This is a genomic window from Actinorugispora endophytica (assembly GCF_004363075.1).
Taxonomy (GTDB): Bacteria; Actinomycetota; Actinomycetes; order Streptosporangiales; family Streptosporangiaceae; genus Actinorugispora; species Actinorugispora endophytica.
In genome coordinates this window covers 1-57,671 of the sequence record NZ_SNYN01000023.1, presented here as the reverse complement: position 1 = coordinate 57,671, position 57,671 = coordinate 1, and the positions used below count along the sequence as shown (strand labels likewise).

Here is a 57,671-nt window from a genome sequence, read left to right as displayed (position 1 = left end):
CACCCCGCCGACGCGGAAGCCGCGCGGGAAGGGCAGCTCGGCCATCGGCGCGGGCGCCCCCCGGCGGTACAGCACCAGCGACATGGCGTCGGCCCCGTTGGAGAACACCGAGAAGTTGACGCCGCCGGGCACCAGGGTCGCGCCGAAGGGCATGGGGCGCCCGGGGCGCACCCCGTACCCGGCGATCCGGTGGGTGGGATAGGAGTCGATGCGGTCGCGCGGGACGTGTTCGACGCTCATGCGCGCAGCTCCTCGATCCCGCGCCTGACCGTGTCGGAGATCGTGAAGAACTCCAGGAACCCGGTCGCGGACATGACCGACCGCAGCTCGGGGGAGACCCCCGCCAGCGCGATGGCCCCGTTGACCGCCTGGGCCCTGCGGTACACCAGCAGCATCGTGCGCAGCCCCGCGCTGGACATGTAGGGCACGCCCGTCATGTCGATGAGCACCCGGCCCCCCGAGGGGATGAGGCCCAGCAGCCGGTCCTGGGCGGCCGGCGCGGAGCGGCCGTCCAGGTCGCCCAGGACGGACACCACGGTGACCTCTCCCACCGTGCGCTTCTTCACTTCCATCAGGTCCTCCGATCGTGGTCGGCGGGCACCGGGGTGAGCCGGACCCGCACGGTCAGCGACTCCGCGGACTCGGGCAGGGCCACCGTCATCGCGTCGGGGTCGAAGTCGTCGTGGGCGGCGCCGTCGATCTCCACCCCGGTCAGGCGGACCGCGCCCGCGGGGAGCATGTCGGGCTGGACCCGCAGCAGCCGCGGCGCGTCGGGGCGCGGCCTGAACCACAGCGTCATGGGCTTCCCGTGGATGAGCAGGTTGCCGTAGACGGCGGCGAGGAAGCACAGCTCGGCCGAGTGGTACATGCTCATCGAGTGGCTGCCCTTGAACCGCTCGGTCCCCACCAGGTAGGGCAGGCCCTCGGCCAGGACGTTGAAGTACACGCCGCCCTCGTCGTGGTCCAGGAAGAACGCGTTGTAGAACGCGGCGGCCTCCCGGGCCTGGCGCAGGTACTCGGGGTCCCCGCTCTGACCCGCGATGACGAGGTAGGCCAGGATCGCCTGCTCCTGCTGCCACCACGCCTTGCGGTCGTGCCAGGTGAACCGGTGCGTGGGCAGGCCGGGCTCGGCGACCCGCTCCACCACGTCGTACCAGCCGCCGCGCTGCGGGTCCGCGCCCACGCCCGGCATCAGGTCGGCGATGTGCCGGGCCAGCCGGGTGTAGGCGGGGTCGGGACGCTGCAGGTCCATCCGGGTCAGGTTCCAGGCGATCTTGAGGTTGTGCCCCACGACCGCGCGGTCCTGCTGCCAGCCGTGGGCGCGGTCGGGGCTCCAGTCGTCGTGGAAGCGCTCCTGGACGAAGGGGCTGTGCCCGTAGTCGGGGAAGTGCTCGGTGATCGTGTCGAACGTCCGCTTGAGCATCTCGGCGTGCCGCTCCTCGCCGGTGGCCAGGAACAGGTTGACCAGGTACGCGGGGGCGTGGTCGCCGACCGAGTTCCAGTTCTTGCGCGAGGCGTTGACGCCCAGCGACTCGTGGTGCGGGTCCAGGAAGATCGGGTCGACGTGGGAGTAGTAGCCGCCCTTGTCGTGGTCGCGGAAGAACCTCTCGAACAGCCGCAGCGTGGCGTCGGTGTCGGCGGTGATCCGGGGGTCGCCGGTCACCCGGTAGGTCTGGACCGGGCCGGCCAGCGCGTAGATCTGCTCGTACATCGGGATCGCGTCGTAGTCGTCGCCGAACTCGGAGGTGAACAGCTTCTTCTCCGAGTCGCCCTGGACCTCGATGCCGTGGTACCAGAAGACGGTGTCCTCGTCGCGGTCCACGAACCGCATGTGCGAGCGCAGGTACTCGGTGCCGCGTTCGGCCACGTCGAGGTAGTCCTCGTTGCCGGTGAGCATGTAGGCCGAGGCCATGCCGTAGACCAGCCGGGAGATCGTGTCGGTCTCCTGCACGTGGCTGTCGGACTTGTCGCCGCTCAGCCGCAGGACGGTGCGGTAGTCGCGGAAGTCCACCGGGCCGGAGCCGAACTGGGCGCGCCGGTAGAACGAGGCGAGCTGGTCGATCTGGTGCACCCACCACAGCGGGTTCTCGAAGGCGTACTCGGCGGGCCCGCGCCCCACGAAGACCAGCCGCTTGGCCTCGAACCGGGTCCTGTCACCGCTGGGGTAGAAGACGCCGTGGACGTACAGGAACCGGCCCGGGACGAGCAGGTCGCCCAGGTGCCCGGAGGCGTCGAGGTAGGGCTGGCCGAGGTTGCGCAGCATCTCCGCCGAGGTGGAGCCGTTGACCTCCACCTCGAACCGGCGGCCGTCGCCCGTGCGCATCCCGAAGCCGCCGGGCACGCTCCCGGTCACGTACCCCGCCACCGTGTCGGACCGGGTGAACTGGGCGTTCACCGGTTCGGAGCCGTCCGGCGCCGCGCTCCCGGGGCGGGTCAGGTCGGTGTCGGTCATCGTCGTCCTCCTTCCGCCGCCGCGTCCGCGGCGGGGTCCGCATCCTGGTATCCCTGGCTGACCTCGACCACGACGCCGTCGGGGTCGGTGAGCCAGACGCTGCGCCATCCGGGGATGAACGCGTCGAAGTCCAGCGGCCCGAGCGTCACGCGGGCCCCGTCGCCCATCCGCTTGAGCAGGCCGTCCACGTCGTCGGTCTGGAAGGCGAGGTGCCGGACGGTCCCGGGCAGGTCCGGTCCGTCCCCCGTCCCCGGCGCCCCGCCGCCGGGCGAGCCGAACAGTTCGAGATAGGCGTCGCCCGAACGCAGGAAAACGATCTCGGCGCCGTCGCCGAGGGGGACCGCGCGAGCGCGCCGGAACCCGAACCAGCGGGTGTAGAACTCCTCGGTGGCGCGCGGCGACCGGCAGTTCAGCGCCGCGTGCGACCACCGCGGCCCGGGCGCGGGGCGGTCGAGCAGTTCGATGACGCGCCGCGCGAACAGGTGCGCGTGCTGCCCCGAGCGGCCCGTCACCAGGTCGCCGTCCACGACCACGTCGGCGTCGACGTAGTCCGCGCCCATGTTGCGCACGTCCCCGATGAGGTTGTTGTGCGCCGTCACCCGGCGCCCCCGCACCACCTCGGGGATCGGCGCCACGAGCCACAGGCCGTGGCAGATGACGCCCTTGAGCACACCGGGTTCGGCGAACGCCCGGCGGACCAGGTCGGTGGCGGGCGCGATGGCGGTGACGTCCTCGGTGTAGCGCAGCCGGTCCGACACCATCCCCGAGGGGATGAGGAGCGCGGCGAAGGAGGCGAGCTCGGCGTCGTCGACGTCCTCGACGCTCCCCGTGCAGGTGAACGGCGCGCGGTACTCGTGCCCGGTGAAGGTCAGCTCGGCCCGGCCCCACATCCGGGTCAGGAAGACGACCTCGGCCCCCTCCTCGGCGAAGCGCCGCTGGTAGTAGAAGATCTCCGGCTCGTAGTAGTCGCTCTCGATGAGGATCGCGATCCGCCGTCCGGCGAGCCTGCCGTCGGCGGCGCGGACCAGGTCAGCCATTCCGGGCCTCCCGGCCCCGGACGAGGTCGGCGGCCTTCTCCGCGATCATCACGACCGCGGTGTGGCAGTTGCCCGAGGGCACCGACGGCATCACGCCGGCGTCCACCACGCGCAGCCCCTCGACCCCGTGCACCCGCAGCCGGGGGTCCACCACCGACCGGTCGTCCAGCCCCATGCGGCACGAGCCGGCCTGGTGGTGGTAGCTGTCGGCGGTGCGCCGCACGTAGTCGGCGATCCCGGCGTCGGTGGTGACGTCCGGCCCCGGGGTGAGCTCCTGCTTGACCAGCGGCGCGAAGGCCCGGGTGCCGAACAGGTCCCGGCCGATCCGCACCGCGGCGACCATGCGCTCCAGGTCCCAGGGGTCCGCCAGGTAGTTGGGGTTGATCAGCGGGGCGGCGAACGGGTCGGGCCCGGCCAGCCGGACCCAGCCGCGCGACGCCGGGCGCACCAGGCCCGGCAGGACGCTGACCGCGGTGGGGTGGTCCCTGCCGACGATGATGTCGAAAGGCACGTGCACGTACGCGATCTGCAGGTCCGGCGCCGGGAGCCCCGGGTCGGAGCGCGTGAACAGGGCGGCCTCGGACAGGTTCTGGGCGCCCTGGGCGGGGGCCTCGCGCAGCTCCGACATCATGCCGGTGAGCACGTGGTTGTGGAAGTTCTCCCCGACCCCCGGAACGTCGGCGACCGGGTCCACGCCCGCCTCGCGCAGGCGCGTCGGGTCGCCGATCCCCGAGAGCATCAGGAGTTTGGGCGACTCGATCGCGCCCGCGCACACCAGCACCTCGCCGGTGGCGCGCGCCCGCTGCGGACCGGCCTCCGGGCCGGGAGCGCCGATCCGGCGTGCCGTGTCCGGGAACGCGTCCGGTTCCGCGCCCTGGTGGTACTCCACCCCGGTGGCGCGCCCGTTCTCCACGACGATCCGGGTGGTGGTGGCGCTGGTGCGCACCGTCAGGTTGGGGCGGCCCAGCGCGGGCTCCAGGTAGCTGGCGAGCGCGCCCCTGCGCCGGCCGCCGCGCACGTCGAGCTGGTGCCAGCCCGCGCCCGACATGTCGCCGCTGTTGAAGTCGTCCAGCAACGGGTGGCCGAGCTCGGCGCAGGCCTGGAGGAACGAGCGGGATGTCGGGTTGGGCCCGTGCCGGTCGGCGCGCGTGACGGTCTGGGGGCCCTCCCGGCCCGCGTCGGGGCCGGCGGGGGACTCCACCGACTCCGACCGGGCGAAGTAGGGCATGACGTCGCGGTACGACCAGCCGGGCGCGCCCTGGTAGGCCCAGGAGTCGAAGTCCGAGGGGTGCCCCCGGACGTGCATCATGATGTACAGGTTGCTGCTGCCGCCGGGCATCCGGCCGCGCGGCTCGTAGGTGCTGCGCCCGCCGAGGCCGGGCTGGGCGACGCTGCCGTAGCCCCAGTCGACCTCGGAGCCCAGCAGGGTGAACCACAGCGGGGCGGCGTCCACGTTCCGCGGGATCCAGCCCGCCCCCGCCTCCAGGACCAGGACGCTGACGTCGGGGTCCTCGGTCAGCCGGTTGGCGAGCACGGACCCGGCGGTGCCGCCGCCGACGATGATGTGCGTGTACTCCTGCATGGGACGACTCAGCTCCGGGGGTCGGGGTCGAGGACGTGAAAGGGCACCGTGTCGTGGAAGTTGGCCATGTAGGAGATCAGGCCGTCGACGACGCGGAAGTAGTTGACGACCTCCGCCTCGATCCCGGCGCCGCCGCGGGTGCGGGCCGAGATGTGCGACACGACCGCCGCCTGGCCGCCCTCGACGACCACGTGCCGGGGCACGTTGGCGAAGGAGGAGTACATGTCGGGGAACCCGCGCATCATGGAGCGGAGCGTCTCGCGGCCCTCGACGCGACCGGCGAGCTGCTCGTCCATGACCTGGTCGGGGGCGAACAGGTCGCACCAGCGCGACCAGTCCCCCTTGTTGGCGAGGTCGTAGTAGCTCTCGACTACTTCTCGGGTGTCCATCGGTGCCCTTTCACGCGGAGCGGTCCCCTAGCCGTCGGTCCGGACGCCGTCGGCCCGGACCTGTGACCAGAACTGGTTGAAGGTGGTGGTTCCGTCACCGAAGACCGCGCCGCGGCCCTCGACGACCCTGCCGTCGCGCCACCGCAGCAGGTGGATGACGTCGATCTCCAGGCGGTCGTACAGGGACGGGCTGCCGTCGGCGCCCGCCCGGTAGCCGACGTTGTGGGACACGTCGGCGGACCGGTCCCCGGAGAGCAGGACGGCCTCGCGCTTCATCACGAAGCTCCCGCCGGACAGCCGCCCGACCCGCCCCATGAAGTCGAGGAACCCGTCCAGGCCCTCCCACCAGCCGGCGAGCTGGTGGTTGCCGGGGACCAGCCAGCGCATGTCCTCGGCCCAGTACTCGGCGACGCGGGACCGGTCACCGGTCTCCAGCGCCTGGTAGGCCGCCTCGACCCGCTCCCGGGTCGGCCCCTGGCCCGCCATCTAGGACGCCACCCGCTCGGCGACGGGCTTGAGCTGGAAGCGGGCCCAGAAGTACCGGTCCACGTCGTGCTGCACGGCGGTGTGCACCTGCACGTCGGCGAGCCGGCCGTCGCGGACCCCGTAGGTGGTGGAGGTGGGGAACAGGAACTTCTCCCCGTCGAGCTCGGCGTGGCCGAGGTGCTTCTCGCAGACGGTGCCGTCGTCCAGCTCGCCGAAGTGGGCGTTGTCGACGGTGATCCCGGCCTGGAAGAGGTTGGTCAGGAACGACATGACCTCGTCGACGCCGCTCATCGTGCCCGAGAGGGGGTGGTGGCCCGGCATCCGCCAGACGATGTCCGGGGCGAACAGCTCGGACCGGATGGCGTCGAGCTTGCCTGCGTTGAAGTACTCGTACATCTTGAACACGAGTTCGGTGTTGGCCACGGTGGCTCCTTGCCTGGTGGTGGGTGTGACGGACGCCGCGCGGGTTCGCCCGGCGCGAGGGGAGGGATCAGAGGGACGCCGAACCCGGCATGGGGTCGAGGGCGTCCACGGTGTAGGTCCTGACCTTGACGCGGCCCTCGTCCAGGACGACCTCCCAGGTCTGGAAGGCGTCGAAGCCGAGCCACCGGCTCTGCGCGGCGGGCGGGCTCCAGACCCGGGCCTGCCAGTTGACCAGGACCGCGACGGTCGCCGAGGCGGGGCCGGTGAAGTCCACGTCCACGCTCCTGACGGTGTGCTCCTCGTCGAAGAACAGGGTGGTCACGCGCTCGTACCACTCCTTGAACCCGGCGTGGCCGCGGCTGACGCCCTCGGGGAAGCGCATCTCCAGGCCGTCGTCGACGAGGTAGGGCAGCACCTCGCTCAGCTCGTCGTGCCGGTCCAGGGCGCGGTACCAGCGGATCACGGCCCGGCGGATCGCGGCCTCGGAGAACTCGGCCATAGGGGGCTCCTTTCGGTGTGGGTGTGCGTCGGTCAGCCCGTGTGCAGGTCGACCAGGAAGGGGCCGGGGCAGGCGAGCATCCGGTCCACCGCGTCGGGGACCTGCTCGGCCTTGTCCACCCGGGTCGCCGCCACCCCGAGGCCGCGCGCGACCTCCGCGAAGCGGATGTCCGGGCGGGACAGGTCGAAACCGGACGGGTAGTCGCGCGGGGCGATGCCGCGCTCGCGCCAGTACTGGTCGATGTTGGAGTCCAGCAGCTGGTAGCGGCCGTTGTTGCAGACCACGAACCGGGCGGCGACGCCGTACCGGGCCGCCGTCCACAGCGCCTGGTAGGTGTACATGCTCCCGCCGTCGCCGGAGAACCCGATGACGGTCCGGTCGGGGTGGGCCAGCTTCGCGCCCACCGCGCCGGGGAAGCCCACGCCGAGCGAGCCGCCCCGGGTCAGGTGGTACCGCCCGGGGATCCGCGGCGGCAGGAAGTCGGTGATGATGCCCGAGGCGGTCAGCGCCTCGTCGAAGACCACCGTGTCGTCGTCCAGCCGCGCGGACAGCTCCCGCATGAACGCCGCCAGCAGCGGCTCGCCCTCCGCGGGCCGCGCCGCGCCGGTCACGCGCCCCCGCGCCGCGGCGCGGGCGTCCTCCAGGCGGCCCCGGGCGGCCTCCGCGTCGGCCGCGGAGCGCAGCGAGACCAGCGCGTCGGTGATCGCCGCCAGCGTCGGGGCGGGGTCGGCGACGACGCCCAGGTCGACCGGGTGGTTCTTGGCGATCTCGTACCCGTCGAGGTCGACGTGCACGATCCGCGCGTCGGGGGCGAACGGCGAGGCCAGGTCGGCGAACACCTCGGGGAACACGTACGTGCCCACGATCAGCACCGCGTCGGCGTCGGCGACCACCGCCCGGCTGGCGTGTCCGAACATGTGACCCGTCTGGCCGGCCGACAAAGGGTGGTCGGCGGGGATGTTGACCTCGGAGGAGTCGACCTGCCACACCATCGCCCCGAGCGCCTCGGCGGCGCGCGCCAGCTCCTCCTGCGCGCCCGACAGCGCGACGCCGTCGCCGACCAGGACCAGCGGGCGCCGGGCCCCGGCCAGCAGCCGGGCGGCCTGCTCGGCCACGTCGGGCGCGCACACCGCGCGGGTCGTGGGGATCGAGGTCGGCAGTGCGGGCTCGGTCGTCACCGCGTCCAGCACGTCCATGGGCAGGGCCAGGAAGACCGGGCCGCGCGGCGGCGTCATCGCGATCTTGACGGCCCGGCGCACCATGCGCAGCAGCGAGGACGGGTCGGTGGCCCGCGCGGCCCACTTGGTGACGGGGCGGGCCATCGCCACCAGGTCGGCGGCCATCTGCGCGTCCATGGCGTCGTAGCGGACGCCGGCCTCCCCGGCCACGCAGACCAGGGGCGTGTGGCCGCGCCTGGACTGGTAGAGCATGCCGATCCCGTTGCCCAGGCCGACGCCGCTGTGCAGCTGCAGCAGCGCGGGGCCGCCGGTGGCGCGGGCGTAGCCGTCGGCGATGCCCGCGGCCACGGTCTCCTGGAGGGCCAGGACGTAGTGGAAGTCCGGGAAGTCCTCCAGCGCGTCCAGGAACCCCTGCTCGACCGTGCCGGGGTTGCCGAACATGCGGGTGATGCCGTCGGCGCGGAACTGCTCGAACAGCGCGGCCCTGCCGGGGCGCGGCGGCACCTGGTGCGCGCGGGTCATCGGGTCACCAGCCGTACCGGGTCAGGCCGTCCTCCAGGACGGCGACCATCGTTGTCCCGGTCAGGAAGGAGTCGGGGGTGGAGCGGCCGGTGACGAACGGGTAGTCGACGACGACCGACGTCTCCCTGCCGAAGTTGCCGTGGTAGCGGCCGTCGGGGCCGGTGGCGTCGCGCAGGATGTACTCCAGCGGGTACGGCGGCGGTCCCATGGCGAAGTCGGTGCCCAGGAACCCGGTGCCGTCCTTGTAGTCGTACTCCTTGCAGTGCCCGGTGACGTGCTTGCCCCGGATGATGCTGGCGCGGTCCTCCCAGTCGCGGGCGAAGGCCAGGCAGGCGACCCCGTAGCACTCGGCGCCGATCGGCTTCCCGGTGCGCAGGAACGCCAGCAGCAGGTCGTGCACGCGCCCGTTGTTGGCCATGTCCACGATCGGACCGCTGCCGCCGACCAGGAGGAGCGCGTCGTACCGCGTCCGGACGTCCTCGGCGACCGCGTCCAGCGCGCGGTTGTAGGCCTCCAGGCCGCGCAGGTAGTCGCCGTCGCTGGTGTAGGGGCGCTCGGGAAGCCACGAGGACAGGTCCAGCGGGTTCTCCAGCCGGGACGACGCCTCGACCTCGCGGGTCAGCTTGGCCACCGCCTCGGACACCACGGGGCGGCCCAGCGGCGGGTCGACGAAGCCGGGGTCCGTGCTGGGCGGCAGCGCGTGCGCCCGCCGGCCGGTGGGAGTGGCGAAGGTGACGTCGTATCCGCGCTCGTCGAAGGCGCTCAAGGGCCCGACGAGTTCCTCTCCCCAGTACCCGTACTCGGAAAGGACGATCAACACTCGCTTTGACACCGCAGTACTCCTGAAGGGTCGTCGTGGACGGCGCGCCGGAGCCGGCCGTGTCGGCCGTGAATTCCCGTCGGTTCGGAAACCGCCCCGTTCCTTTTCGACGATCGGTGAGGCGCGGCCGACGCGTCAACGACCCTTCCTCGGGAGCGCCGGCCCCGAACGGAAAAGGGCGATCTGACATTCACGGCCCTGAATCGGGGTTTGGCAACGCGTGGGCGCGGAACGGCCGGGATTCCGTGACGTCGGGGGTTCGACCGGCAGCTTCGGGCCAGGATTACGGCAGGTGGGCGGGTGATCGGCCGGATACCCGACGTGACAACGTGCATTCCGGGGAGTGGGCCCGAAGCCGGTATTTCGTCAAGATCGGCGACTATTTCGTGACGTCGTGAAAAGCACCTGTCTGCCCGGCGGTGGCGATCGGACGGTTCGGCGCGAGGCGGTCGGAATGCGTTTCCGGAGTGAATTCACCCGGATCCCATCCGGAAGTCCGGAGGGTTTCCCGGACTTCGGCCGGGTGCGGCCGGTGCGCGGGTATTCCGTTAAGTCAGGCGGGCGTCCGCCACCGGCAGCGGGCAGGCTGGGAGAGAGGTCCCGCGCCGCGGGACGAGTCAGAGGAGGGGCGCGCGCAACCACCGCGGCGCGCCCGCCGCCCCGCAGAAAGGCCTCCCGTGTTCACGTGCACGCACGTCGACCAGATCCGCGACGTCACCCCCAGTGCCCAGGGCTGCGAGGACTGCCTCAGGACCGGCGACACATGGGTCCACCTCCGAATGTGCCTGACCTGCGGACACGTGGGGTGCTGCGACTCCTCGCGGAACCGGCACGCGACCCGGCACTTCCGCGAGCACGGCCACCCGCTCGTCACCTCCCGGGAACCGGGGGAGTCCTGGGTGTGGTGCTACGCCGACGAGATCCCGGTGTCCTGACCGCGGCCCTCCCCACCCACCGACAGGAGTTGCAGACCGTGACCGATGCCTCCCCGCCCAGGCCCGTCCTGCTGGCGGTCGACGACGACCCGCACGTGCTCAGGGCCGTGCGCAGGGACCTGCGCGCGGCCTACGCCGACCGCTACCGCGTCCTGTCGGCCCCCTCCGGACGGGAGGCGCTCAGGACCCTCGACTCGCTGGAGGCCCGGGACGAGGAGCCCGCCCTGTTCCTGGTCGACCAGCGCATGCCGGACATGACGGGAGTCGACTTCCTCCTGGAGGCGGTGGCGCGCTTCCCGTCCGCGCGGCGCGTCCTGCTCACCGCCTACGCCGACACCGAGGCGGCCATCACGGCCATCAACCAGGTCCGGCTCGACCACTACCTGCTCAAGCCGTGGGACCCGCCGGAGGAGCGGCTCTACCCCGTGCTGGACGACCTCCTGGACGACTGGTGGGCCTCCTACCACCCGCCCTACCGGGGCATCCGGGTCGTCGGCCACCCCGTCTCCCCCGCCGCCCACCACATCCGGGACTTCCTCACCCGCAACCAGCAGCCGTTCCGGTTCGTGGACGCGGCCCGCGACGAGGAGGCCGCCCAGCTGACCGCCGGGCACCCCGACGCGCGGCTGCCGCTGGTGCTGTTCCCCGAGGGCGACGCGCTGTCCGCGCCCGACAGCGCCCAACTGGCCGGGAGGCTGGGCATCGCGGGCACCGCGACCCGCCCGCACTACGACGTCCTCATCGTCGGCGGCGGCCCGGCGGGCCTGGGCGGCGCCGTCTACAGCGCGTCGGAGGGCCTGAGCACGCTGCTGCTGGACCGGGACGTCCCCGGCGGGCAGGCGGGCATGTCCAGCAGGATCGAGAACTACCTGGGCTTCCCCACGGGCCTGTCCGGCGGCGACCTGGCCCGGCGCGCGGTCACCCAGGCCCGGCGCTTCGGCGCGGAGATCCTCTCGCCCGTCGAGGCCGTCGGACTGCGCAAGGCCGGGCCCTCGCACATCGTCACCCTCGCGGACGGGCGCGAGATCAGCGCCGAGGTCGTGCTGCTCACCACGGGCGTGTCCTACAACCGGCTGGACGTCCCCGGGGTCGAGCGGTTCGAGAACGCCGGGCTGTACTACGGCGCGGCGACGGCCGAGACCACGGCCTGCGCGGGCGAGGAGGTCCACATCATCGGCGGGGCCAACTCCGCGGGGCAGGCCGCCATGCACTTCTCCCAGCACGCCGCCGACGTCACCCTGCTCGTGCGGGGCGACAGCCTGGAGAAGGGGATGTCGCAGTACCTGGTCGACGAGATCGCCGCGCGGCCCAACATCCGGGTCCGGCTGAACACCCGGGTCACCGGGCTGGCCGGCGGGGACCGGCTGGAGGAGCTGGTCCTGCGCGACTCGGCCGAGGAGCGGACCGAGGAGGTCCCCGCGCGCTTCGTCTTCACCTTCATCGGCGCGCGCCCGCGCACGGACTGGGTCGCCGGGCTGCTCCAGCGGAACCGCGCCGGGTTCCTGCTCACCGGCCCCGACCTGGTGCGCGGCGAGGACGGCGGGGTCCCCGGCTGGGAGGCCGGGCGGGAGCCGTTCCTGCTGGAGACCAGCATGCCGGGGGTGTTCGCGGCGGGCGACGTGCGCGCCGGGTCCGTCAAGCGCGTCGCCTCGGGGGTGGGGGAGGGCGCCATGGCGGTCGCCCTCATCCACCGCTACCGCGCGTCGGTCTGACCGCGCCGCGCGGCCCGGACGGAACCGGGCCGCGCCGCGGTCAGCCCCGCTCCGGCTCCCGCCCGCCGCCCGCGGGCTCGCGGACCAGCATCGCGTCCACGTAGCAGTACCGCCAGTCCTCACCCGGTTCGATGGACTGCACGATCGGGTGCCCGCTCTCCCGGAAGTGGGCGCCGGCGTGCTTGTTCACCGAGTCGTCGCAGCACGCCACCGTCCCGCACGCCGTGCACAGGCGCAGGTGCACCCAGGTCGCGCCGACGCGCGCGCACTCGGCGCACTCGCGGCCGTCCGGCTCGGTGACCACCACCTGGTCCAGGTGCGAGCAGGAGGTGCCGATCGTCTCCTCGCGCACGTAGCGCCAGTTGGAGACCAGCAGCGAGTCGGGCAGGACCCGGGCCAGGTACCGCGACCCCGAGGCCATCAGCGGGCTGAGCACGGCCAGGACCAGCACGTACAACGCCACGAACGGCCCCAGCCGGGGATCGAGCCCCGCGCCCAGCGCCAGGGTCACCAGGATGAGGGAGAACTCGCCGCGCCCCAGCACGGTCAGCCCGATGTTGGCGGTGGCGCGCTGGTTGAAGCCGTGGAGCCGCCCGGCGATGACCCCGGCGGTCAGGTTCGTGACGACCGTCATCACCACCGCGAGCAGCGCGGGGACCGCGACGGCGGGCAGGTCCGCGACGTTGATGCCGAGCCCGAAGTAGACGAAGAACGCCGCGGCGAACGCGTCGCGCAGCGGCAGCACCAGCCGCTCCACCCGCTCGCGCACCGACGTGCGCGACACCACCAGGCCGATCATCAGCGCGCCGATCGCCTCGGACACGCCCAGCTCCTCGGACAGCCCCGCCACCAGCGCGACGAGCCCGACCATCAGGATCGTGAGCAGCTCGTCCTCGCGGCTGTTGATGACGGCCCCGATGAGTCGCGCGCCGAACCGGGCCAGGACGAAGAGCAGCGCGAGGAAACCGAAGCCGGTGATGATCTGCACGACGAGGTCCGTCGGGGAGGACGCGTCGGACAGGACCGGCTGGATCAGCGCCAGGTAGAAGGCCAGGAACAGGTCCTCGATGACGATGATGCCCAGGATCACGGGCGTCTCGGCGTTGGTCAGCCTGCGCAGTTCGATCAGGATCTTGATGGCGATCGCGGAGGAGGAGATCCCCAGCGCGCCCCCGACCACCAGGGCCTCGCCGGTCCCCCAGCCGAGCAGGAAGCCGAAGGCCAGTCCCGCGCCGATGTTCAGCCCGATGTAGCAGGCGGCGGCGGTGAACAGCCGCCTGCCGCTGGAAAGGACCTGCTTGACCGGGAACTCCACGCCGAGCTGGAACAGCAGCAGGACGAGGCCGAGGACGGCCAGCAGGTGCAGGCTCTCGGGGTCCTCGATGAGCACGGGCCCTGGTGTTCCCGGACCGAGGAGGACCCCGGCCGCCATGAAGAAGGGGACCGTCGGGAGCCCCACCCTCCGCCCGAACCTGGCCAGCAGGCCGGCGGTGAGCATGAGCGCGCCGAAGACGAGCAGTTCGTTGTGCGGCATGGGTTACCTCACCGGAGGGCGGCGTGCTGGGGCGGCCGACGCGCGGGAGCGTCCGGCGGGCTCATGAGGTGAAGAAGGTGCCGGAGAGGATCGCGCCGATGCGCAGAGCCTGCTCCTCGGTCAGTTCGAGGACCGCGTCGGGATCGGGGGAGTCCGACGTGAACACGTAGAGGTCCCGGATCCCGTTGCCGCGGACGACCACGGAGACCCGCTGCCCCGGGGCCCCGGCCTCGGCGTCGTAGCGTTTCCCGATCCCCGGGAGTTCCTGGATCCGGACCTTGTGCCCCATCGGCGCGACCCCATCTGTCGTCTCCCGCCGGGAGGATCCCCGTATCGGCGGGCCAGGTGCTCCATGCTCCGCCGCTCCCGAGCGGGCACGCAACCCCGCTCCCGGACACGGCCGCGATTTCGTTAGAAGCGCGCCCCGCGAACGGGAACTCCGCCCCCGGCCGCCCCTCGATGACCTCGACGCCGGCGTTCCACTGTGTCCGTTCTGTGGAACGCCGGCGTCGAGATCACCGAGCGGGACTCCCTGTGGTGACCGCGAACCGGGTCTCTCCGAACACGCTGCTGCTCGTTCCGGGGGGATGGGCGAGTGTCCGGCGGGAACGAACGAAGGGCCAGGTCCGGGGATGCGAATCCCCGGACCTGGCCCTTCGGCGTCTGGAGCGGGTGACGGGAATCGAACCCGCACGACCAGCTTGGAAGGCTGGAGTTCTACCATTGAACTACACCCGCATGGCGTCGAGCCCCTTGAGTTTCCTCTAGACTCGTGAAGCCGACGGAGACAAGACTACCGTCTCCGCGGTGTGGGTCGCGCACTTTTCGCGGACCCGCGCGGTTCGCGGGGAGTAGCGCAGCTTGGTTAGCGCGCATGCTTTGGGAGCATGAGGCCGCGGGTTCGAATCCCGCCTCCCCGACGAGATGGCAGATGGTCCGTGGGGCGTTCGCGTTCCGGTGTGGCCGTCGGCCCCTTCGCACCTGCCCTAGACTGAGCGTGATCGTATGGAAATCACGCTGGAGATCTCACCGTCTCCTGTGACGTCCCGCCAGCCGGTGCCCGTCGGCCGTCGCCATGTTGCGGTGTGGCCGAGCGCCGCGTTAAGTGCCGGGCGTACCGGAAAACGCCGGAAACCTAGGAGTACCGCCCCGTGAAGACCGATGTCGAGGAGCTGAGCCCGACCCGGGTCAAGCTGACCATCGAAGTTCCTTTCGAGGAACTCGAGCACGCCTTCGACGTGACATACAAGTCGCTCGCCAAGCAGGTCCGAATCAAGGGCTTCCGGCCCGGCAAGGCCCCGGCGCGGCTCATCGACCGTTACGTCGGCCGCGGCGCGGTGATCAGCGAAGCGGTCAACCACGCGGTTCCCGAGCTCTACAACGAGGCCGTCCAGAAGGAGGACGTCTTCGCCCTGGGCCAGCCCGACGTGGAGATCACCAAGCTGGAGGACGGCGACGAGCTGGCCTTCACCGCCGAGGTGGACGTCCGCCCCAAGTTCGAGGTCCCCGAGTACGAGGGCCTCGAGGTCACCGTCGACGACGCCGAGGTCTCCGACGAGCAGATCGACGAGCAGCTGGAGACCCTGCGCCAGCGCTTCGCCACGCTGACCGGAGCCGACCGCCCCGCCGAGACCGGAGACCACGTCTCCATCGACCTCTCCGCCGCGATCGACGGTGAGAAGCTCGAGGACGTCCAGGCCAGCGGGATCTCGTACGAGATCGGCACCAACACCATGCTGGAGGGCCTGGACGAGGCCCTCGTCGGACTGAGCGCCGACGGGACCACGACCTTCTCCACCAAGCTGGTGGGCGGCGAGTACGAGGGCCGCGAGGCCGACGTCACCGTCACCGTGCACAGCGTCAAGGTCAAGGAACTGCCCGAGCTGGACGACGAGTTCGCCCAGCTGGCCAGCGAGTTCGACACCATCGAGGAGCTGCGCGCCGACGTTGCCAACCGCCTCGGTGAGGTCCGCCGCTACCAGCAGATCGCCCAGGCCCGCGACCGCGCCCTGGACAAGCTCGTCGAGTCGGTCGACATCCCGCTCCCCGAGAGCGTGGTCGCCGAGGAGGTCAACCGCCGGCGCGAGAGCCTCGAGCAGCAGCTCTCGCAGAGCGGCCTGACCAAGGAGTCCTACTTCGAGTCGCAGGAGCAGACCGAGGAGGAGTTCGAGGCCGAGCTCGCCAAGGGCGCCGGCAGCGCCGTCAAGGCCGGCTTCATCCTCGACCAGCTCGCCATCCAGGAGGAGCTGACCGCGGACAACGACGAGCTGAGCCAGTACGTCGTCGACCAGGCCCAGCGGATGAACATCTCGCCCGACCAGCTCGCGCAGCACCTCGTGCAGTCGAACCAGATCCGGGTCGCCTACACCGAGGTCGTGCGCGCCAAGGCGATGAACCTGGTCGTGGCCAAGGCCAAGGTCGTCGACGAGTCCGGCAACGTCGTCGAGCAGGACGCCCCCGCCGGGGCGGCCGAGACCGAGACCGTCACGGTCGAGGCCCCCGAGGCTCCTGAGGACGTCGAGACCGTCGGGACCGCCGCGGAGGCGGAGGCCGAGGCCCCCGAGGCCGCGGACGAGGCCAAGCCCGACGAGAAGGCCTGACCGGCTCCCGGGCAGCGCTACGCGGGCCCCGCACCCCAGACTCACGGGGGTGCGGGGCCCGCGCGTTTCGCCAGACGCGGAAAGCCCTGGTCGCGGAGCGGGGCACCTGCGCTGAAAGCGAACAGGGACGCGAACGGTGCGAGTGCGCCGGTGAACAGCGTTAGTGTCGCAAGCGTCGCAACCGTTTCGATTCCGGAGCAGGTGACGAGAGTGCCGCCGACCGATAGTGAGTCCATGCGAACCGAAGCCCGTACGGCCGAGTCGCCTATGCCCCCGATGTTCGACCAGACGTCGCAGCGCCTGCTGCGGCAGCGCATCGTCGTCCTCGGCCAGCAGGTCGACGACGACATCGCCAACCGCATCGTGGGCGAACTCCTGCTGCTGTCCGCCGAGGACCGGCAGCGGGACATCACGCTGTACATCAACTCGCCCGGTGGTTCGGTGACCGCCGGCATGGCGATCTACGACGTGATGCAGTACATCCCCAACGACGTCCGCACCGTCGGCATGGGCCTGGCCGCCTCCATGGGGCAGATGCTCCTGTGCGCGGGCGCGCCGGGCAAGCGCTACGCCCTGCCGCACACCCGCATCATGATGCACCAGCCCTCGGGTGGCATCGGGGGCACCGCCTCGGACATCCGCATCCTGGCCGACCAGCTGATCTACGTGAAGAAGATGTTCCTGGAGCGTGTCTCCATGCACACGGGCCAGACGTACGAGCAGATCGAGAAGGACGCCGACCGGGACCGCTGGTTCACCGCCCAGGAGGCCCGCGAGTACGGCTTCATCGACGAGGTGCTGTCGGAGACGCCCGACGTCACGGGCGGCCGGTGACAGCGGAGCCCCGACCCGGCAGCCCTTTGGACAGGCGCAGTGTGGAAGGCCAGGAAATGACCGAGTACAACCTCAGCAGCCCCTACGGCGGCGGGATGGCGCCGGCGGCTCCGCAGAGCCGCTACGTCCTCCCCTCCTACGTCGAGCGCACGACGTACGGCGTCAAGGAGATGAACCCCTACAACAAGCTGTTCGAAGAGCGGATCATCTTCGTCGGGGTGCAGATCGACGACACGTCGGCCAACGACATCATCGCGCAGCTGATGACGCTGGAGCACATCGACAGCGACCGCGACATCACGCTGTACATCAACTCGCCGGGCGGGTCCTTCACCTCGCTGATGGCGATCTACGACACGATGCAGTACGTGCGCCCCGACATCCAGACGGTCTGCGTGGGGCAGGCCGCCTCGGCCGCGGCCGTCCTGCTCGCGGGCGGGACCAAGGGCAAGCGCCTGGCGCTGCCCAACGCGCGGGTGCTGATCCACCAGCCCGCCACGGAGGGTTCGCACGGTCAGGCCAGTGACATCGAGATCATGGCCAACGAGATCACGCGCATCCGCACGCAGCTGGAGACCACCCTGGCGCGGCACACCAACCGCACCGTCGAGGAGGTCTCCCGCGACATCGAGCGGGACAAGATCCTCACCGCGGAGGAAGCCAAGGTGTACGGGATCGTCGACGACGTGCTCCAGTACCGCAAGGCCCAGGCCAAGTAGGATCGGCCGCGACCAGAGGCGACGAGGAGAGGGGCCGGTCGAGCCCGACCGGACACCACGCGGTGAAGCCGGCCCGCTTCTTCGCTTAGGCTCGTAAGAACGACGCACAGACCATCCCGTTCATCACTCCACGCGGAGCGCATATCCTGAAAATCGGTGGCCGGCCCGCGACACGGGCTCGCATACCATCCCGCAGGGTCGCGCCGGACGCGTCGGAGGGACGTTCCGGACCCGCGATGGCGGGAAGGGAGCACACGACGGGGCGGCCTACGTTTTAAGGAGTGGCTGGGTGGCACGCATCGGCGACGGTGGAGACCTGCTGAAGTGCTCGTTCTGCGGCAAGAGCCAGAAGCAGGTGAAGAAGCTCATCGCGGGTCCCGGTGTGTACATCTGCGATGAATGTATCGAGCTCTGTAACGAGATCATCGAGGAAGAGCTCGCTGACGCGACCGAGTTGAAATGGGACAGCCTCCCCAAGCCTCGGGAAATCTACGAATTCCTCGACTCGTATGTGATCGGCCAGGAGCAGGCCAAGAAGGCCCTGTCCGTGGCGGTCTACAACCACTACAAGCGGGTGCAGTCCGAGGGCGACCGGCCTCGTGACGAGGACGTCGAGATCGCCAAGTCCAACATCCTGCTCCTGGGCCCCACGGGCTCGGGCAAGACGCTGCTGGCGCAGACGCTGGCCAAGATCTTGAACGTCCCGTTCGCGATCGCCGACGCCACCGCGCTGACCGAGGCCGGGTACGTCGGCGAGGACGTCGAGAACATCCTGCTCAAGCTGATCCAGGCCGCGGACTACGACGTCAAGAAGGCCGAGACCGGCATCATCTACATCGACGAGGTCGACAAGGTCGCGCGCAAGAGCGAGAACCCGTCGATCACCCGGGACGTCTCGGGCGAGGGCGTGCAGCAGGCGCTGCTGAAGATCCTCGAGGGCACCACCGCGAGCGTCCCGCCGCAGGGCGGGCGCAAGCACCCGCACCAGGAGTTCATCCAGATCGACACCACGAACGTGCTCTTCATCTGCGGCGGCGCGTTCGCCGGACTGGAGAAGATCATCGAGTCGCGGATCGGCAAGCAGGGAATGGGCTTCAACGCGGTCCTGCGCTCCAAGCAGGAGATGGACGCGGCGGACCGCTTCGGCGAGGTCATGCCCGAGGACCTGCTGAAGTTCGGGATGATCCCGGAGTTCGTGGGGCGCCTCCCGGTCATCACCAGCGTGCACAACCTCGACCGCGCCGCGCTCATCCAGATCCTCACCGAGCCGCGCAACGCCCTGGTCAAGCAGTACCAGCGGCTTTTCGAGCTGGACAACGTGGAGCTGGAGTTCACCGCCGACGCGCTCGACGCCATCGCCGAGCAGGCCATCATCCGCGCCACCGGCGCCCGGGGGCTGCGCGCCATCATCGAGGAGGTGCTGCTCTCGGTGATGTACGAGGTGCCCAGCCGCGAGGACGTCGCGCAGGTGATCATCACCCGCGAGGCGGTCCTGGAGCACGTCTACCCGACGATCGTGCCACGCACCCAGCTGCCGCCCGAGCGCGAGGAGAAGAGCGCCTGATCCCGCTCTGACGACGAGGAGGGGCGCCCGCGGTTCCGGAACCGCGGGCGCCCCTCCTCGTCGTCAGCTCTCGGTTCCGAGCACGTCGCCGGTCCCGGCGTCGACGTCGACCGTGGTCTCGGTCCCGGCGTCGGCCGGGTCGGGGTCGTCGACCTCGATCTCCCAGACCAGCTGGTCGCCCTTCCCGCTCAGCGAGGCGTCGACGACCCGGTCGCCCTCGCTCTCCTCCAGGGCCGCCGCGACGGCGGTGTCGAGGCTGCCCTCGGGAAGGGACGCGAGGTCCCATTGGGGGGCGTCGTTGTCGTCGTGGGGGAGTTCCTGGTCCTGGACGACGTCGCCGCTCATCGCGTCGACCACGGCACCGCGCTGGAGGTCGTCGAGGGTGAACTCGACGAGCCACTCCATGCTGTCCTCCTCCAGTTCCACGTCGTGGACCAGTGCTTCCGGCTGCTTCTCGAGGACGGCGTCCCGCGCGCCGAGGAGGTCGACCTCGGGCTGCGGCAGCGCGGCCGTCTCGTGCGGCTCCACGGCGCTGTGGGCCGGGGCCGGGCCGCCGTAGTCCGGTTCGTCGGCGCCGCACCCGCCCGCCAGGGCGAGCGCCAAGGCCGCGCCCCCCGCGAACCCGGCGCGGCGCCGGCCGGTGGTCTCCCTGCGACGCATGCGGACTCCCCCTCGTCCCCTCGGCGGCGGTGTGCCCGCCCACTGTCCGGCAGGGACGGGACGAAGCGCCGACAAGGGCAAAGAAGGGTAAAGGAGCGGGGCGCCCCAGTCGTCCCTCAGTCGTCCCTCAGTCGTCCAGTACCGACTCCAGGCGGCCGATCTCGACCCGCTGGTCGGTGATGAGGTCGTTGGCCATGGTGAGCACCCGGGGATGCCTGCCGTCGATCATGACGTCCTCGGCCATGCTGACGCCCCCCTCGTGGTGGGCCACCATGAGCTCCACGAACAGGGCGTCGAACTCCGCGCCCGACGCGGCCTCCAGCTCGTCCAGCTGCTCGGGCGTCGCCATGCCCGGCATGGCGGAGTGGTCGGGTTCGACGCAGCCGTCCGCGCCGTGGTGGTCCGGGCCGCCCTCCAGACCGCAGTAGTCCTGGTGGGCGGGGTTCTCCCGGCCGGGGCCGTACACGTTGGTCTCCAGCCAGTCCTCCATCAGGTCGATCTCCGGCTGCTGGGCGAGGTCGATCCGCTCGGCCAGCGTGCGCAGCCCCGGATCCCGGACCCGGTCGGGCGCGAGCGCGGTCATCTCCAGCGCCTGGCCGTGGTGGGCGATCATCGCGACGATGTAGTCGTGGTCGGCCTCGTTGTGTCGGACGTCTTCGAGGGCCGCGGCGAGCTGCTCCTCGGACGCCGGGGTCGCGGTCCCGCCCGGCGCGCCGGGGGCGAGCACCGGGACGTCGCCGGCGGTGCCGGGCGCGGAGTCCGCGCATCCCGTGCCGCCGAGGAAGAGCAGGACCGCGCCCATCGTGACCACGAGGCTCCGCCGCACCGGTCGTTCCTTCCTCCGCTGTCCGCACCGCTGCGGACTGTCTACGCAAAACACGGCGACTTGTCCAGGGCGTCGACCCGGGATGAAAATTTTTACGGTCAGTGTATAAGGTGTGACCTGTGGTGACTACGAACTGTCATGTCCGACGGATTTCAACCACCTGTTCAGACCGCGGGGCGTCGGATACGTTTGCGCTAATTTTCGGCGTGCACTTGAACAGGAGCCCACATGCCGATATCCCCCGGGCCGTCCGCGAGACGGCTCCCGCGGAGGCGGGCCGCAGCCGTGGCCGCGACCGGCGCGCTCGTCCTCGCCGCCGCCCTGGTGCCGTCGGCGGCCTCGGCTGACGGGCCCCCGGCCGTCGGTGAGATCGTGGCCAGCGACAACGTCGAGCACGTCGCCAACATCCCCAAGTCCGGCCCGTTCGCGTCCCAGGCCTCCTACAACAGCGACCTCGCCTTCACCGGCGACTACGCCATCGGCGGGAACTACGACGGCTTCGTCGTCTACGACATCAGCGACCCCGAGTCCCCCTCCGTCGTCAGCCAGGTGCTGTGCCCGGGCGGGCAGGGGGACGTCTCGGTCAGCGGCGACCTGCTGTACTTCTCCGTCGACTACCCCCGCGCCGACGAGGACTGCGGCAGTCCCGCCGCCAGCGCGGGCAGCGCCACCGCCTTCGAGGGCGTGCGGGTCTTCGACATCTCCGACAAGGCCAATCCCCAGTACGTGGCCGCCGTGCGCACCGACTGCGGCTCGCACACCCACACCCTGATCCAGACCGAGGAGAGACGGGGCCGGGGCGGGAGGGCCGACGTCGACTACCTCTACGTCTCCTCCTACTCGCCCTCGGCCGGCTTCCCCAACTGCCGGCCGCCGCACGACAAGATCTCGGTCATCAGGGTCGCCCACGACGACCCGGGCGCGGCGAAGGTCGTCAACGAGCCGGTGCTCTTCCCCGACGGCGGGAACCCCGGCGGCACCGTCGACGGCAACCGGATCGCCGCGACCACCGGCTGCCACGACATCACCGTCTACACGGAGAGGGACATCGCGGCGGGCGCCTGCATGGGCGACGGCGTGATCATGGACATCTCCGACCCGGTCAACCCGACCGTGGTCGAGAGGGTGCGCGACGACGAGAACTTCGCGTTCTGGCACTCGGCGACCTTCAGCAACGACGGCAGGCGGGTGCTCTTCACCGACGAGCTGGGCGGCGGCGGCGCGGCCACCTGCCTGCCGGGCGTCGGCGACACGCACGGCGCGAACGCCTTCTACGACCTCAAGGGCAGGATCAGGCCCAACGGCGCGGACGACGTCCGGCTCGACTTCGCCGGGTACTTCAAGATCCCCCGCGATCAGACCAGCACCGAGAACTGCGTGGCCCACAACGGCTCGCTGATCCCGGTCAAGGGCAAGGACTACTTCGTGCAGTCCTGGTACCAGGGCGGCGTGTCCGTCATCGACTTCAACGAGCCGTCCGCCCCCGAGGAGATCGGCTACTTCGACCGGGGCCCGCTGTCGGACACCCGGCTCTCCCTGGGCGGCAGCTGGTCGGCCTACTACTACAACGGCTACGTCTACTCCAGCGACATCCAGATGGGCCTGGACGTCCTGAGGATCGACGACCCGCGCCTGAGGAACGCCGACAGGGTCACCATGGACGAGTTCAACCCGCAGAACCAGTTCAGGTACTGAACCGGACCGGCCCCGCGGCGCGGCCCCGTCGACCTCCGACGGGGCCGCGCCGCCGTTCACCGGCGGTGAACCCGGAGCGAGTCACCGGGCGTGCTGCCCTAGGCTGAAGTCGTGTACAAGACGACGAAGCCAACGCTGTGAACAGGGAACAGGCGCCCTCGCGCTACGAGGAGGTCCAGGCCGAGATCCTCGGCCGCGCGGGTGAGTCGCTCATCCACCCGACGCTGGAGCGCATCCGCGCGGTCATGGACCTGCTGGGCGAGCCCCAGGCCAACTACCGCGTCGTCCACGTGACCGGGACCAACGGCAAGACCTCGACCGCGCGGATGATCGACGGCCTGCTCCGGGAGCGCCAGCTGCGGGTGGGGCGCTACACCAGCCCGCACCTGACGTCCATGCGCGAGCGCATCGTGATCGACGGCGAACCGATCTCCGAGGAGGCGTTCGTCGAGGTCTACACCGATGTCCTGCCGTACGTGGAGATGGTGGACGCCCGGAGCGACATCCCGATGTCGTTCTTCGAGGTGCTCACCGCCATGGCCTACGCGGCCTTCGCGGACGCGCCCGTGGACGTGGCGGTGGTCGAGGTGGGCATGGGCGGGACCTGGGACGCCACCAACGTCGTCGAGGCCGACGTCGCGGTCGTCACGCCGGTCTCCATCGACCACACCGATTACCTTCCCGACACCGTCGAGGGCATCGCCGAGGAGAAGTCCGGCATCATCAAGCCCGGCTCCGTCGCGGTGCTCGCCCAGCAGCCGCTGCCCGCGGCCGAGGCGCTGATGCGCCGCGCCGCCGAGGTGGGCGCGCAGGTCGCCCGCGAGGGGCTGGAGTTCGGCGTCGTCCACCGGGACGTGGCCGTGGGCGGCCAGCAGATCGCCGTCAGGGGCCTGCGCGCGGGATACGACGGGATCTTCCTGCCGCTGTTCGGCGCCCACCAGGCGGCCAACGCCGCGGTGGCCCTGGCCGCCGTGGAGGCGTTCGCCTCCCCGGCCGAGGGTGACGAGGGGCTCGACCCCGACCTGGTGCGCGGAGCCCTGGCCAAGACGGCCTCGCCGGGACGGTTGGAGATCGTGCGGACCAGCCCCACCATCATCGTGGACGCCGCACACAACCCGGCGGGGATGGCCGCGAGCGTGGACACCCTCCGGGAGGCGTTCTCCTTCGACCGGCTCGTCGGCGTGGTCGCGATCATGGCGGACAAGGACGTCGAGGGCATCCTGGAGCCGCTGGAGCCGCTGCTCGACGAGATCGTGGTCACCCGCAACTCCTCGCCGCGCAGTATGGCGCCCGAACAGCTCAAGGAGATCGCGGAGGAGGTCTTCGACGTCGACCGCGTCCACCTGGCCGACCGCCTGGACGACGCCATCGAGCAGGCCGTCACCCTCGCGGAGCAGAGCGAGGAGTTCGGAGGGGCTGGCGTGCTCGTGACCGGTTCGGTCGTCACCGCGGGAGACACCACCCACCTGATGAAGAGGGAGTGACCGTGCGGACCATATGCGCCGTCGTCCTGGTGTTCGAGGCGATCATCCTGGGGCTGGCCGTCCCGGTCGCCATCCAGCTCGGAGGGCACCCGCCCGCGCTGGCGGGGGGAGTGTGGGGCGGGCTGGCCCTCGCCGCGCTGCTCCTGACCGCCGTGCAGCGCTTCACCTGGGGCTTCTACGCCGCGTGCGCGCTCCAGGCGGGGTTCGTGGTCAGCAGCCTGCTCGTGCCGGGCCTGCCGTACCTGGGGATCGTCTTCGTCTCGCTGTGGATCGCGGGGGTGGTCCTGGGGCGGCGCACCGACGCGATGAAGGCCGAGTACGAGAGCGCCCGCGCCGAGTACGAGGCGCGGCAGGAGTCGGGGGCCGATGCGCCGAGCGGGCGGGACGGCGGCTGACGAACCGGTAGTGTACGCACGACCGAAGGTAGGGCGTTTCCCCGAGGTCGTGCCTCCCGGACGCTCCCGGGGCGGACTGCGGGCGTCGTCCCGGCGGCCGCGGATCCCGGAACGGCCCTGGAGGCACGCCCCGGGCCGCGTCCGGACCGGCGGAACCGTCGAACACCGAACGATCCTGTCGAGGAGACAACCACCGTGGAGCGCACCCTTGTCCTGATCAAGCCCGATGGCGTGCGTCGCAACATCATCGGCGACGTCATCTCCCGCATCGAGCGGAAGGGCCTCAAGATCGTCGCGCTCGAACTGCGCACCCTGGACGCGGAGACCGCGAGGACCCATTACGAGGAGCACGCCTCCCGGCCGTTCTTCCCCTCCCTGGTCGATTTCATCACCAGCGGCCCGCTGGTCGCGATGGTCGTCGAGGGCGACCGCTGCGTCGAGGCCTTCCGCGCGCTGGCCGGGGCCACCGACCCGGTCGCGGCCGGCCCGGGCACCATCCGCGGCGACTTCGCCCTGCAGGTCCAGGCGAACATCGTGCACGGCTCGGACTCCACCTACTCCGCCGAGCGCGAGATCAAGCTGTTCTTCCCCGACCTGGGGTAGCACGCGCGTATCGAACACCGAATCCCGGCAGCGGCCGGGCGGCTCCCGGTCCGACCACGGCCGGGAGCCGCCCGGCCGTTTCGCGTCTCGCCGTGCGGGCCGGAACAAACCGGCGCGTTTGCGTAACTAAATAACTCCACAGAGTTACCCTGTGAAGGGCTTGAGTGCTGAGCCCAGCGGATCGACTCCGCATCCACCGCATCCCCGACCCGGGCAAGCCGTATCCCGTTTGGCGCCGCTGAGGACGTTACATGACCAATAATCTCGCTTTTCTCGGCCGTGACATGGCAGTCGACCTGGGTACCGCGAACACGCTCGTGTACGTGCGCGGCCGGGGCATCGTCCTGAACGAACCCTCGGTCGTGGCCCTCAACACCTCGACCGGAAAGATCGTCGCGGTGGGCGCCGAGGCCAAGCAGATGATCGGCCGGACCCCCGACAACATCACCGCCATCCGGCCGCTCAAGGACGGGGTCATCGCCGACTTCGAGATCACCGAGCGCATGCTGCGGTACTTCATCCAGAAGACCCACAGACGGCGCCACTTCGCCAAGCCGAGACTCGTCGTCGCCGTGCCCAGCGGAATCACCTCGGTGGAGCACCGCGCCGTCAAGGAGGCGGGCTACCAGGCGGGAGCGCGCCGCGTCTACATCATCGAGGAGCCGATGGCCGCGGCCATCGGCGCCGGGCTGCCGGTGCACGAGCCCACCGGGAACATGGTCGTGGACATCGGCGGCGGGACCACCGAGGTCGCGGTCATCTCCATGGGCGGCATCGTCATCTCGCAGTCGATCCGGGTCGGCGGCGACGACCTCGACGCCGCCATCATGAACTTCATCAAGAAGGAGTACTCCCTGATGATCGGGGAGCGCACCGCCGAGGAGCTCAAGCTGGCCATCGGGTCGGTCTACCCGACGGACGCCGAGGAGCTGCACGCCGAGGTGCGCGGGCGCGACCTGGTCAGCGGGCTGCCCAAGACCGTGGTCATGTCCGCCATGGAGGTCCGCCTGGCCATCGAGGAGCCGGTGGTCTCCGTCGTCGACGCCGTGCGCACCACCCTGGACAAGTGCCCGCCGGAGCTGTCCGGCGACATCATGGACCGCGGCATCGTCGTCACCGGGGGCGGCGCGCTGCTGCGCGGGCTGGACGAGCGGCTGCGGCACGAGACCGGGATGCCCATCCACCTCGCCGACAACGCGCTGGACTCCGTGGCGCTGGGCTCGGGCACCTGCGTGGAGAACTACGAACGCCTCAACCAGGTGCTGGTGCCGGAACGGCGGCACTGACGATGCCGCGCGACACACCCCGGTCCCGGGCCGCGCTGGTGCTGCTCCTGGCCGTGGGGCTGGTCCTGCTGGTCCTGGACGTGCGCGTCGAGGGCGACCCGGTCAGCGGCGGCGCCCGCGCGGCCGGGGCGGCGGCCTTCGTGCCGCTCGCCTCGGCGGTGGGCGTCGCCGCCGCGCCGGTCACGGGGGTCACCGCGGCGCTGGCCGCGGCTCCCGCCTCGGCCGCGCGCATCGACGAGCTGGAACGGCGCAACGCCGAACTCGCCGCCGAGGTCGACGCCCTCGAACGCGACGGCGCGCGCTCGGCCGAACTCGCCGACCTGCTCACCCTGTCGGGCCTGGGCGGGTACGAGATCGTCGCGGCCCAGGCCGTCACCCGGCTCACCGGGCACGGCTACGCCGACGCGGTCACGCTGGACGTCGGCGCGCGCGACGGCGTGGCCCCCGACATGACCGTGATCAGCAGGGACGGCCTCGTCGGGCGGGTCACCGAGGTCACCGAGCAGACCAGCACCGTCACCCTGGTCACCGACGGCGCCTCCGCTGTCGGCGTCCGGCTGGCGGGTTCCAAGGAGATCGGAGTGGTCGACGGAACCGGGAACGCCGTCACCGACCGGTCGCCGCTGGTGCTCGAACTGCTGGACGGCAGCGCGGTCGTGCGCGAGGGGGACCGCGTCGTGACCCTCGGCTCCCACGGAGGCGCGCCCTTCGTCCCGGGCGTCCCGGTGGGCACCGTCACGGAGGTGGCCGACACCCCGGGCGCGTTGAGCCGGACCGCCCGCGTCACCCCGTTCGCGGACATCAGCCGGATCGACGTCGTCGGCGTGGTCGTGGCCGAACCCGAGGACGATCCGCGCGACTCGCTCCTGAGGTCCGCGCCGAAGGGAGGGGACCGGTGAGCCGCTGGATCCTCGCGGCACTGCTGCTCGCGGCGGCCGTGGTCGTCCAGGTCACCGCCGTCAACCGGCTTCCGCTGCCCTGGGGGGCAGCGCCCGACCTGGTGCTGCTCGCCGTCACCGCGATCGCGCTGCGCTCCTCGGCGACCGCGGGCGCGGTCGCCGGCTTCGCCTCGGGGCTGGCCGTGGACGCCGCGCCGCCCGGCGACCACGAGTTCGGCCGCTACGCGATGGCCCTGTGCCTGGCGGGGTACGTCGTGGGGGCGCTGCGCGAACCCGCGGAGAGCTCGGCCCTGCGGCCGCTGGGAGCGGCCGCCGCGGCCACCGTCGTCACCGGTCTGGGCTTCGCGTTCGTCGGCGTGGTGCTGGGCGACCCCCGGATCACGCTGGAGGCCGTGGCCTCCGACCTCGCGGTGACGCTGCTGTTGACCGCGGCCGTCGCGCCGTTCGTGCTGTACCCGAGCCTGTGGGCGGTGCGCCGCCGAACGGGGGACGACTTCACCGGGATCGGCGACGTGTCCTGGACGAGCAGGAGGAGCCGCAGGTGATCCCCCCCAGGAACATCCCCGACGCGGCGCGAGGACCGCGCCAGGGGCGGATCGGCCTGGTGGTGGCGGCCCAGGCGCTGGTCCTGTGCCTGCTGGCGGTCCTGACGGGACGGCTGTGGTACCTCCAGGTCCCGATGGCCGAGCACTACCAGGCCCTGGCCGCGGCCAACCGCACCCAGAACCTGGTCATCCCGGCCACCCGGGGCCAGATCCTGGACGCAGCCGGCCGCCCCTTGGTGCACAACCGGACCGAACTCGTGGTCTCGGCGGACTTCCACGCCCTGGCCGCGCAGCCGGACGGCGGCGACGCCGTCCTGGCGCGCCTCTCCGAGGTGCTGGGAGTCCCGGTCGAGCGGCTGCGCCAACGCACCCGGCTGTGCGGGCCGGAGGTGAGCCGCCCCTGCTGGCCCGGCTCGCCCTACCAGCCGATCACCCTGGCCGAGGACGTCGACCCCAGGCTGGCCCTGCAGATCAGGGAGCGCCAGGAGGACTTCCCCGGGATCTCCGCGCAGCAGCACGCCGTGCGCGACTACCCCCAGGGGCAGAGCGCCGCGCAGCTGCTCGGCTACCTCCAGCCGGTCACCGAGGAGGAGCTGCGGGCGCGCGAGGAGCTGCGCGCCCAGTTCAGCGGGGTGGACCAGGTGGGGCGCGACGGCGTGGAGCGCACCTACGACGCGTGGCTGCGCGGCGTCGCCGGGGTGCGCACCCTCGCCGTGGACAACAAGGGGAACGTCACCGGCGTGGTCTCCGACACCCCTCAGCGGCCCGGCGCGCACCTGGTCACCAGTATCGACGCCGGAGTGCAGAAGATCGTCGAGAAGGCGCTCGCCGGGGGCATCGAACGGGCCAGGTCGGCCGGCTACCCGGCCGACTCGGCGGCCGGGGTGGTACTGGACGTGCGCACCGGACGGGTCATCGCCATGGCGAGCGTGCCCACCTACGACCCGGCCGTGTGGGACGGCGGCATCGACCAGGCGACCTACGACCGGCTGCTGTCCGAGGACGCCGGCCAGCCGCTGATCTCGCGTGCCCTGCAGGGCCAGTTCCCGCCCGCCTCCACCTTCAAGGTCTCCTCGCTGGCCGCCGCCGTGGAGAACGGGTCGCCGCTGGACGGCACCTACGACTGCCCCGGCTCCATCAACGTCGGGGACCGGGCGTTCCGCAACTACGAGGGCGGCGCGCACGGGTCGATCAGCCTGCACAAGGCGATCGTGGTCTCCTGCAACACGGTCTTCTACCGGTTCGGCTACGAGATGTGGCTCGCCGACGGCGGCATCGACCCGGTCCAGCACCCCCGGGACCCGATGGTCGACATGGCCAGGGGGTTCGGCTTCGGACGGCCCACCGGCATCGACCTGCCCAACGAGAGCCCCGGGCGCGTCCCGGACCGCACCTGGAAGCGGGAGTACTGGGAGGCCACCAAGGAGGACAGCTGCAGACGGGCGCGGACCGGCTACCCCGAGGTGGCGGAGGAGAACCCCCAGCACGCCGACTACCTCAAGAGGGTGGCCACCGAGAACTGCACCGAGGGGTACGTGTGGCGGGCGGGCGACGCCGCGAACTTCTCCATCGGGCAGGGCGACGTTCTGGTCACCCCGTTGCAGCTGGCCAACGCCTACGCGGCCATCGCCAACGGCGGAACCCTGTACGAGCCGCGCGTGGGCAAGGCGCTGATCGAGGCCGACGGCTCCGGGGCGAGGGAGATCCCGCCGGTGGTGGCGGGGCGGCTGCCGGTCTCGGACGCCACCCTGGAGTACCTGCGGGACGCGTTGGAGGACGTGCCCAAGGAGGGCACCGCCTCGGGCGCCTTCAACGGGTTCCCGCAGGACGAGGTGTCCATCGCGGGCAAGACCGGGACGGGCACCGTCACCGGCAAGCGCGAGTCGGGCTGGTTCGCCTCCTACGCGCCCGCCGACGACCCCCGGTTCGCGGTGGTCGTGCTGATCTCCCAGGGCGGCACCGGCGGCACGGTGGCGGCTCCGGTGGTCCGCGAGATCTACGACGGCATCTACGGCTTCGCCCCGCAGGAGCAGGAGCAGACCGGTGCCGGACCGGGCGAGGAGGGGGAGCAGGAGGGGCCGGGGAAGCGCGAGCCCGCGCTGCCCGGCGGCGAGCCCCCCTCCGAACTGCCCACGGTCCGCCCTGACGGGACCGTCCGGGCGCCCGGCAAGTGATCCAGGAGAAACACATGTCGCTGCACTCCGACCGATACCTCCGGCGGTCCTCCCTGGGCGCGCGGGCCGGGCGCCTGATAGCAGTGGGGCTGCCGCAACGCCTGGACTGGGCGCTGCTGTCGGCGGTGGCCGCGCTCGGCGTGCTGGGCGTCCTGCTGGTGTGGGCGTCCACGATCCCCCCGGGCGGCCCGGTGGAGTTCACCGGCTTCGCCCGGCGCCACCTGGCGCACCTCACGGTCGGCCTGCTGGCCTGCCTCGCCGTCGCGGGAGTGGACTACCGGGTGGCGCGCGCCTACGCGCCCGTCGTCTTCACGCTCGCCGCCGTCGGCCTGGCCCTGGTACTGAGCCCGATGGGCGCCGTCGTCAACGGGTCGCGCTCCTGGCTCGTCGTCGGAGGCTTCCAGGCCCAGCCCGGCGAGGTCGCCAAGATCGCGCTGATCCTGGGCGCGGCCACGCTGCTGGGCGAGCCCCGCGACGGCGAGCACGCCCCCGCCACCTGGGACGTGCTGATGAGCCTGCTGGTCCTGGCCGTGCCGATGGGGCTGATCCTGGCCCAGCCGGACCTCGGCACCGCGATGGTCCTGGGCGGCGTCTACCTGGGGATGCTGGCCCTGTCGGGCGCCCCGCTGCGCTGGGTGCTGGGCCTGGTCGGCTGCGGCCTGCTGGGCGTCCTCGCGGTGTGGTGGTTCGGCCTGCTCGAGGACTACCAGCTGGCCCGCTTCGCCACCTTCATCGACCCCACCGCGGACCCGCAGGGGGCCGGCTACAACGCCAACCAGGCGCTCATCGCCATCGGCTCGGGCGGCGTCAACGGCACCGGCCTGTTCCGCGGTGAGCAGACCAGCGGCAAGTTCGTCCCCGAGCAGCACACCGACTTCATCTTCACCGTCGCGGGCGAGGAGCTCGGCTTCATCGGAGGCGCGGCCATCATCGTCCTGCTGGGCGTGGTCCTGCTGCGCACCCTGCGCATCGCCGCCCACTGCGAGCAGCCCTACGGCCGCCTGGTCTGCGCCGGCGTCGCGGCCTGGATCTGCGTCCAGTCCTTCGTCAACATCGGCATGACCCTCGGGATCATGCCGATCACCGGCCTGCCCCTGCCGTTCGTCTCCTACGGCGGCACCGCGGCCGTCGCCAACTTCACCGCCGTCGGCCTGGTCCTGGCCATCCGCGCGCACGACCGGGGGTTCGAATAGGGAGGCTCCGGCGCGGGGGTGGATTCGGGCACCGGTGGTTTTGTTGACGGCCGTGGGGTTTCCGCCCGTTTCGGGGCCGGGAAGGGCGGAAAGCCCACGACCGTCAACGGACCCCTCACGCGACGGACGTCGTGGGCGCGGCCCCGACCCTCACCCGCCGTCGCCGCCCGCCGTGACCTCGCGATCCGCGTGGCGTGCGGCCGAACGACCCACCCGAAGCACCGGCACGCCGAACCACCCCCGCGCCGGAGGTTCCCTGGAAGGGGGCGAAGGGCGCAATACCAGGCGATGATTATCGCCTTTTGATAGCCTCGCTGTATGGCGTCACACAAAGTATCGGTAACCCTGCCCGAGGAGCTTCTCGAGGCCTCCAAGACGACCGCCAGGGCCAGAGGGGTGTCGCTGTCAGCTCTGATCACCGAGGCCCTCGAGTCCCTCCGGCGAAGCGAGGAGGGACGGGCCGCGGTTCGTGAGTTCGAAGCCGAGGCCGGTGAGATCACGGTGTCGGAACGCGCCCGCGCTCGCGCGGTCCTCGCGGGCGCGGATGCGCGCAAGCTCATGAGGGAAGCCGAGTCCGCCTGATGGGGAACTTCGGGGTGGTGCTCGACACGGGCGCGCTCGTCATGGCGGAGAAGCAGGTGAAGACGGTATGGGCTCTTAAGGACGAAGTCCACGCGCAGCAGCGGAAACTGATCGTGGTCTCCCCTGTCGTCACCCGGGCGTGGCGTGACGGCGCCAAGCAGGCGATGCTGGCGCGGTTCCTCAAGGGATGCCTCGTCGTCGAGCCGTCGGAGCGGCTGGCCAAGGCCGCAGGGGTGCTTCTCGGCAGATCCGGCACGAGCGACGCGGTGGACGCGCTGGTGGTGGCGGCCGCGCTGGAGTACGACGCGAGTCTGGTCGTCACCAGCGACCCCGGGGACATCGCCCACCTGATCGGTTCGTCCGGAGCCAGGACGGATCTGGAGATCTACCAGGTGTGAAGGCGGCGTCCCCCCTGGCCGGGGTAGACGCCGGTTGGTCGGCCCTTCTGGAACGTCCGAGAACGTAAGGTCTGCTCTTATGCCCGTCGAATCCGTCTTTCCGAGGTTGGAAGCGCTGCTGCCGCATGTGCACAAGCCGATCCAGTACGTGGGAGGTGAACTGAACTCCGTCGTCAAGGAGTGGGACGGCGCGGAGGTGCGGTGGGCGCTGATGTACCCCGACGCCTACGAGGTGGGCGTGCCCAACCAGGGCATCCAGATCCTGTACGAGGTCCTCAACGAGCGCGAGGGGGTGCTCGCCGAGCGCGCCTACGCGGTGTGGCCGGACCTGGAGAAGCTCATGCGCGAGCACGGGGTGCCGCACTTCACGGTGGACGCGCACCGGCCGCTGGCCGCGTTCGACGTGTTCGGGATCAGCTTCGCCAGCGAGATGGGCTACACCAACATGCTCACCGCGCTGGACCTGGCCGGGATCCCGCTGCGCGCGGCCGACCGGGGCGAGGACCACCCGATCGTGCTGGCCGGGGGGCACTCGGTGTTCAACCCCGAGCCCATCGCGGACTTCCTCGACGCCGTCGTGCTCGGCGACGGGGAGGAGATCGCGCTGGCCGTCACCGAGATCATCCGCGAGTTCAAGCGCGAGGGCGCGCCGGGGGGCCGCGACGCGCTGCTGGCCCGGCTCGCCGCCACCGGCGGCGTGTACGTCCCCCGCTTCTACGACGTCACCTACCTGCCCGACGGCCGGATCGAGCGCTACACGCCCAACCGGGGCGGGGTGCCCTGGCGGGTGCACAAGCACACCGTCATGGACCTCGACGAGTGGCCGTACCCCAAGAACCCGATCGTCCCGCTCGCCGAATCCGTGCACGAGCGGTTCAGCGTGGAGATCTTCCGCGGCTGCACCCGCGGCTGCCGGTTCTGCCAGGCCGGGATGATCACCCGCCCGGTGCGCGAGCGCAGCGAGCGGGTCATCGCCTCGATGGTCGACCAGGGCGTGCGCTCCTCGGGGTTCCAGGAGGTCGGCCTGTTGTCGCTGTCCAGCGCGGACCACAGCCGGATCGGCGACATCACCCGGAACCTCGCCGACCGCTACGAGGGCACCAACACCGGCCTGTCCCTGCCCTCGACCCGCGTGGACGCCTTCAACATCGACCTGGCCAACGAGCTCACCCGCAACGGCCGCCGCTCGGGCCTGACCTTCGCGCCCGAGGGAGGCAGCGAGCGGATGCGCCGGGTCATCAACAAGATGGTCACCGAGGCCGACCTCATCCGCACCGTCACCGCCGCGTACGCCGCGGGCTGGCGCCAGGTCAAGCTCTACTTCATGTGCGGCCTGCCCACCGAGGAGGACGCCGACGTCCTGGCCATCGCGGACCTGGCCCGCGAGGTCGTCAGGGCGGGGCGGGAGGTCACCGGCCGCAGGGACATCCGCTGCACGGTGTCCATCGGCGGGTTCGTGCCCAAGCCGCAGACCCCGTTCCAGTGGGCGGGGCAGACCCCGCACGAGGCGGTGGACGCCCGCCTGCGCAAGCTCAAGGCGGTCCTGCGGTCGGACAAGAGCTACGGCAAGTCGGTGGGCCTGCGCTACCACGAGGGGAGGCCCTCCATCATCGAGGGGCTGCTCTCGCGCGGGGACCGCCGCCTGGCCGGGGTCGTGGAGCAGGTGTGGCTCGACGGCGGCCGTTTCGAGGGCTGGAGCGAGCACTTCTCCTACGACCGCTGGGCCGTCGCCGCGGACAAGGCGCTGGCCGGCGAGCCGGTGGACCTGGACTGGTACACGGTGCGCGAGCGCGCGGCCGACGAGGTGCTGCCCTGGGACCACCTGGACGCGGGTCTGGACCGGGAGTGGCTCTGGCAGGACTGGCAGGACGCGCTGCACGGCGCGGAGTCGGTGGAGGTCGACGACTGCCGGTGGAGCCCCTGCTACGACTGCGGGGTCTGCCCCAGCATGGGGACCGAGATCCAGATCCATCCCGGGGCGGAGGCGAAACTGCTGCCGCTGACGGTGATCCGGTGACCTGAGAGGCGCCGGAAGCCGACGCGGGAGTCGGGGTACGGCCCGGCGCCCCGCTCGCGCCGGGCCGTACAAGTACTTAGACGTGCCGTCCCCGGGGATGGTTGGCAGCAAATCCGGATTTCTTGGAAAAATTTTCCGGAAGGGCGATCGGGCCGGGCCCCTGTACCGGAATCGCGCCCCACTCGCGGGATCGGACGCTTTTCAACCACCGCCCGGATGGGAAGAGCACCTACTGTGCCGGAACACACACCGCCCCGAACGGGTTGTGTACGAGCAGGGCGGTGGTGCGAGTCCACCGGCACGCACCGTACGCTGAAAAGGTAATAAGGAAGCTCCCGCGGACGCACGCGTCGACCGTGCCGGTCCGTTCAGGGAGTCCAGGAGGAAAGGAGCTGAGCTGCCCCCCGCACCAGAGGGCGCCGATTCGCTCTCCAACGGAAGCCCGGGCCACCGGATGCGTGTGCGATACGCCAAACGCCACCGGATGAGGTTCGCGAGCCATCGCGACATCGCTCGCGCGCTCGAACGCGCGCTGCGCAGGGCCGAGGTTCCCGTTGCCTTCTCCGCGGGGTTCTCGCCTCACCCCAAGATCTCCTACACGGGTGCCGCTCCCACGGGGGTGGCGAGTGAGGCGGAGTACTTCGAACTCACTCTGACCGAGCCGCTCGACCCCGAACGACTGCGTGTCCGACTCGACGAGGCGATGCCCCAGGGCATCGACGTCATCGAGGCGGTCCCCGCGGCGGCCGGGGGGCTGGCGGACCGCCTGGAGGCGTCGGAGTGGCGGATCGAACTGCCGGGCGTCACCCCCGATGACGCCGCGGCCGCGGCGGCCGTGTTCCGCACGGCCGAGCGGGTCGAGGTGGAACGGCTCACCAAGAAGGGCCTCCGCCGCTTCGACACGCGCCCGCCCGTCCTCTACCTGGACGTCGACAGGCGTGCCGCGATAGAACGACAAGAGACATATGCCATACTTCGCTTGATCGTACGGCACACGACACCTGCCGTACGACCCGACGACGTGGTGACCGGCCTCCGTCAGGTTGCCGGCCTCGCGCCGCCGTCATCACCACTGATGACCAGGCTGGCGCAGGGGCCGCTCGACGAGGCTTCAGGAGCCATCGCAGACCCGCTCGCCGCGGAGGACGCGGCCTCGGATCCAGGCGCCACGGCCGTCAGCGCACACACCGGGAACGCTTCCACGCGATCCCGGACGGGGAACGTGGGCGCACCACAAGGACTTTGAACCGGCGTCGTCAGCACGGCGCCGGCGCAGACACAGCGACGACAGTTCTCGTGGGACGAGGTCCGGGCGCACCGCGCCGGGACCGCGCCCGAGAACTCTGACGGGAGACCGCCCGGATGCTCGAGAACGAGCCCAGCAACGGCGCAGAAGACGCCGAGGGCACAACTGAAACCGAAACGGACACACGGCCGAACGGATCGGCGGCCGTCGGCGCGTCCGGCGAGGTGCGCGTGACCGCGCCGGTGCGCCGCGGGCGCGCCGTGAGCCGTCCCGCGGGACCGCCGCCCGAACCCGACCCCGAACCGTCCCCCGCGCCGAAGCGCACCACCGTGGCCGCCGCCTCCGTGGAGTCCGTCCCCGCCGAGGCGGCCCGTGCCCCGGAGGAACCGGTCGCCGAGGCCGCGGAGCCCGAGCTGGCCGCCGAGGCTCCCGCGGAGCCGAAGAAGCGCACCCGCAGGACCGCGGCCAAGGCCGCCACCGGGACGACGCGGACCCGCGCCCGCAGGTCCTCCAAAGCCGCGGAGCCCGAGGTCGCGGAGCCCGAGCCGGCCGCGGAGCCCGAGGTCGCGGTCGTGGTCGAGGAGCCCGCGGAGGAGCCGCGCCCCGAGTCCGCCGCCACAGTCACCTTCCAGCCGCCCATGGTGCTCTTCCAGCCCCCGGTGGTGTTCGTCCCGGCCGTGGTCGAGGCGGACGCCGAGGACGAGGACGAGACCGAGGCGGTGGCCGAGGACGAGGCGGACGCCTCCGGTGACGAGGCCGACGACGACCGGCCCTCCCGCCGCCGTCGCCGCAGGGGCGGCCGCGGCCGGGGCAAGGCGCGCACCGGTGACGAGCAGGACGAGGGCGGGGACGAGGATGCCTTCGGCGACGCCGCCGAGGAGCCCGCGGACGCCGAGACCGCCGAGCAGGACGAGAGCGGCGGGGACGACGAGGCCGTCGCCACGGGCAGCCGCCGTCGCCGCCGTCGCCGCCGCCGCTCCGGGGGCGACTCCGACGGAGAGACCGCCGAGCCCGACGACCCGCCGAACACGGTGGTCCGGGTCCGCCCCGCGCGTGCCGCCCGCGCCGAGCGCCCGATCGAGGACGAGGTCCAGTCCGTCCGCGGGTCCACCCGGCTGGAGGCCAAGCGCCAGCGCCGCCGCGAGGGCCGCGAGCAGGGCCGCCGCCGCCCGCCGATCATCACCGAGTCCGAGTTCCTGGCGCGCCGCGAGTCCGTCAAGCGGGACCTGGTGGTCCGCCGCACGGGTGAGCGCACCCAGATCGCGGTGCTGGAGGACGACGTGCTCGTGGAGCACTACGTCGACCGCGCCGACCACAAGTCCTACGTCGGCAACGTCTACCTGGGCCGGGTGCAGAACGTGCTGCCCTCGATGGAGGCGGCCTTCGTCGACATCGGCAAGGGCCGCAACGCCGTGCTGTACGCGGGCGAGGTCAACTGGGACGCCTCGGGCCTGGAGGGCCAGCCCCGCCGCATCGAGTCGGCGCTCAAGTCCGGCCAGTCCGTCCTGGTCCAGGTCACCAAGGACCCGCTCGGCCACAAGGGCGCCCGCCTGACCAGCCAGATCAGCCTTCCCGGCCGCTACCTGGTGTACGTGCCGGACGGCTCCATGACCGGGATCAGCCGCAAGCTCCCCGACAAGGAGCGAGCCCGGCTCAAGCAGATCCTGAAGAAGGTCATGCCAGCCGGCGCGGGCGTGATCGTGCGCACCGCGGCCGAGGGCGCCAGCGAGGAGGAGCTGGAGCGCGACATCTCGCGCCTGGCCAAGCAGTGGGACTCCATCAAGCGCAAGTCCAAGTCGGCGACGGCCCCCGCGCTGCTCAACAGTGAGCCGGACCTGACCGTCCGGGTGGTCCGCGACGTCTTCAACGAGGACTTCTCCGGCCTCGTCGTCTCCGGGGGCGACGCGTGGGACACCGTGCGCGACTACGTCGACCACGTCGCCCCGCACCTGGCCGAGCGGCTGTCGCACTGGGACGGGGAGCGCGACGTCTTCGAGGCCTACCGGATCGACGAGCAGATCGCCAAGGCCCTGGACCGCAAGGTCTGGCTGCCCAGCGGCGGTTCCCTGGTCATCGACCGCACCGAGGCGATGACCGTCATCGACGTCAACACCGGCAAGTTCACCGGGCAGGGCGGGAACCTCGAGGAGACCGTCACCAAGAACAACCTGGAGGCGGCCGAGGAGATCGTCCGCCAGCTCCGGCTGCGCGACATCGGCGGCATCATCGTGGTCGACTTCATCGACATGGTGCTGGAGAGCAACCGGGACCTGGTGCTGCGGCGCATGCTGGAGTGCCTGTCCCGGGACCGCACCAAGCACCAGGTGGCCGAGGTCACCTCGCTGGGCCTCGTGCAGATGACCCGCAAGCGCGTCGGGCAGGGGCTCCTGGAGGCGTTCTCGCACTCCTGCGAGCACTGCAACGGCCGGGGCCTGGTCCTGCACACCGAACCCGTCGAGGCCAGGGCGAACGGCAACGGCAACGGCGCGCAGAGCGGCGGCGGGCGCAAGAAGAAGAACAAGGGCGGCGCGGACAAGGCGGACAAGGTCGCGCCCGAGCCCGCCAGGAGCGAGCCGGTCGAGGCCGAGGAGGGCCCGGTGGCCCCCGTGGCCGCGCCCGAGCCCGTGGCGGTCCCCGCCGAGGCCGAGGCCAAGCCGGCGCGCCGGACGCCCCGCCGCGCCAAGCGGGCCGCGGGCCCGCCGCCCGAGCCCGAGGACGCCGCTCCCGCGGCCGGGCCGGCCGAGCCCGTCGCGGCGGCAGAGCCCGCTGAGCCGGTCGAGGCCGACGCGGACCAGGCAGCCGAGGCCGACTCCGCGGGCGAGCGCCCGCGCCGCCGCCGGACCCGCCGCAAGGCCGCCCCGGAGACGGCCGTGGCGGAGGCCGGTTGACATCCGCCGGCCGGGCGGTCCGCCGCCCGGCCGGACCGATACCGTGACGTGCTCGCCCCTGGCCGGTGAGTGGTAATCTAAGGTCCGGTGCGTCGGCGCGCCCCACATGTTCGCGCGCCCGAGACCTCCTTTCGATTCCCACGCCATCTCTTTCAGGGGCGAGCGGGTTGACGACTGCGGTCGATTTTGAGCGCATTTTTTCTGAAGCGAGCAGGAAGTGAGTTTCCCGGTGTACGCGATCGTGCGAGCGGGCGGCCGACAGGAGAAGGTCTCCGTCGATGACGTCTTGAACATCGACAAGGTGACCGACGAGGTAGGGGCCACGCTCACGTGGGAGCCGCTGCTTGTCGTCGACGACGGCAAGGTGATCAGCGAGACCACCGAGCTGGACGGCTACCAGGTCACCGCGGAGGTCCTCGGCGAGGCCAAGGGCCCCAAGATCAACATTCTGAAGTACAAGAACAAGACCGGTTACAAGAAGCGCCTGGGACACCGCCAGAAGTACACCCAGGTCCGCGTCACCGGTATCGCCGCGAAGTAGCAGGAGGAGCTCGAGATGGCACACAAGAAGGGCGCATCGTCCAGCCGTAACGGGCGCGACTCCAATGCCCAGCGGCTCGGTGTCAAGCGCTTCGGCGGTCAGGCCGTCAACGCCGGTGAGATCATCGTCCGCCAGCGCGGCACGCACTTCCACCCGGGCGACAACGTCGGCCGCGGTGGCGACGACACCCTGTTCGCGCTCGTCGCGGGCAAGGTGGAGTTCGGCAACCGTCGCGGCCGCAAGGCCGTGAGCATCGTCCCGACCCCGGTCGCCGCTGAATAAGGCCCGGTAGGACGGCGCAGTACCAACGCGTGAGGCGGGCCAGTGTGACTGGCCCGCCTCACGCGCGTTCATACGGAAAGTAACCAGGGAGAAGCCATGCCCGATTTCGTCGACGAAGCGGTCTTGCACGTCAAGGCCGGGGACGGCGGGCACGGCTGTGCCTCCATCCACAGGGAGAAGTTCAAGCCGCTGGGCGGTCCCGACGGGGGCAACGGCGGCCGGGGCGGCGACGTCGTCCTGGAGGTGGACGGGAACACCGCGACCCTGCTGGAGTACCAGCGCCGCCCGCACCGCAAGGCGGGCAACGGCACGCCCGGCCAGGGCGGGCACCGGTCCGGTGCCAACGGCGCGGAGCTGGTGCTCCCCGTCCCCGACGGCACCGTCGTGACAGGCGCGGACGGCGAGGTCATCGCCGACCTGGTCGGCCAGGGCACCCGGCTGGTCATCGCCGGGGGCGGACACGGCGGTCTCGGCAACGCCGCGCTCGCCTCCACCAAGCGCAAAGCCCCCGGCTTCGCCCTCAAGGGCGAGGCCGGCGAGGAGCTGGACATCCGGCTGGAGATCAAGACCATCGCCGACGTCGGCCTGGTGGGCTTTCCCAGCGCGGGCAAGTCCTCGCTGATCGCCGCGCTCTCGGCCGCGCGCCCCAAGATCGCCGACTACCCGTTCACCACGCTCATCCCCAACCTCGGCGTCGTCGAGGCGGGCACCGTCCAGTACGTGATCGCCGACGTCCCGGGTCTGATCCCGGGGGCCAGCGAGGGCAAGGGCCTGGGCCTGGAGTTCCTGCGGCACATCGAGCGCTGCTCGACCCTGCTGCACGTGCTGGACTGCGCCACCTACGAGCAGGGCCGCGACCCCGTCAGCGACCTGGAGGTCCTGGAGGCCGAACTCGCCGTCTACGGCGAGCGGACCGGCGTCGACCTGTCCGACCGGCCGCGCATCGTGGCGCTGAACAAGGTGGACGTGCCCGAGGCCCGAGAGCTCGCCGAGATGGTCGCCCCCATCCTCCAGGAGCGCGGCTACCGGGTCCTGGAGGTGTCGGCGGCCTCCCGCGAGGGTCTGCGGGAGCTGTCCTTCGCGCTCGCCGAGCAGGTGGCCGCCGCCCGTGCCGCCAGGCCCGTCGAGGAGCCCACCCGCACGGTGCTGCGTCCCCGCGAGATCGGCGAGGTGCCGTTCCAGGTGGTCAAGGCGGGCGACAACGTCTTCCGGGTGCTGGGCGACAAGCCCGCCCGATGGGTGCGCCAGACCGACTTCCAGAACGAGGAGGCCGTCGGCTACCTCGCCGACCGGCTCAACCGGCTCGGTATCGAGGAGGCCCTGGCCAAGGCGGGCGCGACCGAGGGGGCCGAGGTCCGCATCGGCGACGAGGAGGACGCGGTGGTCTTCGACTGGGACCCGACCATCAACGCCGAGGAGATCGTTCCGGGGCCGCGCGGCACCGACTCCCGGCTGGGCTGACCACCCCTCCGCGCTCGTGGAAAGGACAACCGAAGTGGGCAGCGAAGGCGTCGAGCAGGCGCGTTCGGCGATCATCGGAGCTCGACGGATCGTGGTCAAGGTGGGGTCGTCCTCGTTGACCACCCCGGAGGGCGGCATCGACCACGACCGGATGGCGGAGCTGGCCGGCGTGCTGGCCGAGCGCCGCGGGGCCGGGATCGAGGTCGTGCTGGTGTCCTCCGGCGCGGTCGCCGCCGGCCTGGCCCCGCTGGGGCTGGCCCGGCGCCCGCGTGACCTGGCCACCCAGCAGGCCGCGGCCAGCGTCGGCCAGGGCCTGCTGCTGGCCAGGTACACCGCGGAGTTCGCCCGGCACTCGCTGACCGCGGCGCAGGTCCTGCTGACCGTGGAGGACCTGATGCGCCGGGCGCAGTACCGCAACGCCCAGCGCACCCTGATCCGCCTGCTGGAGATCGGCGCGGTGCCGATCGTGAACGAGAACGACACGGTCGCCACGCACGAGATCCGGTTCGGCGACAACGACCGGCTCGCCGCCCTGGTCGCGCACCTGCTCCGGGCGGACGCGCTGCTGCTGCTCTCGGACGTGGACGCGCTCTACGACGGGAACCCGAGCCTGCCCGGCTCCAGCAGGATCGCCCGGGTCGACGGCCCCGACGACCTGGTCGGGGTGGACGTCGCGAGCACGGGGCGCAGGGGGGTCGGAACCGGCGGCATGGTCACCAAGGTCGAGTCGGCGCGCATCGCCACCGAGGCGGGCGTGTCCACGGTCCTGACCTCGGCCGCCAACGCGCGCGCAGCGCTGGAGGGCGCGCCGGTCGGCACGTTCTTCGCCCCGGCAGGGCACCGGCGCCCCTCCAGCCGCCAGCTCTGGCTGGCCCACGCCACCGCCGGACGGGGCAGCGTCGTCCTGGACCCGGGCGCGGTGCGCGCGGTGGTCGCGAAGAAGGCCTCCCTGCTCCCGGCGGGGGTGGTCAAGGTGGAGGGCGAGTTCAGCGCGGGCGATCCGGTGGACCTGCGCGACGAGGAGGGCAACACCGTGGCGCGCGGCCTGGTCAACTACGACTCCGCCGAGATCCCCGACCTGATGGGCCGCTCCACCCGCTGGCTCGCCCGCGAACTGGGCTCGGAGTACAGACGCGAGATCGTGCACCGCGACGACCTGGTGGTGCTCTAGCCGTCGAGCCCGGGTCCGCGGTGGTTCTCCTCGCCGATCTTGACCTTTTCGGGGTCTCGGAGGCGGTTGAGACCCCGAAAAGGTCAAGATCAGCGGGGAGAACGAACAACGGTCTCGCTACTCTGTTCCGGTGAGAGACGAGATCCGCACCATCAGACGACGTTCGGTGACCACGGCCACGGCGGTGTTCGGCGCGGTCCTCGCGCTCGGGGCGTGCGCGCCCGGAGGCCAGGAGAGCGCCGAGCTTTCCGGCGCGGGGAGCGAGGACCCCGCCCTGCCGCCGGTCGGCGCCCGCTTCGACTACCAGCTGGGCGGTGACTACGACCCGCCCGAGGGGGTCACCGTGGTCGTCCGCGACAGCACGGGCGAACCGGTCGAGGGCCTGTACTCCATCTGCTACGTCAACGGGTTCCAGACCCAGCCGGGGGAGGGGGACCTCTGGTTGGAGGAGGACCTGGTCCTGCGCGACGACGACGGCGACGTCGTCTCCGACCCCGAGTGGCCGGACGAGATGTACCTGGACACCTCGACCGAGGAGAAGCGCGAGCGCGTCGGCGAGATCATCGGCGAGGTCATCACCGGGTGCGCGGACGCGGGGTTCGACGCCGTCGAGCTCGACAACCTCGACTCCTTCGACCGCACCGACGGGCTGCTCTCCGAGGACGACAACATGGCGACCGCTGCGCTGTACGCCGGGACCGCCCACGCCGAGGGCCTGGCCATCGCGCAGAAGAACGCCTCGGAGGTGGTGGACCGGGGCCGCGACGAGGTCGGGTTCGACTTCGCGGTCTCCGAGGAGTGCGCCCAGTACGACGAGTGCGGGGAGTACACCGACGCCTACGACGGCCGCGTCCTGAACATCGAGTACACCGACAACCTGAAGGATCCCTTCCCCGACGTCTGCGAGGACCCGGACACCCCCGCGTCCACGATCCTGCGCGACCGCGACCTGGTGGACTCCGGCCACCCGGACCACGTCTACGAGTACTGCTGACCCTCGGGCGCCGGAAAGGCCAGGACCGCCCGGGAGAGTCACCGAGGGCAGGCGGTCTTGTGCTTCCGGGGGGTGGTGGTCGATGATCTCAGAGTCCCGGACCACGTTTGAGGAGCCCCCGATGACCGACCCGGTCGAGATCCCCGCCGTTCCGGCGCCGCTGCGCTGGCTGGTCGCCCCGGCCGGCCACCGGGTCGAAGGACCCGACCGGGTCACCGTCACCGCCGGGCCCCGGACCGACCTGTTCGGCGACCCGGGCGGTCCGGACCGGGTGGCGAACGCCCCGGCCCTGGTGGCGGCCCTCGACGGCGACTTCACCCTCAGCGCGCGGGTCGCGCTCGACTTCGGAGCCACCTACGACGCCGGGGTGCTGTTCGTCCACGTCGACGACGGGAACTCCGCGAAGCTGTGCCTGGAGCTGTCCCCGCAGGGCAGGCCGACCATCGTGTCGGTGGTGACCCGCGACGGGGTCTCCGACGACTGCAACTCCTTCACCGTCGACCCCGACGGCGTCCGGCTGCGCGTCACCCGCACCGGCACCGCCTTCGCCTTCCACGCCGACACCGGCGACGGCTTCTGGCACCTGATCCGCTACTTCGCCCTGAAGGGCCCGGCGCGCGTCGGCTTCCTCGCCCAGTCCCCGACCGGGGAGGGCAGCACCGTCCGCTTCACCGAGATCACCCACACCCGGACCCCGCCGAAGGACCTGCGCAACGGGGAATGACCCGGATCCCCGCCGAGGGTGAAAGGGCGTTCTTGTCACCAGGCCGCCGAAGAGTCGGCCGAGCGCGCTTCTCGGGCTCTCCGAAAGCACATGCCAATGTAGTTCGTCCGCCTGCGGATCATCGCCGCCCGCCCTGAGTCCGGATGCCAGCCGCGATTCCACAGGCGGGACGCGAGCTGTCGGAGGAAGGGCACGGGGTCGACCAAGACCGATCGACCTCTCACGACCAGCACGTTCCATCCTGCGTCCGCGAGACACCGCCGGCGATCGCGGTCACGGGTCATGTCGGCAGGTGACCCGTGGTGCTCTCGTCCGTCGTACTCCACGGCCTGGCGCAGGTTCGGATACCCCATGTCCAGCCGGACGTCACCCCACCCTGGCAGGTGGACGGGGATTTGCAGGGCGGGTGGAGGAAGCCCGGCATCGACGATCAGACAGCGCGTCCAACTCTCCCCAGGGGACTCGGAGTGGTTGCCGGCCAGGGAAACCAGGGAGCGAAGAGGGCCCGCGTTGACGTATCCGGTTCTCCCGGTGGAAATGGAGAGAACAGTGTTCTGTTCTGCTCCAGCCCGTCAGAGGCGGTCCAGGGCAGCCAGTGCTTGAAGCCTCGGAAGTGACAGGGCGCAGTCCACACTCGTGGTTTCCAGTGGGGTTGTGGGGAGCCCGGAGGCGGTGACGATCTGCTCGGCTGGCGTCTGCCACCGGTGGTTTTGTTGACGGTCTTGGGCTTTCTGCCCGTTTCAGGGCCGGGAAGGGCGGAAAGCCCATGATCGTTCCGGGAGGGCGGGACCGGCCCTCGAACCGCCGCGTCACGGACATCCGGCGGTTATGCGCGGGCCTCCGGCCCCGCCCGCCTCGGATCAGGACCTATGAGGTGGTGTTGATTCCAGGGCTGCTTCAAACTCCGGACTATGCGGCGGCCGTCTCCCGGGCCAGTCAGATCGTTTCCCTCGCCGATATCGACCGCAAGGCCGAATCCAGGATGCTTCGACGGCAGGTACTGGACGCTCCCCGAGGACCGAACCTGACCGCGGTGATCGATGAGGCCGCGTTGCGCAAGGTCGTCGGTTCACACGAGGTCATGGCTGCCCAGCTGCGTTTCTTGATGGGAATGGCAGCGCACTACAAGGTGACGGTTCTTGTGGTTTCCGATGAGACCGGGGCGCACACGGCGATGGACGGAGCCTTCACCCTGTTCGACTTTCCCCGTCCCGAGCCTGGAATCGTCTCTATCCCCACTGGGTTGGAAGCCCTCTATGTAGAGGATTCCGCCTACTTCGACCGGCATGCGCTGATATCCGACGCATTGCTGAACCTGGCGCTGGGGCCGGAGCCATCCCTTGCTCTCATCAGCTCCATCGCCGATGGACACGACAGACGGGCCGACTCATGATCCTGACTTTCCGCAAGTCCTCCTACTCATCAGGTGGCGACAACTGCGTCGAGGTCGCGGACCTCCCCGCAGGGGCCGCGCTTCGGGACTCCAAGCACCCCGAGCTGGGACACCTGCCCTTCCAGGCGGCAGAATGGACAGCGTTCACCCGTGCCGTCCAGACGGACGCCTTCGACGAGTAACTACCAGAAAGCAGAGACACCACCATGACTGACATCGAGCGGGACGTCCGCGAGGTCGCCGAGCGCGCCCGGGATGCCGCTGCCGACCTCGCCCCGCTCACGCGGGCCGCCAAGGACGCCGCGCTGCTGGCCGTCGCCGACGCCCTCGTGGCACGCGCCGACGAGATCGTCAAGGCCAACGCCGAGGACACCGCCAAGGCGCGGGAGAACGGCACCAGCGAGGCCATGATCGACCGCCTCACCCTCACCGCCGAGCGCGTCGGCGCGATCGCGGACGCCGTCCGCGAGGTCACCGAGCTCCCCGACCCGGTCGGCGAGGTCGTGCGCGGCAACGTGCTGCCCAACGGGCTGGAGGTGCGCCAGGTCCGGGTCCCGCTCGGGGTCATCGGCATCATCTACGAGGGCCGCCCCAACGTCACCGTCGACGCCGCTGCCCTGTGCCTCAAGAGCGGCAACGCGGCCCTGCTGCGCGGCTCCTCCTCGGCGTACTCCTCCAACACGGTCATCACCGACGTGATCCGGGGCGCGCTGGAGGGCACCGAGGTCCCCGTGGACGCGGTCCAGATGGTGCCGGGCCTGAGCCGCGACTCCGTCAAGCACCTGATGCGGGCGCGCGGCCTGGTGGACGTGCTGATCCCGCGCGGCGGCGCCTCGCTCATCCAGACCGTGGTGAACGAGTCCACCGTGCCCGTCATCGAGACCGGCACCGGCAACTGCCACGTCTACGTGGACGAGGCCGCCGACCTGGACCGCGCGCTGGCCATCACGATGAACAGCAAGGTCCAGCGGTGCTCGGTGTGCAACACCGCCGAGACCCTGCTGGTGCACGCGGGGGTCGCCGACGCCTTCCTGCCCCGGGCGCTGGCCGCGCTCAAGGAGGCCGGGGTCACCGTGCACGGGGACGAGCGGGTGCGCGGCTACGACGACGCGGTCGTGGCGGCCACCGAGGAGGACTGGACCACCGAGTACCTGTCCCTGGACCTGGCCGCGCGCGTCGTGGACTCCCTCGACGAGGCCGTGGCGCACATCCGGGCCTACTCCTCGTCGCACACCGAGGCCATCGTGACGGACTCGCAGTCCGCCGCGCGCCGCTTCGTCTCCCGCGTGGACTCGGCGGCCGTCATGGTCAACGCCTCCACCCGCTTCACCGACGGCGGCGAGTTCGGCTTCGGCGCGGAGATCGGGATCTCCACCCAGAAGCTGCACGCCCGCGGCCCCATGGGACTGCCGGAGATGACCTCCACGAAGTACGTGGTCACCGGCGAGGGGCACGTCCGCTAGGGAGTCTCCGGCGCGGAGGTGGTTCGGCGGCCCGCCCGCGACGATCATGGGCTTTCTGCCCTTTCAGGCCCCGGAACGGGCAGAAAGCCCAAGACCATCGCGGGCGCGGGATGTCAGCGGCGCAGGCCCATCCTCCGCAGGACCCTTCCGGCGCGGCGGCGCAGCCCCTGGTAGGCGCGGCGGGCGAGGGCGCGGGCGCGGGGCGGGCGCCGGACGCCCACGGTCCAGCGGCCGAGGGAGCGGGACAGCTCGATGCCCAGCGGGACGGCCTCCTGCTCGGGGCCCACCGCCAGCTGCCAGCGGCCCTGGCGGGGGATGCCGGTCAGCTCCGCCGAGAGCACGGCGCCGGGCGGAGTGCCGGCGTCGTCGGCCGGTTCGGTCAGCACGCTGGCGGTCCCCTCGACGCCGCCTTCGGGGCCGATCAGCCGCAGGGGCATGGTGATCCGCTGGTCGCCCGCGTGCAGCGCCAGGGGGATGCGCAGCCGGAGCCGGCCGTCGCGCGCCACCACCGTGGACCTCCGGGCCTCGCGGACCGCTTCGCCCAGGTCCCGCCAGGAGCCGTCGACCGAGACCACCAGGTGGTCCTTCTCGTTGTAGGAGGGGTTGGCCAGGACCGAGGTCCCGTCGTCCAGGCGGACGAAGGCGGGGGTCCGCCCCTCCTCGGAGCCCGGGCGGCGCAACGGGCCGAGCGTGTGGTCGGTGCTGGTCCCCGCCAGGTCGATCCGGGAGACGAACCACCACTGCCCCGAGAGGGCCGAGCCCAGGTTGCCGTGCGCGACGTCGATCTCGACGCTTCCGGTGAGGCGGACGGCGCGGCGGTCCGGGGTGCTGCCGGGCGCCTCGGCGAGGGTGAACGGGAGCGGGACCGTCACGTCCGCGCCGATCGCGGAGTTGCGCGCGAACGCTCGCAGGTTCAGCTTCTTCAACTGGGGGCTGATCTCGGCGGCGGCCCGGACCGACTCGACCTCGGCGAGCTCGCCCGGCAGGTCCCAGTACACCGACTCGCCCTCGCGCACGAACTCCAGCGGGCGCTGGTCGCTCTTGCGGACCAGCGTGCTCTCGACGTCCACGTGCAGCTTCTCCCCGGCCCACCGGAAACCGGTCACCGTGGTGGAGTGCGCGAGGTCGGCCTCGAAGACGGCGATCCGCCGGACGAGTCCGGGCCGCCCGGTCCGGAGCGCGGCGGCGCGCAGCCGGGAGAAGGAGTTCAGCTTGGCGTCCAGGCGTTTGGGGATCCGGCGCTCCACCAGCGACGCGATGACGGAGTGCAGCTCGCGCGCGGACTCCTCGGGCTGCTTCAGGTAGGAGTTGCCCTGCACCCGGCCCAGTACCTTGGAGCGGTACCAGTGCGCGAGCAGGCGGTCCTGGAGCGCGCCGGGCTCGGTCTCGGCCTCGATGATGTCGATGATCCGCTCGACGCTGTCGAAGTAGCCGACCGGCTCCAGCGGCTGGTACGAGATGTTCCCGAAGTCCTTGTGCCGCACCCAGTAGTAGCAGGTGTAGTCGTGCACGACCGAGACGGACTTCGCCTTCAGGTACGCGGGCAGCATGAACATGTGGTCTTCCAGCCGGACCTTGCCCTCGGGGAAGCGCAGGCCGGCCTCCCGGACGAAGCCGAGGCGGAAGAGTTTCTGCACCGTCAGAGTGGTGAGCAGGATGTGGTTCTTGCGCAGGGTCCCGCCGGACATCGGCTTCTGGAAGATCTCGCGGGGGGCCTTGCGGCCGACTCCGGCGATCCGGCCGATGACGATGTCGGCGGAGTCCTCGCGGGCCTTGGCGACCAGGCGCTCCAGCGCCTCGGCCCCGAGCCGGTCGTCGTCGTCCATGAAGAAGACGTACTCCCCGCGGGCGCGGTCCATGCCGATGTTGCGGGGACGGCCCGGCCATCCCGAGTTCTCGGTGTGCACCACCGAGAAGTTCTCCTCGCCGGCCAGTTCGGCGTCGAGGATCTCCCCCGTGTCGTCGGTGGAGCCGTCGTCGACGTAGACGACCTCGAAGCGCGAGCGCGGCATGGTCTGCGCGCGAAGCGACTCCAGCCCGTCCAGCACACCCTTGGATGTGTTGTGGACTGGAATAATGACGGTTACCTCTATGGACATCCGTTCCCCCGTCGCGGTTGTGTGGCGGGGGCATCGGGCCGGTGGTGAGCGGTGACCGCTTGGGGGACGGACCCGAGCCCCTGCTTTCTACTCTCATGGCGCCGCTGATCGGTTCGCCGGTTCACCGGCCCGGAATTCCGGGCTTCTCCGAGAAAGTCGATCGCTCCCGGGCCCGAACGGCCCCGTCGGACCGGAAAAGGTCCGTGATCGGCTGTTCCGGCCGACCTCAGGGTCCTGGGAGGCGAATCTGCAGGCCGGGATGGCAGGCTGGCCGAAACTCTAGCCGAAGTGGAACGAGGGCGCGAAATCGCCGGAGGTATTCCGCTATGGGGTTGCTCACAGGGCGGCCACGAGGTTGTTTTTCCTTATGTCGGCTTTTCTTCCTCGGAAATCCACCGCCGCGATCTGCTGAATGCGAAAAGGATCCCGGTACGCCTCCGCGCGTCTACCCGCTCCCGAGGTGGGAAAACACTCCGCCGCCTCCGCGCAGCGGAGCGCCCGGTCCCGCCGGACGCTCAGGGGCGGTGGAACCGGGCGCGGGACGGGTCGGGTCAGGCGGCCCCGTTGTCGTCGCGGCGGTTGCCGGAGCCGTTCTTCCAGCGGTCCGCGACCGTGTCGAAGATCTTGCCCCCGGCGCTCGCCGCGCTGCCCGCGACGTCGCGCAGCGTCCCCACCAGCGGGTCGGAGGTGCGCTCCCACGACTCCTTGTACGAACGGGCGGCGTTGCGCGCCTCGTCGCCGATCCGGGTGTCGGAGTCGGTGTCGCGGCGCGGGTAGTCGCCGTTCAGGACGCGCTGGTAGGAGCCCTCCTTGATCCAGCGGTCCAGCTCGGCGAGCCGGATCACGGCGAACGGGTGGGTGTGCCCCTGGGTGATGAGGAGCTTGAGGAACCCGTCGCGCACGTCCTCGGCGGCGTCGTACTCCTTGGCCTGCTCCAGGAACGCGTCGACGTTCATCTCGGCGAGCCGCGAGCCGCCCGCCATCTTCATCAGGGCGCGCTTGGCCGCGTCGGGGTCCTGGGCGGCGAGCAGGCCCGCGCGGTCGCAGGACAGCTCCGACTTGCGGTACCACTCCTCCAGCGCCGCCACGATCGCGCGCAGGCCGATGTAGCCCAGCGGAATCCAGGCGACCCGGGTGGCGAGCCGGATCAGGGCGAGCAGCATCGTGCGGTACACGGCGTGCCCCGACAGGATGTGCCCCACCTCGTGGCCGACCACGAAGCGCTGCTCCTGGGCGTCGAGCAGGTCGAACAGGCCGGTGGTGATGACGATGAACGGCTTGTTGCTGCCGATCGCCATGGCGTTGGGCTGCGGGTTCATCTGGATGTAGAGCTCGGGTACCTGCTTGAGGTCGAGCGTGTAGGCGGCGTCGCGGACGTAGTCGTAGACGTCGGGGAACTGGCGTTCGCTCACGCGTACCGCGCTGGCCAGGAACATCAGTCGCAGGGCGCGCTCGTTGAACAGGCCCGACATGCGCTTGAACACCTCGTCGAAGCCGCGCAGCGACCGCAGCGCGACCAGCGCGCCGCGGTCGGCCGGATGCTCGTAGGCGCGGGAGGAGATGTCGGAAAGGCGGACGCGGGTGCGGTCAGGCGTAGTGGACATGTCCGCATGCTATGCGTGACCCCCGCGCAAATCCACGGTTTCGGCAAACGAGATATGACGCGTTTTTCGGAGTGTCGGCGGGGCTGCCCGTTCGTCCGGGCGGCGTCCCGACTAATCTCGACACTGAACACCAAACCAGACAGCAGGGTGTGTTCCGCGGAACACCGCCCGAGGTCGAAACGAGAGCGACGACCGTGTCCGACGAGACGACGACCACGCCAGGCCCTGATCTCCGGCGGCCCGCCGCACCGCGCCGGGTCGGCATCATGGGCGGCACCTTCGACCCCATCCACCACGGGCACCTCGTGGCGGGCAGTGAGGTCGCCCACCTGTTCGACCTCGACGAGGTCCTGTTCGTGCCCGCCGGACAGCCCTGGCAGAAGACGAGCAGGGTCACCCCGGCGGAGCACCGCTACCTGATGACGGTCATCGCCACCGCGGAGAACCCCCAGTTCCGGGTGAGCCGCATGGAGATCGACCGGAACGGGCCCACCTACACCATCGACACGCTGCGCGAGATGCGCCGGTACTACGGCGCTGACGTCGAGCTCTTCTTCATCACCGGCGCGGACGCCCTGGGCGCTATTCTGAGCTGGCACAACGCGGATGAACTCTTTGAACTCGCGCATTTCGTAGGCTGTAACCGGCCGGGACACCCGCTCGCGGATCCCGGACTGCCCGAAGGAAAGGTCTCCCTCGTGGAGATCCCCGCGTTGTCCATCTCCTCGACCGAGTGTCGGGAGCGCGTCCGGAAGGGCGAACCCATCTGGTACCTGGTACCCGATGGCATTGTCCGCTACATCAACAAGACCGGGCTCTACCTCGATGATCAGGTGGCGGGGTAGGGGCCCACAGGAGGCAGCTACCACTCGTGACCGCCACGAACCGGGCCGTTGAGCTCGTCACCATCGCCGCCGCGGCCGCGGCCGACAAACTCGCCCAGGAGATCATCGCCTACGACGTGAGCGACCAGCTCGTGATCACCGACGCGTTCGTCCTGTGCTCCGCACCCAACGACCGCCAGGTCCGCGCCATCGTCGACGAGGTCGAGGACCGCCTGCGCGAGGCCGGGGCCAAGCCCGTCCGCCGCGAAGGCGAACGCGACGGCCGCTGGGTGCTCCTGGACTACGTCGACCTCGTCGTGCACATCCAGCACGAGGAGGAGCGCGGCTTCTACGGCCTCGAGCGACTGTGGAAGGACTGCCCCGAGATCACCCTGCCCAAGGAGTCCCGCGGCGCCGTCCGCGGATCCGAGGACGCCTGAGCCGGTTCCGCACCCGCCCATCCCCCTTCAGGAGTGAACCTGTGACCGAAACCCGTCGTGTCGTCTGCTGGCGCCACGGACAGACCGACTGGAACGTGGAGAACCGGTTCCAGGGGCAGATCGACATCCCGCTGAACGAGACGGGTCTCGCCCAGGCCGAGAAGGCGGCGCGGCTGCTCGCCCTGCTGAGGCCCGACGCGATCATCGCGTCGGACCTCCAGCGGGCCTCCGACACCGCCAACGCCCTGGCCGGGCTCACCGGGTTGACGGTGGCGCACGACCCGGCGCTGCGGGAGCGCTTCGGCGGACCGTGGGAGGGCCTGAGCCGAGCCGAGATCCGCGCGGGCTGGCCCGAGCAGCTCCCGACCATGGACATCCCGGGCGGCGAGGACATGCCGGCCGTCGGCGCCCGGGTGGCCGAGGCGATCCAGCGCGGCCTGGAGAAGGTTCCGGAGAACGGCGTGCTCGTGGTCGCCAGCCACGGCGCGGCGCTGCGCGCGGGCATCCACACCATGCTCGGCCTGCCGGCCGACCAGTTGGAGGCGTTGGGCTCGCTGAGCAACTGCTCGTGGTCGGTGCTCGGTCCCCGGCGTCTGGGCGGTTGGCGCCTCCTGGAGCACAACGCGGGGACCCTTCCCGAGGACCGGGTCCTGGGCGACGACCGCTGACCGTTTCGACGAACGCCGCGGATTCCGCTATTGTTCAGGGAGTCGACAGGGGGTGACCCCGGCTCGACTCCCGCAAGGGGCTATGGCGCAGTTGGTAGCGCGCTTCCATGGCATGGAAGAGGTCTGGGGTTCGAATCCCCATAGCTCCACTCCACTTCAGAACGACTCCGCTCGAGGTCTTCGTCCTCCTCGCGGGGTCGTTTCGTCTTTCCGCCGGAGAAGACCCCTGACCCCCGGGGCGCCCCCTGCGGCCGGGGCCGCGCCGATCGGCGGTGCGGGCGGGCCTCTGCGGGCCCGCCGGAAGGCCTGGCGCCGGCGTCCGGCCTGCCGCGCCGTCGATGAGGCGGTCCGACCGATCACGCGCCTGGAGTCACCCGATCCCGATTCCGACGCCCGACGCCGATGAAATCGCAGGACAAGGGCGTACGGGGCGGCCGGAGGCTTTGGCCTTCCCAGAAACGTCCGCGTTACCCCCTTGACATGGAAAGCGCTTTCTTTACTCTCGAGTAAAGCACGTCAAGCTCGTGCTTCACTACGAAGGGTGAGCAGTGAGACGATCAACCAGGCGTCGACTCGTGCCGGCGCTGGCCGCCGCGACCGTGGTGGCGGCCGGTCTGGCCCTGCCGATGTCCTCCGCATCGGCGCAGACCGGCAGTGCCACGGGTTACGCGACCCAGAACGGCGGCACCACCGGCGGAGCGGGCGGCCAGACGGTACGGGCCACGACCGGAACCCAGATCCACGAGGCCCTGTGCAATCGGCCCAGCACCAGCACCCCGATCATCATCGAGGTGGAAGGAACCATCAACCACGGCAACACCTCCAAGGTGTCGGGCGACGGTTGCGAGACCGCCGACGACGTGATCGAGCTCAAGAAGATCAGCAACGTCACGATCGTCGGCACCGGCAGCGGAGCCGTGTTCGACCAGCTGGGCATCCACATCCGGGAGTCCGACAACATCATCATCCAGAACGTGACCGTCCGGAACGTCAAGAAGTCCGGCTCGCCCACGTCCAACGGCGGTGACGCCATCGGGATGGAGAGCGGCGTCCGCAACGTCTGGGTCGACCACGTCACCCTGGAGGCGTCGGGCGGGGAGTCGGAGGGCTACGACGGCCTCTTCGACATGAAGAACAACACCCAGTACGTCACCCTCTCCTACAGCGTCCTGCGCAACTCCGGCCGTGGCGGTCTCGTCGGGTCCAGCGAGAGCGACCGCTCGAACGGCTACGTCACGTTCCACCACAACCGGTACGAGAACATCGACTCGCGCGCGCCCCTGCTTCGCGGCGGCATAGGGCACATGTACAACAACCACTACACGGAGCTCCACGAGTCCGGCATCAACTCCCGGGCCGGGGCCCGCGCGAAGGTGGAGAACAACTACTTCGAGGACTCCAAGGACGTCCTGGGCACCTTCTACACCGATGAGAGGGGCTCCTGGGAGGTCGGCGGCAACATCTTCGACAACGTGACCTGGTCCGGCGAGGGGGACGAGAACTACCCCGCCGGACCCGATCCGCAGTCCACCACGTCGGTGAGCATTCCGTACTTCTACGAGCTCGACGACGCCGGCTGCGTGCCGCAGGTGGTGGACCAGACCGCGGGCGCGGACAGCGGCAACCGGGTCTCGGACGGCGACTGCGAAGCGGAGAACCCGACCGACCCCGACCCCGAACCGACCGACCCCGACCCGACCGATCCCGACCCGACCGATCCCGACCCCGACCCCACCGACCCTCCCGTCGGGAGCAACCTCAGCATCGGGGCCGGGGCCGACGGCTCGGGCAAGGCCAGTGGGACCAGTTACGGGAACGTCACCGACGGCGACATGGGCACCTACTGGTCGCCGAGCGGCTCGACCGGCCGCATTTCGGTCAAGTGGGGCTCCGACACCACGGTGTCCGCGATCAACATCCGCGAGGCGGCCGGGGCCGAAGGCAACATCGGCTCCTGGCGGGTCGTCGACCACGACACCGGTGCCGTCCTGGCCACCGGCAGCGGAGCGGGCGCCATCACCATCGAGCCGACGACGCTTCGGAAGATCAACTTCGAGATCACCAGCTCGGACGGCACGCCGCGCGTCGCCGAGTTCGAGACCTACGCCGGCTAGGGAAGTTCCCGCGCGGGGGTGATTCGCGCATTCGTTGGCGCTCTTGGGCTTTCTGCCCTTTTCGGGGCCGGGAAGGGCGGAAAGCCCATGATCATTCCGAGCGGGGGCGGGACCGGCCCTCGGACCGCCGTGCCACGGACATCCGGCGGGGCCGCGCGGGCCTCCGGCCCCGCCCGCGCGGCCCCGGGATCCCCCGCGCCCCGGGTGGACAGGGGGGAGGCCGAGGGGCCGCCTCGCCGGGAATGGTGTCGACCGCCTCCCGAAATCCGGTAGAGTGGGTCCCGTCGCAAGGGGCTATGGCGCAGTTGGTAGCGCGCTTCCATGGCATGGAAGAGGTCTGGGGTTCGAATCCCCATAGCTCCACTCGACTCCGAGACGACCTTGCTCGCGCGTGACCGCGCTCGCCGGGTCGTCTCGTCGTTTCTCCTGGGGGGCGACCCCCAGACCCCCGGTGCGGGGCTTCGCCCCGCGGGTTCGAGTGACGTCCCGTCAGGTCCACTCGACTTCGGAACGACCCCGTCCGGCGGTTCTCGACCGCCTCACGGGGTCGTTTCGTCGTTTCCCGGGGAGTGCCCTTCGGCCGCCGGACGCGCCGATGCCCGACCGGCCCCGGAACCCGGGTGACGCGAGGCGTCCCCGGGTAGGGAAGACGTGCCACCACGAGACGAGGAGGTCGGCATGTCGCTGACTCTTGGCGGGGGGCCGTTGTCGGCGCGTCCGCCCGCGACGGTGAACTACCGGCTCGAACGCCCCGAGCACGCGCTGTTCATGCACCCCTTCCCGCGGCGGGTGCGCGCCGAGCGCGGCGGCCGGACCGTGCTCGACACGGAACGGGGCCTCCTGCTGCACGAGACGAGGCTGCTCCCCGTTCTGTACGCGCCGGTGGAGGACTTCGACCGGTCCCTGCTCCGCGACAGCGACCACACCACGCACTGCCCCTACAAGGGGGACGCGGTCTACCGGACGCTGGCCGCGGGGGAGAGCGTCTTCCCCGACGCGGTGTGGTCCTACCCCGAACCCAGGGCCGAGGCCGCGTGGCTGAGCGGTCTGGCCGCCATGTACTGGGACGCCGCCGACGCCTGGTACGACGAGGACGAGCGGGTGCGCGGGCATCTGCGCGACCCCTACCACCGGGTGGACGTCCGCCGGTCCGCCAGGCGCGTGCGGGTCTCGCTCGGGGACGCGGTCGTCGCGCTGACCGACCGGCCCAGGGTCCTGTCCGAGACCGGCCTGCCCAACCGCCTCTACGTCCCGCGCGGCGACGTCCGTGACGGGGTCCTGGTCCCCGGCGCCACCCGCGCCTACTGCCCCTACAAGGGCGAGGCCGCCTACTTCGGCGTCCGCCTGGACGGGCGCGAACTCGCCGACGCGGCCTGGTGCTTCCCCGATCCGCTCAAGGACGGCCTGGACGTGCGGGACCACGTCTGCTTCCTGCACGACGAGCTGACCACCGAGGTCGAGCCCCGGCCCTGAGCCGGCGGGGGCTGTGGACAACCGGCTCCGGCCGGGCCCCGGGGCCGGTACTGTCGCATGCGTGCCTGATCTTCCCGACGTCGAAACACTGCTGGACGCCGCGGTGCGCGCGCTCGACGGAGCGCGGCGCGACGGCCAGGTCGCGATGGCCAAGGCGGTCACCGAGGCCATCGAGGCCGACGAGCACCTCGTCGTGCAGGCCGGGACCGGGACCGGAAAGTCGCTGGGCTACCTGGTCCCGGCCGTGCGCCACGCGCTCGCCGAGAAGACCACCGTCGTGGTCTCCACCGCCACCATCGCGCTGCAGAACCAGCTCGTCGACCGCGACCTTCCGCGCCTGGCCCAGGCGCTGCGGCCGCTGCTGGGCCGCGAGCCCACCTTCGCGATCCTCAAGGGACGGCGCAACTACCTGTGCCGCCACCGGTTGGACACCGCGGGCGCGGACCCGGACGAGACCGAGCTGTTCGACCCCCGCGCGCTGTCCTCGCTCGGCCGGCAGGTGCAGCGGCTGCACTCCTGGGCCGAGGAGACCGTCACCGGTGACCGCGACGAGCTGGTCCCGGGTGTGAGCGACCTGGCCTGGCGGCAGGTGTCGGTGGCGGCCAACGAGTGCATGGGCGCGCAGGCGTGCCCCTTCGGCACCGAGTGCTTCGCCGAGCAGGCCCGCGCCGAGACCACCGAGGTGGACATCGTCGTGACCAACCACGCCCTGCTGGCCATCGACGCGATGCAGGGCTACCACCTCCTCCCCGAGCACGACCTCCTCCTGGTCGACGAGGCCCACGAACTCGTCGACCGGGTGACCTCGGTGGCCACCGGCGCGCTCAGCGAGAAGGCCGTCGCGACCGCCGCCAAGCGGGCCGCCCGGGTGTGCGACGTCGAGCTCACCGAGCGCCTCGCGGAGACGGCGGACGGCCTCTCGATGATCTTCACCGACGCCGAGCCCGGCCGAATCGACCACATCCCCGAGGCGCTGGCCGGGGCCGTGGCGAGCGTGCGCGACGCCGCCCACGCGTGCGTCTCCTCGGTCGGTCCGGAGAACAAGAACGACCCGGACGCGGCCAGCGCCCGCAGGTTCGCGCTGGCGGCGCTGGAGGAGGTGCACCGCGCGGCGGTGCGCGTCCTGGAGTCCTTCGAGCCGCCGCTGCGCGACCGGCAGGACGTCGTCTGGCTGGCCAAGGGCGGTCGGCAGGCGCCCAGCCTGCACGTCGCCCCGCTCGCGGTGGGCGGGCTGCTGCGCGAGAAGCTGTTCGGCGACCGCACCACCGTGCTCACCTCGGCGACGCTCGCGCTGGGCGGCTCCTTCCAGTCCCTGGCCGTGCAGTGGGGACTGGGCCGGGAGCGCGACCAGGCGCCGCCCCCGGTGCCCGAGCGGTCCGAGGGCGAACCCGCCCCGGAGGCCGGGGCGCCCGGCTCGGCGACCGAGGGCGAACCGCGCTGGCGCGGCATGGACGTGGGGTCGCCGTTCGACCACGCGCGCAGCGGCATCCTGTACGTCGCCAAGCACCTGCCGACCCCCGGCAGGGACGGCCTCGACCCGCGCTACCTGGACGAGATCGCCGAGCTGATCGACGCCGCCGGAGGCCGCGCGCTGGGCCTGTTCTCGTCGATGCGCGCCGCCAGCCAGGCCACCGAGGAACTGCGCGAGCGCCTGGACCAGCCGATCCTGTGCCAGGGCGAGGACTCCACCGGCCAGCTGGTCAAGGAGTTCGCCGAGGACGAGGCCACCTGCCTGTTCGGCACGCTCTCGCTGTGGCAGGGGGTGGACGTCCCGGGGCCGTCGCTGCAGCTGGTCATCGTGGACCGCATCCCCTTCCCGCGCCCCGACGACCCGCTCGCCTCGGCCCGCCAGCGCGCGGTCGGGGCCGCGGGCGGCAACGGGTTCATGGCGGTGGCGGCCACCCACGCCGCGCTGCTGCTGGCCCAGGGGACGGGGCGGCTGCTGCGCTCCATGAGCGACAAGGGAGTGGTGGCGGTGCTCGACCCGCGGTTGGCCACCGCCCGCTACGGGTCCTTCCTGAGGTCGTCCCTGCCGCCGTACTGGGGGACCACCGATCCCGAGGTGGCGCGCGCGGCCCTGCGCAGACTCAACGAGGCGGCGGCGCCGGCGGCGGTGTAGGTCGTGGGGGGGGGGGGGGGGGGCCCCCCCCCGGGGGGCCCCCCCCCCCCCCCCCCCCCCCGGGGGGGGGCGGGGGGGGGGGCCCCCCCCCCCCCCCCCCCGCGCCCCGGGGGGGGGGGTTGGG

Annotated in this window: 52 protein-coding genes and 4 tRNA genes (1 of these 56 running past the window's edge); 38 read left to right on the top strand and 18 right to left on the bottom strand. The window is 71.2% G+C overall.

What is annotated here, in order from left to right:
- The 11 genes from glgX to EV190_RS19645 all read right to left on the bottom strand — a co-directional run.
- Positions 1-240: the start of a glycogen debranching protein GlgX gene (glgX, locus tag EV190_RS19695; protein WP_133743071.1), read on the bottom strand. It extends 1,932 nt beyond the left edge of the window; only the first 240 of its 2,172 coding nucleotides appear in the window; its start codon is at positions 238-240; the stop codon falls past the left edge of the window.
- Positions 237-572, bottom strand: a complete 336-nt coding sequence (locus tag EV190_RS19690; RefSeq protein ID WP_133743070.1) for an STAS domain-containing protein — start codon at positions 570-572, stop codon at positions 237-239. Before EV190_RS19690 ends, glgX begins: the two co-directional genes overlap by 4 nt.
- Positions 572-2,452, bottom strand: coding sequence for an AGE family epimerase/isomerase (locus tag EV190_RS19685; protein WP_208113250.1), 1,881 nt, complete (start codon positions 2,450-2,452; stop codon positions 572-574). Before EV190_RS19685 ends, EV190_RS19690 begins: the two co-directional genes overlap by 1 nt.
- On the bottom strand, positions 2,449-3,489 hold the full coding sequence (locus EV190_RS19680) for a DJ-1/PfpI family protein (protein ID WP_133743069.1): 1,041 nt from the start codon (positions 3,487-3,489) through the stop codon (positions 2,449-2,451). The genes EV190_RS19685 and EV190_RS19680 overlap by 4 nt, the downstream gene beginning before the upstream one ends.
- Positions 3,482-5,071: a GMC family oxidoreductase gene (locus EV190_RS19675; RefSeq protein ID WP_133743068.1), complete on the bottom strand. Its 1,590-nt coding sequence runs from the start codon at positions 5,069-5,071 to the stop codon at positions 3,482-3,484. Before EV190_RS19675 ends, EV190_RS19680 begins: the two co-directional genes overlap by 8 nt.
- An 8-nt stretch (positions 5,072-5,079) precedes the next feature.
- Positions 5,080-5,460 (bottom strand): nuclear transport factor 2 family protein, encoded by a 381-nt coding sequence (locus EV190_RS19670; protein WP_133743067.1) that lies wholly within the window; start codon positions 5,458-5,460, stop codon positions 5,080-5,082.
- A gap of 27 nt (positions 5,461-5,487) precedes the next feature.
- Positions 5,488-5,946 carry a nuclear transport factor 2 family protein gene (locus EV190_RS19665; protein ID WP_133743066.1) on the bottom strand — a complete coding sequence of 153 codons (459 nt, stop codon included), beginning with the start codon at positions 5,944-5,946 and terminating at the stop codon, positions 5,488-5,490.
- Positions 5,947-6,369: a nuclear transport factor 2 family protein gene (locus EV190_RS19660; protein ID WP_133743065.1), complete on the bottom strand. Its 423-nt coding sequence runs from the start codon at positions 6,367-6,369 to the stop codon at positions 5,947-5,949. It lies immediately after the preceding gene.
- A 67-nt stretch (positions 6,370-6,436) separates the two neighbouring features.
- Positions 6,437-6,868, bottom strand: a complete 432-nt coding sequence (locus EV190_RS19655; protein WP_133743064.1) for a nuclear transport factor 2 family protein — start codon at positions 6,866-6,868, stop codon at positions 6,437-6,439.
- Between the two features lie 32 nt (positions 6,869-6,900).
- A complete protein-coding gene (locus EV190_RS19650) occupies positions 6,901-8,568 on the bottom strand; it encodes a thiamine pyrophosphate-binding protein (protein ID WP_208113249.1) in 1,668 nt (555 codons plus the stop codon).
- Between the two features lie 4 nt (positions 8,569-8,572).
- Entirely contained in the window at positions 8,573-9,400 is an 828-nt protein-coding gene (locus EV190_RS19645; protein ID WP_133743063.1) for a type 1 glutamine amidotransferase domain-containing protein, read from the bottom strand.
- A gap of 665 nt (positions 9,401-10,065) precedes the next feature.
- Between EV190_RS19645 and EV190_RS19640 the strand changes: the two genes are divergently transcribed.
- The gene (locus tag EV190_RS19640; protein WP_133743062.1) at positions 10,066-10,323 is read left to right on the top strand and encodes a UBP-type zinc finger domain-containing protein; all 258 of its coding nucleotides are present in this window, start codon (positions 10,066-10,068) and stop codon (positions 10,321-10,323) included.
- A gap of 38 nt (positions 10,324-10,361) precedes the next feature.
- Entirely contained in the window at positions 10,362-12,035 is a 1,674-nt protein-coding gene (locus EV190_RS19635) for an FAD-dependent oxidoreductase (RefSeq protein ID WP_133743061.1), read from the top strand.
- A gap of 40 nt (positions 12,036-12,075) precedes the next feature.
- Here the strand turns inward: EV190_RS19635 and EV190_RS19630 are convergent, their stop codons facing one another.
- The 3 genes from EV190_RS19630 to EV190_RS19620 form a co-directional block, all read right to left on the bottom strand.
- Positions 12,076-13,569: a cation:proton antiporter domain-containing protein gene (locus tag EV190_RS19630; protein WP_133743060.1), complete on the bottom strand. Its 1,494-nt coding sequence runs from the start codon at positions 13,567-13,569 to the stop codon at positions 12,076-12,078.
- Between the two features lie 61 nt (positions 13,570-13,630).
- Positions 13,631-13,858, bottom strand: a complete 228-nt coding sequence (locus EV190_RS19625; protein ID WP_133743059.1) for a potassium transporter TrkA — start codon at positions 13,856-13,858, stop codon at positions 13,631-13,633.
- 375 nt (positions 13,859-14,233) lie between these two features.
- A tRNA-Gly gene (locus EV190_RS19620) sits at positions 14,234-14,307 on the bottom strand.
- Between the two features lie 107 nt (positions 14,308-14,414).
- On the opposite strand from EV190_RS19620, the gene EV190_RS19615 reads away from it, so the two are divergent.
- The 5 genes from EV190_RS19615 to clpX all read left to right on the top strand — a co-directional run bounded on the left by EV190_RS19615 (position 14,415) and on the right by clpX (position 19,286).
- Positions 14,415-14,489: transfer RNA gene (locus EV190_RS19615), tRNA-Pro, on the top strand.
- Between the two features lie 231 nt (positions 14,490-14,720).
- The gene (gene tig / locus EV190_RS19610; RefSeq protein WP_133743058.1) at positions 14,721-16,169 is read left to right on the top strand and encodes a trigger factor; all 1,449 of its coding nucleotides are present in this window, start codon (positions 14,721-14,723) and stop codon (positions 16,167-16,169) included.
- Between the two features lie 267 nt (positions 16,170-16,436).
- The gene (locus EV190_RS19605) at positions 16,437-17,003 is read left to right on the top strand and encodes a ClpP family protease (RefSeq protein WP_208113253.1); all 567 of its coding nucleotides are present in this window, start codon (positions 16,437-16,439) and stop codon (positions 17,001-17,003) included.
- Positions 17,004-17,059: 56 nt separating this feature from the next.
- Complete coding sequence (locus tag EV190_RS19600) at positions 17,060-17,722, top strand: ATP-dependent Clp protease proteolytic subunit (protein ID WP_133743056.1); 663 nt, start codon at positions 17,060-17,062, stop codon at positions 17,720-17,722.
- Between the two features lie 289 nt (positions 17,723-18,011).
- Positions 18,012-19,286, top strand: a complete 1,275-nt coding sequence (gene clpX, locus EV190_RS19595; RefSeq protein ID WP_133743055.1) for an ATP-dependent Clp protease ATP-binding subunit ClpX — start codon at positions 18,012-18,014, stop codon at positions 19,284-19,286.
- 63 nt (positions 19,287-19,349) lie between these two features.
- On the opposite strand, the gene EV190_RS19590 is transcribed toward clpX, so the two are convergent.
- Together EV190_RS19590 and EV190_RS19585 are read right to left on the bottom strand one after the other, a co-directional pair.
- Positions 19,350-19,946, bottom strand: coding sequence for a PepSY domain-containing protein (locus tag EV190_RS19590; RefSeq protein WP_133743054.1), 597 nt, complete (start codon positions 19,944-19,946; stop codon positions 19,350-19,352).
- Between the two features lie 127 nt (positions 19,947-20,073).
- Positions 20,074-20,748, bottom strand: coding sequence for a DUF305 domain-containing protein (locus EV190_RS19585; protein WP_133743089.1), 675 nt, complete (start codon positions 20,746-20,748; stop codon positions 20,074-20,076).
- A gap of 252 nt (positions 20,749-21,000) precedes the next feature.
- Here EV190_RS19585 and EV190_RS19580 point away from each other — a divergent pair, with 252 nt between their 5' ends.
- From EV190_RS19580 to EV190_RS19470, 23 genes are all read left to right on the top strand, one after another.
- The gene (locus EV190_RS19580; protein ID WP_133743053.1) at positions 21,001-22,467 is read left to right on the top strand and encodes an LVIVD repeat-containing protein; all 1,467 of its coding nucleotides are present in this window, start codon (positions 21,001-21,003) and stop codon (positions 22,465-22,467) included.
- A 137-nt stretch (positions 22,468-22,604) separates the two neighbouring features.
- Positions 22,605-23,951 (top strand): bifunctional folylpolyglutamate synthase/dihydrofolate synthase, encoded by a 1,347-nt coding sequence (locus EV190_RS19575; protein WP_133743052.1) that lies wholly within the window; start codon positions 22,605-22,607, stop codon positions 23,949-23,951.
- Positions 23,952-23,953: 2 nt separating this feature from the next.
- Entirely contained in the window at positions 23,954-24,346 is a 393-nt protein-coding gene (locus EV190_RS19570) for a DUF4233 domain-containing protein (RefSeq protein ID WP_133743051.1), read from the top strand.
- 195 nt (positions 24,347-24,541) lie between these two features.
- A complete protein-coding gene (gene ndk / locus EV190_RS19565; protein ID WP_133743050.1) occupies positions 24,542-24,949 on the top strand; it encodes a nucleoside-diphosphate kinase in 408 nt (135 codons plus the stop codon).
- 251 nt (positions 24,950-25,200) lie between these two features.
- Positions 25,201-26,235, top strand: coding sequence for a rod shape-determining protein (gene mreB, locus EV190_RS19560; RefSeq protein WP_133743049.1), 1,035 nt, complete (start codon positions 25,201-25,203; stop codon positions 26,233-26,235).
- A 2-nt stretch (positions 26,236-26,237) separates the two neighbouring features.
- Positions 26,238-27,134 (top strand): rod shape-determining protein MreC, encoded by an 897-nt coding sequence (gene mreC, locus EV190_RS19555; RefSeq protein WP_133743048.1) that lies wholly within the window; start codon positions 26,238-26,240, stop codon positions 27,132-27,134.
- On the top strand, positions 27,131-27,679 hold the full coding sequence (gene mreD, locus EV190_RS19550) for a rod shape-determining protein MreD (protein ID WP_133743047.1): 549 nt from the start codon (positions 27,131-27,133) through the stop codon (positions 27,677-27,679). Before mreC ends, mreD begins: the two co-directional genes overlap by 4 nt.
- A complete protein-coding gene (gene mrdA / locus EV190_RS19545) occupies positions 27,679-29,853 on the top strand; it encodes a penicillin-binding protein 2 (protein WP_243742688.1) in 2,175 nt (724 codons plus the stop codon). The genes mreD and mrdA overlap by 1 nt, the downstream gene beginning before the upstream one ends.
- A 14-nt stretch (positions 29,854-29,867) precedes the next feature.
- On the top strand, positions 29,868-31,046 hold the full coding sequence (gene rodA, locus EV190_RS19540) for a rod shape-determining protein RodA (protein WP_133743046.1): 1,179 nt from the start codon (positions 29,868-29,870) through the stop codon (positions 31,044-31,046).
- 318 nt (positions 31,047-31,364) lie between these two features.
- Positions 31,365-31,628, top strand: coding sequence for a hypothetical protein (locus EV190_RS19535; protein ID WP_133743045.1), 264 nt, complete (start codon positions 31,365-31,367; stop codon positions 31,626-31,628).
- A complete protein-coding gene (locus tag EV190_RS19530) occupies positions 31,628-32,026 on the top strand; it encodes a PIN domain-containing protein (protein ID WP_133743044.1) in 399 nt (132 codons plus the stop codon). Before EV190_RS19535 ends, EV190_RS19530 begins: the two co-directional genes overlap by 1 nt.
- Positions 32,027-32,105: 79 nt before the next feature.
- Positions 32,106-34,043 (top strand): TIGR03960 family B12-binding radical SAM protein, encoded by a 1,938-nt coding sequence (locus EV190_RS19525; protein ID WP_133743043.1) that lies wholly within the window; start codon positions 32,106-32,108, stop codon positions 34,041-34,043.
- Positions 34,044-34,527: 484 nt separating this feature from the next.
- A complete protein-coding gene (locus EV190_RS19520; protein ID WP_243742685.1) occupies positions 34,528-35,289 on the top strand; it encodes a TIGR03936 family radical SAM-associated protein in 762 nt (253 codons plus the stop codon).
- A gap of 116 nt (positions 35,290-35,405) precedes the next feature.
- Positions 35,406-38,177, top strand: a complete 2,772-nt coding sequence (locus tag EV190_RS19515) for an Rne/Rng family ribonuclease (protein WP_133743041.1) — start codon at positions 35,406-35,408, stop codon at positions 38,175-38,177.
- Positions 38,178-38,406: 229 nt separating this feature from the next.
- On the top strand, positions 38,407-38,718 hold the full coding sequence (rplU, locus tag EV190_RS19510) for a 50S ribosomal protein L21 (protein ID WP_133743087.1): 312 nt from the start codon (positions 38,407-38,409) through the stop codon (positions 38,716-38,718).
- Between the two features lie 15 nt (positions 38,719-38,733).
- Positions 38,734-39,000, top strand: coding sequence for a 50S ribosomal protein L27 (rpmA, locus tag EV190_RS19505; RefSeq protein WP_133743040.1), 267 nt, complete (start codon positions 38,734-38,736; stop codon positions 38,998-39,000).
- Positions 39,001-39,096: 96 nt separating this feature from the next.
- Positions 39,097-40,461, top strand: a complete 1,365-nt coding sequence (obgE, locus tag EV190_RS19500) for a GTPase ObgE (protein ID WP_133743039.1) — start codon at positions 39,097-39,099, stop codon at positions 40,459-40,461.
- A 34-nt stretch (positions 40,462-40,495) separates the two neighbouring features.
- Positions 40,496-41,632, top strand: coding sequence for a glutamate 5-kinase (proB, locus tag EV190_RS19495; protein ID WP_208113248.1), 1,137 nt, complete (start codon positions 40,496-40,498; stop codon positions 41,630-41,632).
- A 130-nt stretch (positions 41,633-41,762) separates the two neighbouring features.
- Positions 41,763-42,626 carry an endo alpha-1,4 polygalactosaminidase gene (locus EV190_RS19490; RefSeq protein WP_243742684.1) on the top strand — a complete coding sequence of 288 codons (864 nt, stop codon included), beginning with the start codon at positions 41,763-41,765 and terminating at the stop codon, positions 42,624-42,626.
- A gap of 121 nt (positions 42,627-42,747) precedes the next feature.
- Positions 42,748-43,350, top strand: a complete 603-nt coding sequence (locus EV190_RS19485) for a DUF1349 domain-containing protein (protein WP_133743037.1) — start codon at positions 42,748-42,750, stop codon at positions 43,348-43,350.
- A gap of 766 nt (positions 43,351-44,116) precedes the next feature.
- Positions 44,117-44,743, top strand: coding sequence for a DUF5753 domain-containing protein (locus tag EV190_RS19480; RefSeq protein ID WP_279536628.1), 627 nt, complete (start codon positions 44,117-44,119; stop codon positions 44,741-44,743).
- Entirely contained in the window at positions 44,740-44,925 is a 186-nt protein-coding gene (locus EV190_RS19475; protein WP_133743036.1) for a DUF397 domain-containing protein, read from the top strand. The genes EV190_RS19480 and EV190_RS19475 overlap by 4 nt, the downstream gene beginning before the upstream one ends.
- 24 nt (positions 44,926-44,949) lie before the next feature.
- Positions 44,950-46,206, top strand: a complete 1,257-nt coding sequence (locus tag EV190_RS19470; RefSeq protein WP_133743035.1) for a glutamate-5-semialdehyde dehydrogenase — start codon at positions 44,950-44,952, stop codon at positions 46,204-46,206.
- Positions 46,207-46,319: 113 nt separating this feature from the next.
- Here EV190_RS19470 and EV190_RS19465 read toward each other — a convergent pair whose 3' ends face one another.
- Positions 46,320-48,305, bottom strand: coding sequence for a glycosyltransferase family 2 protein (locus tag EV190_RS19465; RefSeq protein ID WP_133743034.1), 1,986 nt, complete (start codon positions 48,303-48,305; stop codon positions 46,320-46,322).
- A gap of 551 nt (positions 48,306-48,856) precedes the next feature.
- A complete protein-coding gene (locus EV190_RS19460) occupies positions 48,857-49,909 on the bottom strand; it encodes a M48 family metallopeptidase (RefSeq protein ID WP_133743033.1) in 1,053 nt (350 codons plus the stop codon).
- 194 nt (positions 49,910-50,103) lie between these two features.
- Between EV190_RS19460 and nadD the strand changes: the two genes are divergently transcribed.
- The 8 genes from nadD to EV190_RS19420 all read left to right on the top strand — a co-directional run bounded on the left by nadD (position 50,104) and on the right by EV190_RS19420 (position 57,547).
- Entirely contained in the window at positions 50,104-50,754 is a 651-nt protein-coding gene (nadD, locus tag EV190_RS19455) for a nicotinate-nucleotide adenylyltransferase (RefSeq protein ID WP_133743032.1), read from the top strand.
- A gap of 26 nt (positions 50,755-50,780) precedes the next feature.
- Entirely contained in the window at positions 50,781-51,173 is a 393-nt protein-coding gene (gene rsfS, locus EV190_RS19450; RefSeq protein WP_133743031.1) for a ribosome silencing factor, read from the top strand.
- Positions 51,174-51,214: 41 nt separating this feature from the next.
- Positions 51,215-51,841, top strand: a complete 627-nt coding sequence (locus EV190_RS19445) for a histidine phosphatase family protein (RefSeq protein ID WP_133743030.1) — start codon at positions 51,215-51,217, stop codon at positions 51,839-51,841.
- Between the two features lie 76 nt (positions 51,842-51,917).
- A tRNA-Ala gene (locus EV190_RS19440) sits at positions 51,918-51,990 on the top strand.
- A gap of 399 nt (positions 51,991-52,389) precedes the next feature.
- Positions 52,390-53,955 (top strand): pectate lyase family protein, encoded by a 1,566-nt coding sequence (locus EV190_RS19435; protein WP_133743029.1) that lies wholly within the window; start codon positions 52,390-52,392, stop codon positions 53,953-53,955.
- 290 nt (positions 53,956-54,245) lie between these two features.
- A tRNA-Ala gene (locus EV190_RS19430) sits at positions 54,246-54,318 on the top strand.
- 315 nt (positions 54,319-54,633) lie between these two features.
- The gene (locus EV190_RS19425) at positions 54,634-55,428 is read left to right on the top strand and encodes a DUF427 domain-containing protein (protein ID WP_133743028.1); all 795 of its coding nucleotides are present in this window, start codon (positions 54,634-54,636) and stop codon (positions 55,426-55,428) included.
- A 61-nt stretch (positions 55,429-55,489) separates the two neighbouring features.
- A complete protein-coding gene (locus EV190_RS19420; RefSeq protein WP_133743027.1) occupies positions 55,490-57,547 on the top strand; it encodes an ATP-dependent DNA helicase in 2,058 nt (685 codons plus the stop codon).
- The last annotated feature ends 124 nt before the right edge of the window (positions 57,548-57,671 follow it).

What these genes read in the sequence shown, in the direction of transcription:
- EV190_RS19690 (WP_133743070.1), bottom strand. Translation starts at nt 572, where the DNA reads ATGGAAGTGAAGAAGCGCACGGTGGGAGAGGTCACCGTGGTGTCCGTC.
- EV190_RS19685 (WP_208113250.1), bottom strand. Translation starts at nt 2,452, where the DNA reads ATGACCGACACCGACCTGACCCGCCCCGGGAGCGCGGCGCCGGACGGC.
- EV190_RS19680 (WP_133743069.1), bottom strand. Translation starts at nt 3,489, where the DNA reads ATGGCTGACCTGGTCCGCGCCGCCGACGGCAGGCTCGCCGGACGGCGG.
- EV190_RS19675 (WP_133743068.1), bottom strand. Translation starts at nt 5,071, where the DNA reads ATGCAGGAGTACACGCACATCATCGTCGGCGGCGGCACCGCCGGGTCC.
- EV190_RS19670 (WP_133743067.1), bottom strand. Translation starts at nt 5,460, where the DNA reads ATGGACACCCGAGAAGTAGTCGAGAGCTACTACGACCTCGCCAACAAG.
- EV190_RS19665 (WP_133743066.1), bottom strand. Translation starts at nt 5,946, where the DNA reads ATGGCGGGCCAGGGGCCGACCCGGGAGCGGGTCGAGGCGGCCTACCAG.
- EV190_RS19655 (WP_133743064.1), bottom strand. Translation starts at nt 6,868, where the DNA reads ATGGCCGAGTTCTCCGAGGCCGCGATCCGCCGGGCCGTGATCCGCTGG.
- EV190_RS19650 (WP_208113249.1), bottom strand. Translation starts at nt 8,568, where the DNA reads ATGACCCGCGCGCACCAGGTGCCGCCGCGCCCCGGCAGGGCCGCGCTG.
- EV190_RS19630 (WP_133743060.1), bottom strand. Translation starts at nt 13,569, where the DNA reads ATGCCGCACAACGAACTGCTCGTCTTCGGCGCGCTCATGCTCACCGCC.
- EV190_RS19625 (WP_133743059.1), bottom strand. Translation starts at nt 13,858, where the DNA reads ATGGGGCACAAGGTCCGGATCCAGGAACTCCCGGGGATCGGGAAACGC.
- EV190_RS19605 (WP_208113253.1), top strand. Translation starts at nt 16,437, where the DNA reads ATGCCCCCGATGTTCGACCAGACGTCGCAGCGCCTGCTGCGGCAGCGC.
- EV190_RS19600 (WP_133743056.1), top strand. Translation starts at nt 17,060, where the DNA reads ATGACCGAGTACAACCTCAGCAGCCCCTACGGCGGCGGGATGGCGCCG.
- EV190_RS19590 (WP_133743054.1), bottom strand. Translation starts at nt 19,946, where the DNA reads ATGCGTCGCAGGGAGACCACCGGCCGGCGCCGCGCCGGGTTCGCGGGG.
- EV190_RS19585 (WP_133743089.1), bottom strand. Translation starts at nt 20,748, where the DNA reads ATGGGCGCGGTCCTGCTCTTCCTCGGCGGCACGGGATGCGCGGACTCC.
- EV190_RS19580 (WP_133743053.1), top strand. Translation starts at nt 21,001, where the DNA reads ATGCCGATATCCCCCGGGCCGTCCGCGAGACGGCTCCCGCGGAGGCGG.
- mreB (WP_133743049.1), top strand. Translation starts at nt 25,201, where the DNA reads ATGACCAATAATCTCGCTTTTCTCGGCCGTGACATGGCAGTCGACCTG.
- mreC (WP_133743048.1), top strand. Translation starts at nt 26,238, where the DNA reads ATGCCGCGCGACACACCCCGGTCCCGGGCCGCGCTGGTGCTGCTCCTG.
- rodA (WP_133743046.1), top strand. Translation starts at nt 29,868, where the DNA reads ATGTCGCTGCACTCCGACCGATACCTCCGGCGGTCCTCCCTGGGCGCG.
- EV190_RS19535 (WP_133743045.1), top strand. Translation starts at nt 31,365, where the DNA reads ATGGCGTCACACAAAGTATCGGTAACCCTGCCCGAGGAGCTTCTCGAG.
- EV190_RS19530 (WP_133743044.1), top strand. Translation starts at nt 31,628, where the DNA reads ATGGGGAACTTCGGGGTGGTGCTCGACACGGGCGCGCTCGTCATGGCG.
- EV190_RS19525 (WP_133743043.1), top strand. Translation starts at nt 32,106, where the DNA reads ATGCCCGTCGAATCCGTCTTTCCGAGGTTGGAAGCGCTGCTGCCGCAT.
- EV190_RS19520 (WP_243742685.1), top strand. Translation starts at nt 34,528, where the DNA reads ATGAGGTTCGCGAGCCATCGCGACATCGCTCGCGCGCTCGAACGCGCG.
- EV190_RS19515 (WP_133743041.1), top strand. Translation starts at nt 35,406, where the DNA reads ATGCTCGAGAACGAGCCCAGCAACGGCGCAGAAGACGCCGAGGGCACA.
- rpmA (WP_133743040.1), top strand. Translation starts at nt 38,734, where the DNA reads ATGGCACACAAGAAGGGCGCATCGTCCAGCCGTAACGGGCGCGACTCC.
- obgE (WP_133743039.1), top strand. Translation starts at nt 39,097, where the DNA reads ATGCCCGATTTCGTCGACGAAGCGGTCTTGCACGTCAAGGCCGGGGAC.
- EV190_RS19485 (WP_133743037.1), top strand. Translation starts at nt 42,748, where the DNA reads ATGACCGACCCGGTCGAGATCCCCGCCGTTCCGGCGCCGCTGCGCTGG.
- EV190_RS19480 (WP_279536628.1), top strand. Translation starts at nt 44,117, where the DNA reads ATGATCGTTCCGGGAGGGCGGGACCGGCCCTCGAACCGCCGCGTCACG.
- EV190_RS19475 (WP_133743036.1), top strand. Translation starts at nt 44,740, where the DNA reads ATGATCCTGACTTTCCGCAAGTCCTCCTACTCATCAGGTGGCGACAAC.
- EV190_RS19470 (WP_133743035.1), top strand. Translation starts at nt 44,950, where the DNA reads ATGACTGACATCGAGCGGGACGTCCGCGAGGTCGCCGAGCGCGCCCGG.
- EV190_RS19465 (WP_133743034.1), bottom strand. Translation starts at nt 48,305, where the DNA reads ATGTCCATAGAGGTAACCGTCATTATTCCAGTCCACAACACATCCAAG.
- EV190_RS19460 (WP_133743033.1), bottom strand. Translation starts at nt 49,909, where the DNA reads ATGTCCACTACGCCTGACCGCACCCGCGTCCGCCTTTCCGACATCTCC.
- EV190_RS19425 (WP_133743028.1), top strand. Translation starts at nt 54,634, where the DNA reads ATGTCGCTGACTCTTGGCGGGGGGCCGTTGTCGGCGCGTCCGCCCGCG.